Origin of the sequence: Kordia jejudonensis, from assembly GCF_001005315.1 — a bacterium.
Lineage (GTDB): Bacteria > Bacteroidota > Bacteroidia > Flavobacteriales > Flavobacteriaceae > Kordia > Kordia jejudonensis.
Map to the genome: position 1 here is coordinate 1 of NZ_LBMG01000037.1, position 57,671 is coordinate 57,671.

The 57,671-nt window shown below is 36.1% G+C and carries 40 protein-coding genes and 1 pseudogene; 30 read left to right on the top strand and 11 right to left on the bottom strand.

What is annotated here, in order from left to right:
* Positions 1 to 345 (top strand): annotated as a pseudogene (locus AA089_RS25205) (hypothetical protein); the annotation flags it as partial.
* 343 nt (positions 346 to 688) lie between these two features.
* On the opposite strand, the gene AA089_RS16735 reads toward AA089_RS25205, so the two are convergent.
* The gene (locus AA089_RS16735) at positions 689 to 1,930 is read right to left on the bottom strand and encodes a mechanosensitive ion channel family protein (RefSeq protein ID WP_046758139.1); all 1,242 of its coding nucleotides are present in this window, start codon (positions 1,928 to 1,930) and stop codon (positions 689 to 691) included.
* Positions 1,931 to 2,071: 141 nt separating this feature from the next.
* On the opposite strand from AA089_RS16735, the gene AA089_RS16740 reads away from it, so the two are divergent.
* The 20 genes from AA089_RS16740 to AA089_RS16835 all read left to right on the top strand — a co-directional run bounded on the left by AA089_RS16740 (position 2,072) and on the right by AA089_RS16835 (position 37,837).
* Positions 2,072 to 3,739 carry a hypothetical protein gene (locus tag AA089_RS16740; protein WP_046758140.1) on the top strand — a complete coding sequence of 556 codons (1,668 nt, stop codon included), beginning with the start codon at positions 2,072 to 2,074 and terminating at the stop codon, positions 3,737 to 3,739.
* Positions 3,740 to 3,952: 213 nt separating this feature from the next.
* Positions 3,953 to 6,754: a triple tyrosine motif-containing protein gene (locus AA089_RS16745; RefSeq protein WP_046758141.1), complete on the top strand. Its 2,802-nt coding sequence runs from the start codon at positions 3,953 to 3,955 to the stop codon at positions 6,752 to 6,754.
* Between the two features lie 250 nt (positions 6,755 to 7,004).
* Positions 7,005 to 10,166, top strand: coding sequence for a SusC/RagA family TonB-linked outer membrane protein (locus tag AA089_RS16750; protein WP_046758142.1), 3,162 nt, complete (start codon positions 7,005 to 7,007; stop codon positions 10,164 to 10,166).
* A 10-nt stretch (positions 10,167 to 10,176) separates the two neighbouring features.
* Entirely contained in the window at positions 10,177 to 11,643 is a 1,467-nt protein-coding gene (locus AA089_RS16755; protein WP_053002515.1) for a RagB/SusD family nutrient uptake outer membrane protein, read from the top strand.
* Between the two features lie 31 nt (positions 11,644 to 11,674).
* A complete protein-coding gene (locus AA089_RS16760) occupies positions 11,675 to 13,768 on the top strand; it encodes a PKD domain-containing protein (RefSeq protein ID WP_046758143.1) in 2,094 nt (697 codons plus the stop codon).
* Positions 13,769 to 13,780: 12 nt separating this feature from the next.
* The gene (locus AA089_RS16765) at positions 13,781 to 15,430 is read left to right on the top strand and encodes a glycoside hydrolase family 16 protein (RefSeq protein WP_046758144.1); all 1,650 of its coding nucleotides are present in this window, start codon (positions 13,781 to 13,783) and stop codon (positions 15,428 to 15,430) included.
* A gap of 592 nt (positions 15,431 to 16,022) precedes the next feature.
* Positions 16,023 to 19,196 (top strand): glycoside hydrolase family 2 TIM barrel-domain containing protein, encoded by a 3,174-nt coding sequence (locus AA089_RS16770; protein WP_046758145.1) that lies wholly within the window; start codon positions 16,023 to 16,025, stop codon positions 19,194 to 19,196.
* A 12-nt stretch (positions 19,197 to 19,208) separates the two neighbouring features.
* On the top strand, positions 19,209 to 20,669 hold the full coding sequence (locus AA089_RS16775; protein ID WP_046758146.1) for a hypothetical protein: 1,461 nt from the start codon (positions 19,209 to 19,211) through the stop codon (positions 20,667 to 20,669).
* A gap of 20 nt (positions 20,670 to 20,689) precedes the next feature.
* Positions 20,690 to 21,529, top strand: a complete 840-nt coding sequence (locus tag AA089_RS16780) for a glycoside hydrolase family 16 protein (protein WP_046758147.1) — start codon at positions 20,690 to 20,692, stop codon at positions 21,527 to 21,529.
* Positions 21,530 to 21,542: 13 nt separating this feature from the next.
* Entirely contained in the window at positions 21,543 to 22,373 is an 831-nt protein-coding gene (locus AA089_RS23835; protein ID WP_053002510.1) for a PKD domain-containing protein, read from the top strand.
* Between the two features lie 59 nt (positions 22,374 to 22,432).
* Entirely contained in the window at positions 22,433 to 25,897 is a 3,465-nt protein-coding gene (locus AA089_RS16790) for a hypothetical protein (RefSeq protein WP_046758148.1), read from the top strand.
* A gap of 15 nt (positions 25,898 to 25,912) precedes the next feature.
* Positions 25,913 to 27,202 (top strand): glycoside hydrolase family 17 protein, encoded by a 1,290-nt coding sequence (locus AA089_RS16795; protein WP_046758149.1) that lies wholly within the window; start codon positions 25,913 to 25,915, stop codon positions 27,200 to 27,202.
* A gap of 6 nt (positions 27,203 to 27,208) precedes the next feature.
* Positions 27,209 to 28,705, top strand: coding sequence for a glycoside hydrolase family 30 protein (locus AA089_RS16800; protein ID WP_046758150.1), 1,497 nt, complete (start codon positions 27,209 to 27,211; stop codon positions 28,703 to 28,705).
* Between the two features lie 12 nt (positions 28,706 to 28,717).
* The gene (locus AA089_RS16805) at positions 28,718 to 30,151 is read left to right on the top strand and encodes an MFS transporter (protein WP_046758151.1); all 1,434 of its coding nucleotides are present in this window, start codon (positions 28,718 to 28,720) and stop codon (positions 30,149 to 30,151) included.
* Positions 30,152 to 30,173: 22 nt separating this feature from the next.
* Complete coding sequence (locus AA089_RS16810) at positions 30,174 to 31,082, top strand: glycoside hydrolase family 17 protein (RefSeq protein WP_053002511.1); 909 nt, start codon at positions 30,174 to 30,176, stop codon at positions 31,080 to 31,082.
* 13 nt (positions 31,083 to 31,095) lie between these two features.
* Positions 31,096 to 31,980, top strand: coding sequence for a glycoside hydrolase family 17 protein (locus AA089_RS16815; protein WP_046758152.1), 885 nt, complete (start codon positions 31,096 to 31,098; stop codon positions 31,978 to 31,980).
* 11 nt (positions 31,981 to 31,991) lie between these two features.
* Positions 31,992 to 33,578 (top strand): T9SS type A sorting domain-containing protein, encoded by a 1,587-nt coding sequence (locus AA089_RS16820; RefSeq protein WP_046758153.1) that lies wholly within the window; start codon positions 31,992 to 31,994, stop codon positions 33,576 to 33,578.
* A 116-nt stretch (positions 33,579 to 33,694) separates the two neighbouring features.
* On the top strand, positions 33,695 to 34,657 hold the full coding sequence (locus AA089_RS16825; protein ID WP_046758154.1) for a T9SS type A sorting domain-containing protein: 963 nt from the start codon (positions 33,695 to 33,697) through the stop codon (positions 34,655 to 34,657).
* Between the two features lie 121 nt (positions 34,658 to 34,778).
* A complete protein-coding gene (locus AA089_RS16830) occupies positions 34,779 to 35,777 on the top strand; it encodes a LacI family DNA-binding transcriptional regulator (RefSeq protein ID WP_046758155.1) in 999 nt (332 codons plus the stop codon).
* A gap of 104 nt (positions 35,778 to 35,881) precedes the next feature.
* Positions 35,882 to 37,837 carry an endonuclease I family protein gene (locus AA089_RS16835; RefSeq protein ID WP_173427068.1) on the top strand — a complete coding sequence of 652 codons (1,956 nt, stop codon included), beginning with the start codon at positions 35,882 to 35,884 and terminating at the stop codon, positions 37,835 to 37,837.
* Positions 37,838 to 38,165: 328 nt separating this feature from the next.
* Here AA089_RS16835 and upp read toward each other — a convergent pair whose 3' ends face one another.
* Entirely contained in the window at positions 38,166 to 38,822 is a 657-nt protein-coding gene (gene upp, locus AA089_RS16840) for a uracil phosphoribosyltransferase (RefSeq protein WP_046758157.1), read from the bottom strand.
* Between the two features lie 140 nt (positions 38,823 to 38,962).
* Between upp and AA089_RS16845 the strand changes: the two genes are divergently transcribed.
* Positions 38,963 to 39,634 carry an HAD family hydrolase gene (locus AA089_RS16845; RefSeq protein ID WP_046758158.1) on the top strand — a complete coding sequence of 224 codons (672 nt, stop codon included), beginning with the start codon at positions 38,963 to 38,965 and terminating at the stop codon, positions 39,632 to 39,634.
* Here the strand turns inward: AA089_RS16845 and AA089_RS16850 are convergent.
* The gene (locus tag AA089_RS16850; RefSeq protein ID WP_046758159.1) at positions 39,631 to 40,014 is read right to left on the bottom strand and encodes a type II secretion system protein GspG; all 384 of its coding nucleotides are present in this window, start codon (positions 40,012 to 40,014) and stop codon (positions 39,631 to 39,633) included. The two genes, AA089_RS16845 and AA089_RS16850, sit on opposite strands and share 4 nt — an antisense overlap.
* 188 nt (positions 40,015 to 40,202) lie before the next feature.
* On the opposite strand from AA089_RS16850, the gene AA089_RS25680 reads away from it, so the two are divergent.
* Positions 40,203 to 40,337 (top strand): hypothetical protein, encoded by a 135-nt coding sequence (locus AA089_RS25680; RefSeq protein WP_262495025.1) that lies wholly within the window; start codon positions 40,203 to 40,205, stop codon positions 40,335 to 40,337.
* Positions 40,338 to 40,380: 43 nt separating this feature from the next.
* On the opposite strand, the gene AA089_RS16855 is transcribed toward AA089_RS25680, so the two are convergent.
* Genes AA089_RS16855 through AA089_RS16865 form a run of 3 tightly spaced genes read right to left on the bottom strand, consistent with a single transcriptional unit; the run spans position 40,381 to position 41,935 of the window.
* Entirely contained in the window at positions 40,381 to 40,821 is a 441-nt protein-coding gene (locus tag AA089_RS16855) for a hypothetical protein (protein ID WP_046758160.1), read from the bottom strand.
* A 3-nt stretch (positions 40,822 to 40,824) separates the two neighbouring features.
* Positions 40,825 to 41,466: a DUF4919 domain-containing protein gene (locus AA089_RS16860; RefSeq protein WP_046758161.1), complete on the bottom strand. Its 642-nt coding sequence runs from the start codon at positions 41,464 to 41,466 to the stop codon at positions 40,825 to 40,827.
* A 31-nt stretch (positions 41,467 to 41,497) separates the two neighbouring features.
* A complete protein-coding gene (locus AA089_RS16865) occupies positions 41,498 to 41,935 on the bottom strand; it encodes a DUF1801 domain-containing protein (protein ID WP_046758162.1) in 438 nt (145 codons plus the stop codon).
* Between the two features lie 137 nt (positions 41,936 to 42,072).
* Here AA089_RS16865 and AA089_RS16870 point away from each other — a divergent pair, with 137 nt between their 5' ends.
* Positions 42,073 to 42,507 carry a COG2426 family protein gene (locus tag AA089_RS16870; RefSeq protein WP_046758163.1) on the top strand — a complete coding sequence of 145 codons (435 nt, stop codon included), beginning with the start codon at positions 42,073 to 42,075 and terminating at the stop codon, positions 42,505 to 42,507.
* A 2-nt stretch (positions 42,508 to 42,509) separates the two neighbouring features.
* Here the strand turns inward: AA089_RS16870 and AA089_RS16875 are convergent, their stop codons facing one another.
* Together AA089_RS16875 and AA089_RS16880 are read right to left on the bottom strand one after the other, a co-directional pair.
* The gene (locus AA089_RS16875) at positions 42,510 to 42,944 is read right to left on the bottom strand and encodes a hypothetical protein (RefSeq protein WP_046758164.1); all 435 of its coding nucleotides are present in this window, start codon (positions 42,942 to 42,944) and stop codon (positions 42,510 to 42,512) included.
* 174 nt (positions 42,945 to 43,118) lie between these two features.
* The gene (locus AA089_RS16880) at positions 43,119 to 43,964 is read right to left on the bottom strand and encodes an AraC family transcriptional regulator (protein WP_046758165.1); all 846 of its coding nucleotides are present in this window, start codon (positions 43,962 to 43,964) and stop codon (positions 43,119 to 43,121) included.
* 213 nt (positions 43,965 to 44,177) lie between these two features.
* Here AA089_RS16880 and AA089_RS16885 point away from each other — a divergent pair, with 213 nt between their 5' ends.
* From AA089_RS16885 to AA089_RS16900, 4 genes are all read left to right on the top strand, one after another.
* Complete coding sequence (locus AA089_RS16885; RefSeq protein WP_046758166.1) at positions 44,178 to 45,098, top strand: dihydrodipicolinate synthase family protein; 921 nt, start codon at positions 44,178 to 44,180, stop codon at positions 45,096 to 45,098.
* 51 nt (positions 45,099 to 45,149) lie between these two features.
* Positions 45,150 to 46,733 carry an aldehyde dehydrogenase (NADP(+)) gene (locus AA089_RS16890; RefSeq protein ID WP_046758167.1) on the top strand — a complete coding sequence of 528 codons (1,584 nt, stop codon included), beginning with the start codon at positions 45,150 to 45,152 and terminating at the stop codon, positions 46,731 to 46,733.
* Between the two features lie 71 nt (positions 46,734 to 46,804).
* Positions 46,805 to 47,815, top strand: coding sequence for a 4-hydroxyproline epimerase (locus AA089_RS16895; protein ID WP_046758168.1), 1,011 nt, complete (start codon positions 46,805 to 46,807; stop codon positions 47,813 to 47,815).
* 258 nt (positions 47,816 to 48,073) lie between these two features.
* Positions 48,074 to 49,321 carry an NAD(P)/FAD-dependent oxidoreductase gene (locus tag AA089_RS16900; protein WP_046758169.1) on the top strand — a complete coding sequence of 416 codons (1,248 nt, stop codon included), beginning with the start codon at positions 48,074 to 48,076 and terminating at the stop codon, positions 49,319 to 49,321.
* 213 nt (positions 49,322 to 49,534) lie between these two features.
* Here the strand turns inward: AA089_RS16900 and AA089_RS16905 are convergent, their stop codons facing one another.
* From AA089_RS16905 to mnmE, 3 genes are all read right to left on the bottom strand, one after another.
* Entirely contained in the window at positions 49,535 to 51,760 is a 2,226-nt protein-coding gene (locus AA089_RS16905) for a TonB-dependent receptor (RefSeq protein WP_046758170.1), read from the bottom strand.
* A 120-nt stretch (positions 51,761 to 51,880) separates the two neighbouring features.
* Positions 51,881 to 53,017 (bottom strand): serine hydrolase domain-containing protein, encoded by a 1,137-nt coding sequence (locus AA089_RS16910; protein WP_241480007.1) that lies wholly within the window; start codon positions 53,015 to 53,017, stop codon positions 51,881 to 51,883.
* A 200-nt stretch (positions 53,018 to 53,217) separates the two neighbouring features.
* On the bottom strand, positions 53,218 to 54,612 hold the full coding sequence (gene mnmE, locus AA089_RS16915) for a tRNA uridine-5-carboxymethylaminomethyl(34) synthesis GTPase MnmE (RefSeq protein ID WP_046758171.1): 1,395 nt from the start codon (positions 54,610 to 54,612) through the stop codon (positions 53,218 to 53,220).
* Positions 54,613 to 54,830: 218 nt separating this feature from the next.
* Between mnmE and AA089_RS16920 the strand changes: the two genes are divergently transcribed.
* Positions 54,831 to 56,234, top strand: a complete 1,404-nt coding sequence (locus AA089_RS16920; protein WP_046758172.1) for a YfcC family protein — start codon at positions 54,831 to 54,833, stop codon at positions 56,232 to 56,234.
* A 2-nt stretch (positions 56,235 to 56,236) separates the two neighbouring features.
* On the top strand, positions 56,237 to 57,382 hold the full coding sequence (argE, locus tag AA089_RS16925) for an acetylornithine deacetylase (protein WP_046758173.1): 1,146 nt from the start codon (positions 56,237 to 56,239) through the stop codon (positions 57,380 to 57,382).
* Positions 57,383 to 57,671 lie beyond the last annotated feature (289 nt).

A 57,671-nucleotide genomic window follows, 5' to 3' on the forward strand; every position in this document is an offset into this window, starting at 1 on the left:
GTAACCAAAAGTCTAAAAAGTATTTTATACAGATTAGGATATAATATCAACAAAGGGAAAGATAGATACCTAATAAATCCAGATAAGCGAACCGCATCATCCACCAAAACAATGAATGATGCTTTATCTTTAGGATTCTCACATTTCTATAAGCAATTAAACACGGATAGAGAATTACAGTTTAAATGCTTACGGAAAACATACTTGACCTATCTATCATCTACTTTGAAAGGAGATGCAAAACGTCTATCTTCGCACGCAACAGATTCAGTACTTAAAAAGCATTATATTGACGAGCGAATCGTAGATAAAGCCATCAAAGAATTAGATATATTTGAAGATTAAAATAATAGTAAAACGGTACTCTTTAGCGGTACTCCTGTGAAAACCAAGAAAATATGAATTAACGAAAAATAGTGGTAAGTGACTTAAATTTAAGAGCTTACAATTTTAAATTTTAGAAATAAAAAAACTAACCAACAGTTAACAACAAACAACAAACAACGAATAACGAATAACGAATAACGAAGTTAAAATGTTGAATGCTACATGTTGAATTTTGAATTGAAAAGAATACTTTTTACCATCAACCATCAACCATCAACCATCAACCATCAACCATCAACCAACAACCAACAACCAACAACCAACAACCAACAACCAACAACCAACAACCAAAACCCAACACCTAAGAACCAGCAACATTCAACTCATACGTTTCCAAATAAAAATACGGAACTGCGGCTAGGAGATGATCAAAAATATCGCCCATAATGTATTCGTAGTTTTTCCACACTTTATCTTTGCTAAAGGCGTAAATCTCCAACGGAACTCCTTGTGGTGTTTGTGGCAACTGACGACTCATAATCATCATGTCATCATTAATGGCAGGATGTTTTTCTAAATATTCTTCAATATACTTACGAAACACACCAATATTGGTCAAATTTCGTCCATTAATCAACACCGATTTATCAACAGCTTTGGCAGCATTAAATTCCTGAATATCTTTTTGCCTGCGTTCTAAATAATCAGCAATCAGTTCAATTTTTTTTAACTCCTCAATTTCTTCATCACTTAAATAATGAATACTATGTGCTTTCAAAATAATCGCTCGTTTAATACGTCGTCCATCAGAATCATTCATCCCGCGCCAGTTTTTAAACGAATCTGAAATCAACGCATACGTAGGAATCGTGGTAATTGTTTTGTCAAAATTTTGCACTTTTACAGTCGCCAAGTTAATCTCAATCACATCGCCGTCAGCACCATATTTTTCCATTGTAATCCAATCACCAATACGAACCATATCATTCACGGCAACTTGAATACTCGCCACAAAACCAAGAATGGTATCTCTGAAGATCAATAAAATAACTGCCGATAACGCTCCTAAAGTAGTCACAAAACCGACAATAGATTTCCCTGTGAGAAGCGAAAAAACCATCACAATCCCAATCATCCACACAAAAATCATAAACACTTGTATGTAACTGTCAATCGGCTTGTCTTTGAACGAATTTAGTGTCTTTAAAAAATCGCGCAACGAATTCAAAAAGCTACGAATAACACGAATCAACAGAATCACCAAAAAGACGTCTATAAACAATAAAAAATTAGCTTGAAAATTTGGGAAATCAACAAACAAGTGCGGAGATGTTTGCTCAATAAACAATACTGGAACTACATGTGCAATATTCTGTGGCAACTTATTTTTAACCAGAAAATCATCAAAATGATTCTTCGTTTTCGGCGCAATACGATTTGCCAAAGCAACCAAAATCCGACGAATCACAAAATCAATGATGAACGCAATGATCAAAACTGCCAACACACCTACAATTAGGTTGATGTAAATAGCCGCTTCCTTGCTATAATCTTGTGCGATCATATAATCATATACAATACGAAACCAATTTTGTCCTTCCATGAAACTTATTTTAGGCAAAGATACTAGCAAAATATAAATAACAAATACTATTACTGAATGTAAAAACTAAAATTTACCTATAAGTAGGGATGTTTCTGTTTTGACTGGCGATATACTTTTAACTATCAAAAAACCAATCACATGAAAACACTACTAAAACTAGCATTTTTACTACTGCCAATCTGCCTTTTTGCACAAGAAAATGAAGTATTTGAACGATTGCACAGCAAAGACTTAGAACAATCTTTATACATATCATTTGATGGAACCAACTTCTTTTACAAATCGGAACTATCGAATCCTGAAAAACCATTTATAAAGCTTACAAAAGGCATAACAAGAAATTTTCAAATTGGAAACGATGATGAAAATACGTTACAGCTATTTATTCAATTTTACAATCCATTAACGCATCAAATAAAAGCTACTACCACAGAAAGTGATGATGAAAACTTTAAAGCTTTAGCGAACTTTATGGAAAATTTATCAACGAATGTTGGGGATTTTGCAGAAGTAAGTTCAATCAGTACAAAATCAGACTTACCAGTTATACCTGAGTTGCCTCAAGGCTTAAAAAAATCTAAGATGTCAGAAGCATTTTTAAGCCTTCTTCTTATGATAGACGAGATAGTTAAAGTAAATGAAGATGATGATAAGATTGATAAAACATTAGACCAAATGTATGAATCATCTCCATTTATGTATAATTGGATTGTAAAATTTAAAAAGGGAATTAAAAATACGGAAGATGATTCAAAAATATTCACAGATCCACTTTATACTAAAAAATTTCAAGATGTGGTCACTACAATCAATGGAATGAAACAAGTAGAGGATTTTTTGTTTCGTAAATTAGATGAATATAATAAAAATGTACCTGAATTAATCAAAGCGGCTCATGATGATTTACGAAATGTTTCGGTAAATGATTTAAAGAGTTTTAAAGAAAAACTAAAGGATTCAAAAGCAAAAGAAGCAAAGCTTACAAAACAACTACAAACCGCTAAAAAGAATTTTTCCAATATTAAAAATCTTTTAAAGGAACAAGAAGTAGCTGTTACAAGCTTTTTTAACGATGATGATGAAGAGACAGAATTTAAAAGTGAATTTCATGATCTTAATAATAGTACAATAGGATACCTTGAAGCTATATTGGGAGATAAAATGCAAGCACACGGAACTGCTATTGCAAAACTAAAAGAACTAAATGACAAGCTTACGAAGTATTGTGAAGCATATGAAAATAATAAGTATCCAACTGGTTATAAACTTTTAGAAGAAGATGCATTTGGATTTCAATATGAAAAAAAACGTACCTACGAAATTGTCGGTGTAAAACTAAATGCAAGTGGTGATGAAGTTGCCACTTCAAAAATCGCAAACAAGTTTGTTGTTCGAAAAAGTCAAGGACGATTGGCTATATTTACTTCTATAGGCGTATTTTACACACCATTTGAATATAAAAATTATGGATTGTTGGAAGGATTGGTCGCAGAAACACAAGGCGATCCTGTATATGTAAGACCTGCTTTTTATCTCAACTTTTTATACCGTTTAAAGGAAGGAGATATTTTTTACCCAATGTTTCAAGTAGGCATCACACAAGGTATAAAAACACCGATGTTTCCTATTGGCGTAGGTTTTACAATTCGAGATAAATTTTCCGTGACAGCAGGACCATTATTGGCTTTTCAACGAGAACTCAATACATTGGAAATTGGCGCAATGGCGGACGATGCTACGTTACAAGACGATTTAGAATCGAGAATTCGCGCAAGTTTTTACATATCGATCAATTTTAGATTATAACGCACATTATCTACCTGTGAATTAGAAAAAAGTGCTGTGTTTTTTATACGGAATCAGATGTTGTTTTACAGGAAACTGTACACATATAAAACAATTCAATTTTGATGATCATTTGTTATTTTTTCAATATTGATGGTTGAAAAATAAAGAATTCGCAAAAGTTGTTTAAAAAAATAACTGTATTTTTACAGTAAACACAAACCGAACAAACCGTTGCGAACCCTAATAAATGTATTTCTTGTATTGCTTTGCAGTATCTCCTGCGCGCAGGAATTACCTCCAATACTAAATTATACTCCGAAAACGTACAATGCCGATAATCAGAATTGGATGATTTCGCAATCGAGCGATTCATACATGTACATCGCAAACAATAAAGGACTTTTAGAATTCAATGGAGCGCAATGGAAACTCTATAAAACGCCAAACGAAACCATCGTACGTTCAGTAAAAGTGATCAATGATAAAGTGTACACAGGATTTTATCAAAACTTTGGTTGTTGGATTCGAAACGATAAAGGAATTCTAGAATACACATCCTTAAGTGATCAATCTGAAATTGAAATTCTAGAAGATGAACAGTTTTGGAATATTGTACAGCTCGATAAATGGGTGCTTTTTCAATCATTAAGCAGTATTTACAGTTACCACACGGAAACGAAAGAGTTCAAAGTAATCCGCGTTGACAACATTCTTACAAAACTCTATAAAATTGACGAAGAACTTTACTTTCACGTTTTAAATGAAGGTTTATACACGATAGAAAACGGAGAAAAGAAACTAATCAATGATGATCCTGTTCTAAAAAATGATCGTATTGTTGGTTTTTTTAGACAAAATAAGAAAAAACTAATCATAACACTTAGCAACGGCTGGTTTCGCTTGGATGATAACGGATTAACGGCAGTAACACTACCATACCAAGAGACAAACAATCAAAAAAGTATTTATACCAGCATACAGTTGAGTGATGGCGGTTTTGTATTAGGAACGATCTCAGAAGGAATCTTACACATTTCCAAAAGCGGAGAATTGCTACATCAAATAGATCAGGCAGACGGATTGAGTGATAATACCGCATTATCTTTATTTGAAGATGCAGAAGGAAATATTTGGGTCGGATTGGACAATGGAATTGACTGTATCAACCGAAAAGAACCATTTAAATATTTTGCAGATCAAAAAGGACGTCTTGGAACTATTTATGCGTCTATCATTCATAATGGATATGTGTATTTAGGCACGAATCAAGGATTATTTTATAGAAAAGAAGGCGCAAAAACAGCATTCAAATTTGTAGAAGGTACAAAAGGACAAATATGGTGTTTGCGTGTCATTGATGACGAATTATTCTGTGGACACGATTTAGGAACATTTTTGATACAACAAGGAACACAACGAAAAATCTCAAATGTATTGGGCGCATGGGACATTAGAAAAGTTCCAGGAAAAAGCAATATGTTCATTCAAGGAAATTACAAAGGACTATATCTATTTACAAAAGAAAATAATACTTGGCAGTTAAGTCACAAACTGAAGAATTTCAACATATCATCCAAGCATTTTGAATGGATTAGTCCCACAAAAATCTTGATGAATCACGAATACAAAGGTGTATACGAATTAGAAATCAGTGAAGACTATCAAAGCGTTATTGCTGTGAAAAAAAATAATGACGTTCAAAAAAGTGCCAACTCTAGCCTTATCCAATTCAGCAATACCATTTATCAAGCCAATAAAAATGGTATCTATGGCTATGATGTTGCAAGTGCTACTTTCAAAAAAGACACAATTCTCAGCAGTATTTTTGAAAATGATGAATACACATCAGGGAAATTAGTGGTCGATAATGTGGGCTATTTATGGGCTTTTACCAAAAATTATATCAATTATGTAACGAAGGAAAAGCTCAACGGAAATTTTAAAATCAATAAAATAGCTATTTCAGAATCATTGCGAAATGAAATGAAAGGCTATGAAAACATTGCACATCTTAAAGGGAAAAATTATTTGCTAGGAACTTCTGATGGCTACATTACCATCAATTTGGACGAAATGCACGTTGTAGATTATGAAATTAGTATAAACAACATTACAAGTACTTCGCTCGTTGGCGGAATGCGCAATATAGTGCTAGGAGAAGAAGGTGATTTCAAAGCAAAAGAGAACTATTTGTCATTTGCATACAGTATTCCTGCTTACAACAAATACGAAGTTGCAGAATATTCATATCATTTAGATGGATTATACGAAGGTTGGAGCGATTGGAGTACGAAGCCAACAGTAGCGTTTGAAAACTTACCACATGGCAATTATACCTTTAAAGTAAAGGCACGAATCAACAATCAAGAAACGGTAAATACGGCAAGTTATACCTTTAAGATTAATAGACCTTGGTTTTTATCAAACTTGGCAATTGCCATATATATTATTTTAACCATACTACTCTTTACAGCACTCAACGGTTTCTACAAACGATATTATAGAAAACAACGTGAACGCTTGCTCGAAAAAACAACACGTGACTTAGCGCTGAAAGAATTAGAAGCGCAAAAAGAAATCATTCAATTAAAAAATTCTCAGTTGAACAGCGACATAGATGCTAAAAATCGTGAACTAGCGATTGCAACAATGAATATGATTAAGAAAAATGAAACACTCAACAGTATAAAGCAAGAACTCAACAAGCAAAAAGGCGAACAAGGACAAAATGTAACACCTGTAATTCGGTTAATTGATAAAAATATCAACAATGCAGAAGACTGGAAATTCTTCGAAGAAGCGTTCAATCATGCAGACAAAGACTTCTTTAAAAAGGTAAAAGACTTGCATCCGCAACTGACGGCTAACGATTTACGTTTATGTGCATACTTACGCCTAAATTTATCCTCAAAAGAAATTGCACCACTACTCAACATCTCTGTACGGAGTGTGGAAATAAAACGATATCGATTGCGTAAAAAAATTAGTTTGGCTCGCGAAATCAACCTAAATGACTACTTTTTAAACCTATAAAAAACTCAACATCTCTTTTTTTTACCACAACATTACCACAACAATAACGTTGTAGTGGACTTTTGTGTGCGGTTTATACTATTTTTTTTATTTGGAGTAATTACTGCGAATGCTTCATAATTGTTAGGTTTATATTGATAAAATGATAAAATAAAACCTATTTTTTTGCCATGTATGCTTTTTGTATAGGTGTTTTTTAAGGATTCGTTAACAATTGTAAATAAATTGTCATCAATTAAAAATCAACTATATGAACCGTTATTTAATCATGCTTTCGCTCATGCTTTCCTGTATATGGACGTATGGACAAAACCTTGAGATAAAAGGAAAAGTACTAGAAGAAGGTACAGAAATGCCACTTCCAGGAGTTAACGTACTTATCAAAAACACAACACAAGGAACATCTACAGACTTTGATGGACTGTTTACCTTGAAAAATGTTCCTACCGGAAGTACACTTGTATTTACTTCAATAGGATTTGCACCGCAAGAAGTTGTGGTAACTTCAAATGAAGAATTAACCGTATTCATGAAAGAAGATGCAGAATCTTTAGAATCTGTGGTCGTAATCGGGTATGGTTCACAACGAAAAGAATTAGTTTCTGGATCGTATGCTACCGTTAATGCTGAAACAATTGTGGAGCGTAACCCTGTCAGAGTGGAAGAAGCACTACAAGGTTCGGCTTCGGGAGTACAAGTAAATGCTACTTCAGGTTCACCAGGTGCCGCACTTAACATTCGAATTCGTGGTATCACATCTAATGGAGACAACAATCCACTTATAATTGTAGATGGTGTCAATGTTGGAAACGATTTAAGTGTTATTGATCCAAATGACATCGAGCAAATCAACGTTATCAAAGATGCGAGTTCGGCAATATATGGTGTACAAGCATCAAATGGTGTCATCTTAATTACTACGAAAAGCGGACGTAGAGATTCGGTAACGAAATTTTCATACAATGCTTTCTACACAGTACAAGAAACATCAAACACGTTAGACTTGCTAAACGCTTCAGAATATGCAGTATATGTAAATGAAACAGAAGTTGCGGATGGAAATGCATTACCATTTCCAGACATTTCTTCGCTAGGCGTTGGAACTGATTGGCAAGATGAGTTGTTTACGCAAGCACCATTAATCAGTCACAGTTTAAGTGCTACAGGAGGTTCTGAAAACATTTCATACGGAATTAGTGGAAGTTACCTAAGCCAAGAAGGTATTATTGCCAGCGACAAATCAAACTTTACGCGTTGGACATTAAAAAATAACCTAAGTATCAATCTTACGGAAAAGCTAAAGGTTAATACATTACTATTATACACAAACAGAAAAACAAGAGGAATTCCAGAAGGCGGAAGAGGTTCTATATTGTATTATGGAGCAAATGCTTCTCCGCTAACTCCAGTATTTGATGGAACTGACGGTTCGGGACCATCACGAGGATTCTCATACATTGGTTCAGAACAAGGAATTGAAATTGTAAACCCGTTTGCAGTAATCAACAATACCTTTAACGAATCAAAAACAAATCGTTTTACTGGAAAAATAGAATTGGTGTATGACATCATTTCTGATTTAGAAATCACATCACGTTTTAACTTCAACTACGCAGATGTAATTTCACGTTCATACAATCCATTACAATATTATGGACCAAACAAAGTACAAAACAATGTAAATGTTGCAAACAATCGATTCATATTAGACACCAATGATGATGGCGATAGAGATGTTTACAGTACCGTTAGTGAAAACACTCAAAACTTCTTTGATTACACTTGGGAAACGTTTATCAACTACAAAAAATCATTTGGAGATCATAACTTCAGTGGTTTATTAGGAACGTCATTACAAAGTTTTCAATACGACGGAATATTCGCAACAGGTTTCTTAGTAAATGGTCCAGATGCATGGAGCAACGCATACCTAAGCAATACACAATCATTCATTATTGATGAAGATGATACGCCAAACGGAGATCCGCAAGACATTCAGCAAACATTAAATGCTACAACAGGAATCGGAGAAGATCGTTTGTACTCAATATTTGGAAGAGTTCAGTACGATTACAGCGGTAAATATCTATTTTCTGCCATGTTGCGTAGAGATGCATCAACGCGTTTTGGTCCTGACAATAGAGTCGGATACTTTCCATCACTTTCAGGAGGTTGGGTTGTTTCGCAAGAAGATTTCTTCAAATCAGATTTGATCAATAGCCTGAAAATTAGAGGAAGTTGGGGAATCACAGGAAACGACAGAATTGGTAGTTTCCGTTGGTTAGGATTCTTACAAGGAGCCAATGCAGAAGCTACGTATCCTTTCAATGATGTATTGTCATTTGGAAACGCAATTGGAGCATTATCAAACTCAAAACTACAATGGGAAACCACTACACAATCAAACATCGGTTTTGATATTAGCTTATTTGATCGTAAATTAGACATAAGTGTAGATTACTATAAAAAACGTACAGAAGACTTATTATTAGTGCCAGAAGTATCAGCATTGTTAGGAACAAGCGCTGGAGGAAGTTCTGCACCAGTAGTAAATGCGGGAATCGTAGAAAACAAAGGGCTTGATTTAGGAATCAATTTCTCGCATAACTTTACAGATGACTTTAGTATTCGAGTTGGATACAATCTGACAAGTATAGACAACAAAGCAATAGAAGTAAACAATGCAGCAGGATTTTTACCAGGTGGATTATTTGATTTAAATCAAACCACATCACGATTCCAATCAGGATTACCAATTGGAGCATTCTGGGGATTACAAACAGACGGAATCTTTCAAAATCAGGCAGAAATTGATGCACATGCGGTACAACCTGATGCACAACCTGGAGACATTCGTTATGTAGATGTTGATGGCGATGGAGTAATTGAATTTGGAAGTCAAGATGATCAAACCATGATCGGAAATCCAATTCCAGAATTCACAATGGGATTAAACTTTGGATTAAACTACAAACAGTTTGACTTTGCAACGTCGTTATATGCTTCTATCGGAAACGATATTGCAAGAAGTTACGAGCGTTTCCTAACCTACAGTAACAAACCTAGTTTATATCTAGATCGTTGGACAGGAGAAGGAACATCTAACTTTGTGCCAAGAGCATCAACAAATGCTTCTAACAACCGTTTATTCTCAGACTTTTTCGTAGAAGATGGTTCGTACTTAAGAATACAAAACATTCAAATTGGATACGCATTGCCTGACTCAGTTTTAGAGAAACTTCACTTAGACAGATTCAGACTATACTTTGGAGTAAACAATTTGTATACGTTTACAAAATATCAAGGATATAACCCTGATGTATCAAACTCAAGTCCATTAGGAGCAGGAGTTGATTTAGGACAATATCCATTAGCTAGAACATTTACAACAGGAATCAATGTATCATTCTAAACACATCACTATGTATAATAAGATAACAAAAATAGCACTCGCAATGCTGATCATTATAGGGATACAATCTTGTGATGATTACTTGGAAATATTGCCACCTGGGCAAGAAAACTCAGAAAACTTTTTCAATACGCCAGACAACTATCAAGATGCACTCATTGGTGTATATGATATTCTATCAACAACGTATTTAAACAACATACTAGGAGAAATTGCTTCTGATAACAGTTTATGTGGAGGCGAAAGTCCTACAGACGTATTAGATTGGCAACAAATTGATGATATGATTCACACACCTGACAATGGTGCGTTGCGTAGCATATTTCAACAAATGTATGCAGGAATCAGTAGAGCAAACTACATTGTAGAATTTCAAGACAACTTAGAATTTGACGGAAAAGAACAACTCTTAGCGGAAAACCTATTCTTACGTTCATACTACTACTTTGAATTAGTAAAGTTTTTCGGAGATGTGCCAATGTACACAGACGGAAGAATCTCTATAGAAGCATCTCAATCCATTGACAGAACACCAGCAGCAGACGTATACGCGCAAATTGAAATGGATTTAATAAACGCTATTCCTTCATTGCCATGGCAACAACTACAAAATGGTAGAGCAACAAAAGGAGCAGCTTGGGCATTACTTGGAAAAATATATCTATATCAGGATAAATTTACTGAAGCAGCACAAGCGCTTAATGAAGTAATCAACTCAGGACAATACCAACTTGTGCAAGATTTCAATACAATATTTCTAAACAATAACGAAAACAACTCAGAATCTGTATTTGAAGTACAATACTCAGGTACACAAGAAGGAGCAAGTTTTGGCTGTTTCCAATGTGTAGAAGGAAATGTTGCTGTCGGATTCATGGGACCACGTTTTCAAGGTGGAAACTTTACGCCATATGCTTCAGGATTTAGTTTCAACATACCTGTGCAAGCAGTTTCAGACATCTTCCAAGCAGGAGATACACGTTTAGCAGCAACTGTATTAGACATCAATGCATTTGTAGCTTCACGTCCAGATGTAACCTTCACAGAAGGTTCAGAGCATACAGGATACTTCAATCTAAAATACATTCCGTATGCAAATGATAATGTAATACAAGATGCAAACATTAACCGTAGTAACAACTACAGAGCAATTCGCTACGCTGATGTATTACTAATGGCAGCAGAAGCAAACTTACGTGCGCCAGCGCCAATAGCAAATCCACAAACATTTTTAGATGCCATTCGAGATAGAGCATTTGGAGATACAAGCAATAGAATTCCTGCGACACTAGAAAACGTATTAGCAGAAAGAAGAAGAGAACTAGCAGGAGAAGGACACCGTTTCTTCGACCAAGTTAGAACAGGACAAACGAGCACAATTCCAGGATTTACGCCAGGAAAGAACGAATTATTTCCAATTCCAAGAATCGAAATAGAATTGGCAGGTAACCGTTGGGAACAAAACGCAGGATATTAATAGCTAGAAAGAGAAAACAATACAATACAAGATGAAAATAATAAAATATGTATTCAGTTTATGTCTTGTCGCACTGTTTGTGTACAGTTGCGGAGAAGACGACAATACCGATTTTGTAAATACGGTAGAAGCGCCTACAAACCTATCTGCAATAGTAAACATAACGCAGGACAATACAGGTTTAGTAACCATTACACCACTTGGAGAAGGTGTAACAACATTTGACATTAACTACGGTGATGGTTCAGAAGTCGCTTCAGAAGTTTTACCAGGAAACAATGTAGAACATACGTACGCTGAAGGTACGTACCAAGCAACGGTAACAGGAAAAGGATTAAATGGCGATACAACGACCATAACACAGGAAATTGTAGTATCATTTCAAGCGCCACAAAACTTAGTGGTAACCATTGAAAACGATCCAGGAATCTCAAAACAAGTAAACATTACAGCAACGGCAGACTTTGCTATGACGAATGTAATTGACTTTGGAGATGGAAGCCAGCCAGTTTCAGGAAACATAGGAGAAACAGTATCGTATATTTATGCAGATCCAGGAACTTATACCATTACGGTAGAAGCCATGGGTGGAGCAATTGCAACGACAACATACACAGAAAGCTTTGAAGTTACAGCTATTGTACAACCATTAGCGGCAGCACCAACGCCACCAGCACGAAATCCTTCAGATGTAATCTCAATATTTAGTGCTGCATATGACGACTTGCCAAACACCAACTATTTCCCAGATTGGGGACAAGGTGGACAAGGAAGTAGTTGGGCTACATTTGATCTTAACGGAGAACAAATGTTACAATACACTAACATTAGCTACCAAGGTATTGCCTTAGCAGATGGAACTTCAATAGATGTGTCAGGAATGGAATTCTTACACATTGATGTTTGGACAGCTGATGTAGTGACAGATATAGAAACGTCGCTAATCAACGGACCTGGAGCAGCAACAGAAGCACCAGTAACACGTCCGTTATCAGCAGATTCATGGACAAGTATCGAAATTCCAATATCAGAATATACAGATCAAGGATTATCAGTAAATGAAATCTTCCAATTAAAATTTGTAGGAACGCCATGGGCAGCAGGAACGGTATTCATTGATAATATCTACTTCTACAAGCAAGCTTCAGGACCAAGCCCGCTAATCGGTACATGGAAAGTAGCGCCAGAAGCAGGTTCACTAAAAGTAGGACCATCACCAGGATCAGGAGACTGGTTCTCAATTGACGATGCAGGAGTTGCAGGTAGAGCATGTTACTACGATGATACCTACGTATTTGACGCTAGTGGAGCATTCTCAAATGTATTAGGAGCAGATACTTGGATAGAAGGATGGCAAAGTGGAGCGCCAGATGCTTGTGGAGCACCAGTAGCACCACATGACGGATCGGCTTCAGCAACCTTTGTGCATGACGAAACCGCAGGAACACTTACACTAAACGGAACAGGAGCATACATAGCATTACCAAAAGCAAACAATGCAGGAGAACTTTCAAATCCAGCTGATGCGCCAGCTTCAATAACATACAATGTTACCTTTATTGATACAGACACCATTGAAGTTGCTATAGAAGCAGGATCAGGTGTGTTCTGGACATTCAAACTTATAAGAGACAGCGCACCAGTTTCACCAATAGTAGGTTCTTGGAGTATTACACCAGAAGCAGGATCACTTGCAGTAGGACCGTCGCCAGGATCTGGAGATTGGTTTTCAATTGACGATGCAGGAGTAGCGCAAAGAGCATGTTTCTATGATGATGAATACGTATTTACAAGTTCAGGAACTTTTACAAATGTTTTGGGTGCCGATACTTGGATAGAAGGATGGCAAAGTGGAAGTGGAGATGCTTGTGGAGCACCAATAGCACCACATGACGGACAACCAGCAACATACACTTACGATGCTGTAGCAGGAACAATAACGCTAAACGGAACAGGTTCATACTTAGGAATACCTAAGGCTAACAATGCAGGAGAACTTTCAAATCCAGCAGATGCGCCAGCTTCAATAACATATGGAGTTACTATTGTTGATAACAATAACATTACGATAGAAATAGAAGCAGGTTCAGGCGTATTCTGGACATTTAAACTTACAAGAAATTAAGACATGAAACAGATGAAAAATTTTAAATACTTATGTACCGCTTTATTTGGTCTTCTGTTGCTAACAGCTAGTTGTCAGGAAGAAGCCACAGTGGGAGATATCATAACACCAACAAATTTACAAGTAACAGCTACAATTGTTGGACAAGATGCAAACAATCCTAACGGAGATGGAAGCGGAATGGTTACCTTAAACGCTTCCGCAGATAATGCAATCACATACAGATTTGCGTATGAAAGTGATGTAAAAACCAACGCCGTTGGAGAAGCATCATTCATATTCTCTACTTTAGGTGTAAACACATATACTGTAAACGTTATTGCTTACGGAACAGGAGGAAACTCAACGTCGACAGCTATTACGGTTGAAGTATTAGCTACATACGCTGCACCAGATGATTTACAAGCCTTGCTATTTGGTTTCGATCCAGCAAATCCAAATGCAACTACTTCAAAAACATGGAGAATCAAATCTGAACAGGCAGGACACTTTGGTTTAGGACCTGTAGGCGGAACTGTGCCAACAGAATGGTATGGTGCTGGACCAGATGAAAAAGCAACCGTAGGAATGTATGATGACAGATATGTATTTTCTTCAGACGGAACATTTACGTTTATCACAGACAATACAAATGACGATCCATCTACAGATACATCAGGAACAGTTTTTGGTCGTGATGGTTTAATCAACGAATTAGGCGCCTCAGGTGGAACTATAAATGGTGCGGATGTAGAAAATCTTCCATTCAACGATTTCAGTGAAGGTTGGGCACTAATTGCACCAAGCGGAGTAGAAACAATTACACTAACAGGAAATGGTTTTATGGGCTACTACACAGGTGGATCACATACTTATGAAATCTTTGATCGTTCAGTGCCAAACGAACTCATCTTAAGAACCACAGATGGTAACGGAGAATTCGACTGGTGGTTTATCATCACTTCGGCAGAACCAGCATCAAATAACTTCCAAACGCAATACAATAACTTAGTTTGGGAAGACGATTTCAATACAGATGGCGCACCGAATGCAGCAAACTGGACATACGATCTAGGCGATGGCGGCTGGGGAAATGGAGAATCTCAGAACTATACGAATGATGCATCTAACGTAATCGTAGAAAATGGAATGCTAAAAATTAATGCTATTAAAGATGGATCAGGAAACTATACATCTGCACGATTAAAATCTGAAAACCTTTACGAATTTACCTATGGTAGAGTAGAAGTACGCGCAAAATTGCCTGCTTCACAAGGAACTTGGCCAGCAATTTGGATGCTCGGAGCGAACTTTGATACCGTAGGATGGCCTACTTGTGGAGAAATAGACATCATGGAGCAAAAAGGACAAGATAAAAATACTGTGCTAGGAACAGTACATCATCCAGGTGTGTCGCCAGGAGCTGGAGATTCAGCTACGACATCGTTACCAACATCAACTACAGAATTTCATAACTACTCAATTGAGTGGACGGAAACTGAAATTGTTTTCTTAGTAGACGGTTTTGTATTTCACACCGTAACTAATGATGTAACATTACCTTTTAACAATGATTTCTTCCTCATCTTAAATGTTGCCATGGGAGGAACACTTGGAGGAACTATTGATCCTGCATTTACACAAGATACAATGGAAATTGACTATGTTAGAGTATATCAATAATTAATTTATTTTGATACAGCTACACAACTTGCCATAACTATTTGTTCTTTTTTCATGTCGATGAAGAACAAATAGGGCAAGTTTTTTTTTAATCCATTTTTAAAAAACAACAGATACAATTCATATAAATAGCAACCATTATAGAACGACATCGATTTCGTAATTTTTTTAAGAATATATCAAATAGGCGATAAAGCCTCAATACAAAGGTTTTATATGTATCCAACAGGCGATATAACCACTACAACATTACCACAACATTTTGCTAAACAGCTGTAAAACAAGGGTTGTGTTAAAAAAATATTAAAAAAATAAATTCATTAAGAATCCTTTAAAATCAAGGGGTTTAAATTGAGTATAATCAAATTTTTCGTTGTTTTTATTATCATGTATGTTTTTTGTTGTGGTTATTTTTGAAGATTTCGCAATAATTATGCATAGTTTTAGTAAAAACAAAAAATGTTGAGTGAAAGCTCAATAATTTTTAAAACCAATCAAAATGAAATGAGCTGTAATTTATTTTAGTTGATTAACTAAAGACAAATTATTAGCGAGTTCCATCTGACCTAATTAATAAATTAAAAACAAACAGATGAAAAAAACCTTTCTAACTTTAGCACTGATTTTTTTAACGACATCTATGTTTGCACAAGCAGATAAAGTTGTGGTTCAAAAAAATGATCAAGGCATGAAATTGGTTGTTAACGGAAAAGATTTTATGATCAATGGTATGAACTGGGATTATGTACCTATTGGTTCTACAATTACAGACCCTGGAATCTGGAACAGATCAGACGATGTGATCATGTCAGCTTTGGATGCTGAAATGATGCTACTAAAAAACATGGGTGTCAACGCAATTCGAACGTATGGATTAAAACCAAAATGGATTACATACATCTATGAAAATTATGGTATTTACACCATGTTAAATATTACTTTTGGTGCATACGGACTTACAATTAATGGTGCATGGACGCCACAAACAGACTATGCTGATCCAGCAACGCGTGAAATTTTAATGACTGAAGCCAGAGAAATGGCAGAAACATACAAAGACACGCCAGGATTACTACTCTACATGATTGGTAATGAAAATAACTATCACTTATCGTGGACGGGAGCAGAAACTGAGGCAATTCCAATAGAAGGAATCGATTCAAACAAAATAAAAGCAGCACGTGCTTTATACAAAGCGTTTAATGATGCTACACTAGAAGTTAAAAAATTGGATACATCGCATCCAGTTGCAATTTGTAACGGAGATTTATTATACATAGACTTGGTAAAAGAAGAATGTAAAGACGTTGATATCTATGGTACAAACATGTATCGAGGAGTATCATTTGGTGATGCATTCAAAAGAGTCAAAGATGAACTCAACATGCCAATATTATTTGCTGAGTTTGGTGCAGATGCTTTCAATGCGAGAGACAATAAAGAAGATCAGTATTCACAAGCATACTACATGACAGGAAACTGGAAAGAAATTTATGCCAATGCTGCTGGCTTAGGAAAAGCAAATAACTCACTTGGAGGATTTACGTTCCAATTTTCAGACGGATGGTGGAAATACCTTCAAACAAAAAACTTAGACGTACATGATAATGTCGCAGTATGGCCAAATGGCGGGTATTCTCGCGATCAAGCCAATGAAGGAGATTTAAACATGAACGAAGAGTGGTTTGGTATCTGTGCAAAAGGACCAACTGATGCAAGAGGTTTATATACATTATATCCACGTGCAGCATATTACTCATTAAAAGAAGCACATCAAATAGATCCATATGCTCCTGGAATGACAGCTGATTTTCTTTCAACTCATTTTGATAATATCCAAATTATGGATGCTGTCCTAAGAGCTAGAGGTGACAAAGCTGCCATGGGCGGTGGAAGTAGTCAAAAAATAAGAATCAGCCAGCTTAGAGCTGAATTCACAACATTCAACACAGGTGGAAGTCTTCTAACAACACCGAACAATCCTGATCCAGACGAAAATGCATTTCCAAATCAAACCGGTTTTGATCATATGCAATCGTACTTCATAGGAGTGGAAGGAAATCCTGCTCCAAACATGAGAGCAAACGTAAACTTTAACATTATCGGACGTGCTGCTGAAAATCCAATCGATGAAATATTCTATGAAAACAGAAATCGACAAGTCATCGTAAACGGAAATGGAGAAGAAGTAATATTAAACGATATCAATCGTGTAAATGTATACAACGCAGAATTTGAATGGAATGCTAAAGATTTCGATCTTAGAGGTTTCTATCGTACAGGACATTACCATTGGGGATATGAAGGAGATATCTTCGGATTATATCCAGAAGCAAATTATGGCCCTAACTTAGACATCTATGGTGGTGAAATTTTAGGAATAGAAGTAGATGGTAAAGGAGCATTAAAAGGTGCAAAAGCTGCATTTGGTCCACAACTTTGGTGGGGAGCCAATCCAACAATGCTTTTCAAATACACAAAAAATATAAAAGGATGGGACGTAACGGGAATCTATCACAGAGATGTAAACACAGACCTCGAATTTGACGAAACTGGACGTCGTGTCTTAGATCAAAATCAAATACGAAGTGGTGTTATTCCTGCATGGCCAATGGAAAGAGCAACCTTAGCTTTGGAGCGTGACTTTGGAAAAGTTGGCGTACAAGTCGGAGGAATCTGGGCAGGAAATCCACTTAACGGAAGTGTATACCAAGATGTAAGAGGAACTTCAGGAAACTATACGGTAGTTGAAGACAAGGTTAAATCTACTGATAATTGGGGAGCAAAAGCAAAACTGACTTATGCAGGTGGACGTTTCAATATATACGCACAAGGTTCCGTAATGGGATTAGTTGCCAATGGAGGCGCTGACCAAACACAAACATTTACAGGATGGAGATTAAGAGACTCAGGAAGTGGAAACATGACCAACTTCTTATCAGGTTTCACATATACGTTTGGAGACTTCCAAATTGCACCAAACTTTATGTGGCAAAAACCATTAGTAGATGCAATGCCAACCGACGCACCAGCACCTGGAAGATTACGAAATGTAATTGATGATCCATTTGCAGTACGCGGTGGAAACCGAGAAATGACAGCAGGAGAAATCCTTTTCACCTATGATCCAACACCAGGAACATGGATGTATGAGTGGAATAACGATAGAGCAGAAGACGCAAAATTTGCAGCAAACCTCGGATTCGTATTCCGTCACTTACCAACACAACAAGATGCACACATTGGTTTCAATGCCAATCGTACATTCTTTGCGTTCCCAAGTACCGTAGCTGCTGAAGACTTATGGGAAATCAACTCACGTATGGTGTCAAAAATATCGCCAGAACTTGGAATCATTGGTAATTTCTACTACGGAAATGCGCAGGCTAATGGTGATGATTCACGATTAATCAAACGATTTGGAGCTGATGTTAGAATGATCTATAACAAAATTCAAGTAATGTCTCACGTTAAAATTAACGATTGGGGACCATTTGATTACCATAGAGATTTCAACTTAACATACCCAACACAATTAATGTTAGATGTATCTACATCACTTGGTAAGCCAGATTGGTTCTTACTGCCAAGTACAAGAATTGGAATCAGAGGAACATGGCGTGCATTAAATGAATTCTCTCCAAGATATTCGCCAAATGCTACTGCTGACGAATTTGCAACAGCACCAATACTAAGTCCAGTAGGATTTGACAATGGTACAGAGTGGGAAATAAGAACATACATTCACATCAACATAGGAAAATAAAAAGCTAGACACATGAAAAGATTAACATATTTTAAAAACACACTACTTGCTGGTTTGGTAATTGCCATGACCGTAAGTTGTGAACGAGATATATCGGATGATGCTGTAATAGCAACATTCCCAAACACACCAGACATATTTACTGATGCTCCCGTAGGACTGACAGATCAATTTTTTCAATCATTCAATCCTGCTTTTGGAGCCAATCCAAATGGTTTTGGTACAGATGACAATGAAGCTTACGAAGGTACTTCTTCTATTCGAATAGATGTGCCAACGCCAAACGATCCAGATGGTAACTTTATTGGAGGAATCTTTACAGATCGTGGTGCTGGTAGAGACTTATCTGGTTATGATGCGTTAACGTTTTGGGCAAAAGGCTCACTAACGGCGTCTATAGAAGTTGGTTTTGGTACTGACTTTGAAACAGATACATATCCAGTTTCAACAATAATAGAATTATCAAGCGGTTGGAAAAAATACGTTATTCCAATGCCTGATCCTTCTAAATTAGTACAAGAAAGAGGAATGTTTTTATTCTCAGCAGGATCGTTTGATGTGCTAGGAAATGACAACTTTAATGATGCAAGTACATTTGCTGACAATCTTGGATATACATTCTGGATAGATGAATTACGATTTGAAAAACTAGGAACGATAGACTTATTATTTCCTTACATACTAAATGGACAAGATCAAGAAACTGATATCTTTACAGGATATACACAAACAATTGGCGGCTTAGGCGCAACCTTCAACTTAGGAACGGGTAATAATGTATCAGTAGTTGCAGCGAGACCTTATTTTGATTTCTCATCATCAGATACTTCTGTTGCTACAGTAACGTCTACTGGCGATGTAACCGTAATTGGTCCTGGTGTAGCCACAATCACTGGAAGCATAGGAAATGCACAAGGAAATGGATCGTTACAACTCAATTCGGCTGGTTCATTCGTAAATGCTCCAATTCCAACACAAGCACAAGCTGACGTAATTTCTATATACAGCGAATCGTATACAAGTGTTACAGGATTTAATCCTGGAGTTTTTGCAGGTTCAAATACGGAAAGCATCTCAGTACAAGGTTTCGATGGAAACAATCACGTTAACTACGAAGGAATCGACTTCATCGGAATTGGATGGGACGGAACCGTAAACGTAACTGGCGAAACAATGGTACACTTAGATGTGCAGTTGACAAGCGCTCCTGGTTCAGCGTTGGTGATGGAATTAATAGATTTTGGACCAGATGATACTGACAATGGTTTCGGAGACGGATCGGCAGGTGGATTCAATGTCAGTAGTCAATTAATACAAGGAGAATGGGTAAGTATTGACATTCCTTTAAGTTCCTTCACATTGCCAACTGGTGGTGGTGGAGCAGGTTCTCCAAACTTAGGTAACATAGGCTATATTGTTTTTGTTTCATCAAACGGAGCATCATTTTTAGTCGATAACATATATTTCTATTAAGAATTCATAACATTTTAAATATGAAAAAAATAATAAAAAATAGTATTCTAGCATTAACAATCATATCAAGCACTGTTTTTGTTAGTTGCGATGCGGATGAAACCCAAACAGTTGCGACACTAAACAATTTGGTAATGGCAGATGAGTTTGATGTGGACGGCGCACCAAATTCAAGTTTATGGACCTATGATTTAGGAGATGGAACACAACAAGGATTGCCTCCAGGTTGGGGAAACAATGAATTGCAAGTGTATACAAACAATGCTGAAAATGTAGAAGTTCAAAATGGACTTTTAGTCATCACTGCCAGAGAAGGAAATTCAGGCGGTTACACATCAGCCAGAATAAAAACACAAGGATTATTTGAACAGCAATACGGTCGTTTTGAAGCACGAATCCGTTTGCCGCAAGGAAAAGGATTATGGCCAGCATTTTGGTTATTAGGAAGTGATTGTGATCAAAATCCTTGGCCAGCATGTGGCGAAATTGATGTCATGGAGTATTTAGGAAACAAACCTACCGTGGTTTTCGGTAGTGTACACGGACCTAACTATTCAGGCGGCGATTCTATCTCAAAAGAATACGAACTAACTGACGACAGATTCGATACAGATTTTCATGTCTTTGGTATCGAATGGAGTCCAGGTCGAATTAATTACTATGTAGATGATGTATTATACCAATCTATAACACCAGAAACCATTGCAGAAGAAACCAATGGAGAAGGTACTTGGGTATTTGATAACTCTTTCTACATTATCTTAAATGTTGCAGTTGGTGGTAACTTACCTGGCTTTCCAGATGCAAATACGACCTTTCCACAAAGAATGTTTGTTGACTACGTAAGAGTTTATAACTAAAAAACACAAAAACATGAAATTTTTAAAACATACCATAAGCCTACTTTCTCTAGTAGTATTCTCGTTCACGATGTTTACCTCTTGTGAAGATGAAAATGAAAGTGGCGTAACACTCGTAGGCTTGGAAGCCAAATTTGTAAAAGAAATAGATTCCAAAACAATTTCGTTTATCAATGTTTCTAATGAAGCAACGTCGTATGCTTGGAATCTTGGAGATGGTACAACTTCTACATTCACAAATCCTGTACACCGTTATGATAATGGTACGTACACGGTAAGCCTAACAGCATTCAACGACAAAGGGCAATCGAGTACGTATGAAGAAACAATTGTAATTGATGGCTGTAATGATGAAGTCGATGAAAATACTGATCCAGCAAATGGCGATTTAAACTGGACTTTCTTAAACGAATCTACCTTTGATGCGTTTGGAAACATTGGTGGAGCCGTAGTGGCAAACCCAGTACTCGATGCTGTAAACAGTAGCTGTAATGTACAAGTCTATGAAAAAACAAACGGTTGTGAAACATGGTCTGGAGTAGGAGTTGAATTGGCAACACCACTAGATTTTTCAACAATCACAAACAAAACATTCAAAATGAAAGTCCTAGCACAAACACAAATTACAGATGTGACGCTACGACTCGAATTTATGCCTTTCCCAAATGTAAATCCTTTCCAAGAAAGAATTGCAAGCATTACCCAGGTTGGAGAATGGCAAGAACTTAGTTTCGATTTTACAAATGTTGCATCGGGAACCTTTAAAAGTGTCATCATATACTTTGAAAGAAATGCTCCATGTGACGGTGATATCTATTATTTTGATGATCTCACTCAAGAATAAAATTTGAACTATACATTAAAAATTCCCCTAGTTCTCTAGAAGTAAAATATTGACTTGTAATGATTAAAGAAAATAATAGCTTAGATCAAGATATCCTATCAAATATGTCTCAAATAGAAACCGTTAACATACAAAACGAAAGTTTTTACAAAATTTCAAACAGCGATACCATAAGACCATTTTTTATGAGTATCGTAAGTGATTCCAATCATTGGATGTTCATCTCCAGTAATGGTGGATTGTCGGCTGGACGTAAAAATTCAGAATACTCACTTTTCCCATATTACACAGATGATAAAATCACCGAATCCGCAGAAATCACTGGAAGCAAATCTATATTTCAAGTTACTAAAAATAACAAATTACAACTCTGGGAACCATTTTCAGAACGCTACGAAGGAATGTATAAAGTAACACGAAATCTTTACAAAAATAATTATGGTAATAAAGTAATGTTCGAAGAGATCAATCATGATTTAGAACTTACATTTCGCTACCAATGGAATTCTAGTGATCAGTATGGTTTTGTAAAACATTCATATTTAGTCAATAACGCTGAAGAAAATGTACATGTTTCCATTCTTGATGGAATTCAAAACATCTTACCCTATGGAGTTGGTTCTGATTTGCAAAACGCAAGTAGCAATCTAGTAGATGCATACAAGCGAAACGAATTAGAAGAAAAAACAGGATTAGGAATCTATGCGCTTAGCGCGATTATTGTTGACAAAGCCGAACCAAGTGAAGCTCTAAAAGCTAATGTAGTTTGGTCAGTAGGATTTGACAATGCTACCTATTTACTATCATCATTACAACTGCGCGCATTCCGCAAGCGACATCCAATTCAGCAAGAAACTGATGTAAAAGCGGAAAAAGGTGCTTACTTTATCAACGCAGATGTAATCTTAAAAGCTTCTGAAGAAAAAACATGGATGACAATTGCCAATGTAAACCAAGATCATGGAGACATTGCAAAATTGTCACATCAAATACAAAACGAAGCTGACTTAGCAGAAAAAGTACAACAAACAATTGATGTTGGAACAGAACGTTTAGTAGCTTTAAATGCGGCTTCTGATGCGTTGCAACTATCGGCAGACAAGTTTAGAGATACACGTCACTTTGCTAACACGCTGTTCAATATCATGCGTGGAGGAATCTTTGATGACAACTATCAAGTTGAAAAGTGGGATTTTAAAGATTACATCACAAAAGCAAACAAAAAAGTAGCTAGAACTTCTGAAGATGTCATCGCAGCATTACCAGATGTATTTACAATAAATGAACTAAAGGAAACGGCATACGAAAGTCAAGACAAAAACTTTAGACGTTTATGTTTAGAATACATGCCATTAAAATTTAGCCGTCGTCACGGAGATCCAAGTCGTCCTTGGAACAAATTTTCAATCAACACGAGAAGTGAAGTTGACGGTTCAAAAATACTTGATTACGAAGGAAACTGGCGTGATATCTTTCAAAACTGGGAAGCATTAGCACACTCATATCCCGAATTTATCGAAAACATGATTCATAAATTCTTAAACGCTACCACATTTGATGGGTACAATCCATATCGTGTCACAAAAGGTGGTTTCGATTGGGAAACTATTGAACCAGACGATCCTTGGTCGTACATTGGCTATTGGGGAGATCATCAAATTATATACTTGCAGAAATTCTTAGAGATCATTGAAAATCACAAACCAGGAAAACTGGAAAGTTTCTTTAACAAAGATCTATTTGTATATGCAAACGTACCGTACAGAATAAAAGCATATCAATATTTACTAAAAAATCCAAAAGATACCATTGAATTTGACGAAGATTCAGATCATGAAATTCGTCAAGAAAGAGAAAAACTAGGTGCCGATGGTGCGTTACTTCGTGATGAAAACAGATTCATTGTCAAAGTAAATTTTGTAGAAAAAATACTGGCAACAACACTGGCAAAACTTTCTAACTTTATTCCTGAAGGTGGAATTTGGATGAATACACAACGTCCAGAGTGGAATGACGCCAACAACGCATTAGTAGGAAACGGAGTCTCAATGGTAACACTATACTATTTAAGACGTTTCTTGAAATTTTTCAGTGGAGTATTTGCCAATTCAAAAACAGAAACGGTAGAAGTTTCAAAAGAACTTGCAGAATTCTTCCATAAAATCGCAAACACATTCTCAACACACAAAGGCTTACTTGCTGGTAAAATAAACGATACCGCAAGAAGACAAGTACTTGATGGTTTAGGAATTGCAGGAAGCGATTACCGAATGAAAATCTATAACAATGCATTTTCAGGACGAAAAATAGCACTTAATATTAGTGAAATTAAAGAATTTGTTGAAACAAGTTTACAATACTTAGAACACGCTATTGAAGCGAACAAGCGAGAAGATAAACTTTACCACGCATACAACTTAATGACTGTGGAAGACAACGGCGATGTGTCCATATCATATCTCAACGAAATGTTAGAAGGACAAGTAGCAGTATTAAGTTCAGGATACATATCTTCACAAGAAGCAGTATCAGTACTCGATGGACTAAAAAACAGTAAACTATTCCGACCAGATCAGTATAGTTACTTGCTCTATCCAAACAAAGAACTCAAAGGATTTATTGAGCGTAACTCCATTCCAGAAGAAGCAGTTGCAAAATCAAACCTATTGCAACAATTGCTAAATGATCACAACGGAAGTATAATTACTAAAGACATCAATGGCGATTATCATTTCAATGGAAACTTTAAAAATGCAGGCGATTTAAGTGAAGCGCTAAATGCATTGCAAAACACAGCTTACGGATCATTAGTAACTACAGATGCCGCCTATGTATTAGAGGTATTTGAAGACGTATTCAATCACAAAGAATTTACAGGTCGTTCAGGAACATTCTACGGATATGAAGGATTAGGATCTATCTACTGGCATATGGTTTCAAAACTGCAATTAGCTGTATTTGAATGCTGTATCAAAGCCATTCGTGAAGAGGCAAGCGCAGAAATTGTTGGTCGATTATTAGAACACTACTACGAAATTAATGAAGGTATCGGTGTGCACAAATCGCCATCACTCTATGGAGCATTTCCAACTGATCCGTATTCGCATACACCAGCAGGAAAAGGCGCGCAACAGCCAGGAATGACAGGACAAGTAAAAGAAGACATTCTAAGTCGTTTTGGCGAACTAGGTGTTTTTGTATCACAAGGCGAACTCTACTTTGATCCATGTATGTTACGTAAAGATGAATTTTTACAAAAAGACAGTACGTTTAACTATATAAATATTGCAAAAGAGAAAAAACAACTTCCAATAACCAAAGGATCGTTGTGTTTTACCTACTGCCAAGTACCAGTAGTATATACCATTGCTGATGCATATGGACTCACAGTTCATTTCAGTGACGGATCATCAAAGGCATTTGATAACTTACGTTTAGATGCGAGCACAAGCCAGCAAGTATTTAATCGTGCAGGGAAAGTAACACAAATAAATGTGCATATCAAAAAAAGTCATTTAAAGTAAAAAAGAGAAACAATCATGAGAACATTAAGGAACATATCTATATTTCTATTGGTAACGCTCTTCATAATGTCTTGTGAAAATTCACAAAAAAAGAAGGCATCGCCAGAACCATTAACACAAAAACAAGTGACAGCTAAAGATATATTAGGAAATAACAACTATTTGGCAATCTCATACGGAGGTTATAGAGACTCATTGCGAGAAATACAACCGACAATTGAAGAGTTAAAAGAAGATATGAAGATTCTCCATGCGATGGATATCCGAATTTTGCGTACATACAATGTACAACTGCCACATGCAACTAACGTTTTAAAAGCGATCAGGGAACTGAAAAACGAAGACAAAAATTTTGAGATGTATGTCATGTTAGGTGCGTGGATTGATTGTAAAAATGCTTGGACAAACCAAGTACCCGATCACAATCAGGAAAGCGAACAAAATGCAGGAGAAATTGAACGCGCTGTCGCATTGGCGAATCAATTTGAAGACATTGTAAAAGTAATTGCCGTTGGTAACGAAGCTATGGTCAAATGGGCAGCGAGCTACTACGTACAACCAGGTGTAATTCTAAAATGGGTAACTCATTTGCAAAATCTTAAAAAAGAAGGAAAACTGCCAAAAGACTTGTGGGTTACAAGTTCCGATAACTTTGCTTCTTGGGGCGGAGGCGATAGTTTATATCATGTAGAAGATTTAAATAAATTGATCAAAGCGGTAGATTTTATTTCCATGCATACCTATCCAATGCATGACACACATTACCATCCAATATTTTGGGGAATTGAAGAAAATTCAAAAAAATCAAGTCTCGAAAAAATTGACGATGCGATGTTAAGAGCCAAAAAATATGCCATCTCTCAATATGATAGTGTGTACAATTACATGACAAGTTTGGGTGTAAAAAAACCAATTCACATCGGAGAAACAGGTTGGGCTTCCTATTCAAACGGACATTACGGAAATAACGGAAGTAAAGCCACAGACGAATATAAAGAAGCCATCTATTACAATCACATGCGTCAATGGACTAAAGAAGCCAACATGTCGTGTTTCTACTTTGAAGCCTTTGATGAAATCTGGAAAGATGCACGAAATCCTGGCGGTTCAGAAAATCACTTTGGACTATTTACCATCGATGGAAAAGCAAAATATGCACTTTGGGACTTAGTAGATAAAGGTGTATTTAAAGGACTTACCAGAAGTGGAAACCCAATCACAAAAACATACAATGGTAACAAAGATTCGTTGTTACTAGAAGTACAATTACCACCAGTAAAAGCCAAATTAGCTGTAAATCACTAATCAATTATGAAAAACGTAAAAACATACAGTTTGATAATAATTCTTACCATGATCATAGCGTGTAAAGAAGAAGCTAAAACACTTGAATTAGAAGTGCAAGTCTTTGAAACGTCTGAAAGCGGAAACAAATTGACACCAATCACTGAATTTACACAAGCAGAAAAAACGACTGAAATTGTATTAACACCTTCAAAACAATACCAAACAATCACTGGTTTTGGAGGTTCATTTACAGAATCATCAGCATATTTACTAAACAAACTAAGTCCAGAAAACAGAAACAAAATAATTCAAGCATACTTTGGAAATGAAGGTGCACGCTATTCACTAACGCGTACACACATTAGCTCATGCGACTTTTCATTAACCAACTACACATACGCACCCGTTGCAGATGATATGACGTTGGAAAACTTCTCAATAAAAGAAGACAAAGACGACTTAATTCCAATGATAAAAGATGCAATGAAAGCTTCCGAAGATGGATTTAAAATCATTGCCTCACCTTGGACGGCACCGCCATGGATGAAAGACAATAAAGAATGGGTTGGTGGTAAACTATTGCCAAAATACAATGATACCTATTCGTTATTTTTCTCAAAATACCTAGATGCGTACAAAGCAGAAGGAATTGATATTTGGGGAATCACCGTTGTAAACGAACCACATGGTAACGGAAACAACTGGGAAAGCATGCATTTTACGCCAAAAGAAATGACAAACTTGGTTCAAAACCATTTAGGACCAAAACTAGAAGCAGATGGTAAAGGAGATGTCAAAATCTTAGGATACGATCAAAATCGTGCAGGAATAAAAGAATGGGTTGACGAAATGTACAAAGATGAAGCCTCATCAAAATACTATGACGGAATTGCTATTCATTGGTATGAAAGTACCTATGATTTTTTCCCAGAAGCATTACAATACGGACACAACAAAGCGCCAGACAAATACCTCATTGAAACGGAAGGTTGTATAGACTCACAAGTGCCAGTTTGGAAAGACGATGCTTGGTACTGGAAAAAAGAAGCCACCGATTGGGGCTGGGATTGGGCACCAGAAGATCAAAAATACTTACATCCAAAATACGCACCTGTCAATCGGTATGCGCGCGACATCATCGGATGCCTAAACAATTGGGTTGATGGTTGGGTAGATTGGAATATGGTACTAGACAGACAAGGTGGACCAAACTGGTTCAAAAATTGGTGCGTGGCGCCTGTAATTGTCGATCCTGATGCAGATGAAGTATACATGACACCATTATACTATACCATGGCGCATTTTAGCAAGTACATTCGTCCAGAAGCAAAAATAATAGATGCTAAAAATACAGACAAAGATTTAATGGTTGCAGCCGCAGAAAACCCAGATGGAAGTATTGCCGTAGTCGTATTTAATGAAGGAAAAACAGAAAAACATTTCTCCTTAAAACTTGGAGATAAAACCAAAAACATATCGATTAATCCACAAGCGATTCAAACGATTGTACTAACCAACTAAAATATATTACCTATGTCAAACCAAACTACTGCCGCTAAAGATAAAGTACCTTTTTTACAAAAGATATCCTTTGGTTCTGGTCATTTTGTCTTGAATATATTACCTGGAACATTGGGTGTATTTATTCAATATTTCTTGCTTACCGCTTTTGGTATGGATCCTTTCTTAGCAGGATTACTTGGTGGTTTACCAAGAATTTTTGATGCGCTTACCGATCCTATCATGGGATTCATTTCTGACAATACAAAATCAAAATGGGGAAGAAGAAGACCATACATATTTTTCGGTGCTATCTTCAGTGGAATTATGTTTATTCTCATGTGGCAGATTGATGAGAATAATCCAGAAATGTATAACTTCTGGTACATCATGATTCTACAAATCATATTCCTAATTGGAAACACAGTATTTGCAACACCTTTAATAGGTTTAGGATATGAAATGACATCAGACTATAACGAACGTACACGTTTAATGGCATTCTCTAACACAATGGGACAATTTGCTTGGATGATCGTTCCATGGTTATATTTCATCATTCCTGATCAAACACTTTTTGATACACAAGCAGAAGGAGTTCGCTTCATGGCAGTTGTAGTAGGAATCATATGTATTGTTTTTGGTATCATACCAGCAATTTTCTGTAGAGGTATCGATTCTGCAAATATGTCAAATCGTAAAGAAATTAACTTACGATCTTTATCCACAAACTTAAAAGACCTATTCATCGGAATAAAACAAATTTCAAAAAACAAACCGTTTATGAAACTTTGTGGAGCTACATTCCTTGTCTTTAACGGATTTCAAATGGTTGCAGCCTTTAGTGTTTATATCATTGTATTTTATATGTACAACGGAAGTTACGAAGCAGCAGGTACGTGGCCAGCTTGGTTTAACACTGTAAATGCACTTGCGACAGCATTCTTGATTATTCCAATCATATCATGGATGGCGAATAAATTAGGTAAAAGAAAAGCATTCTTAATCTCTACATTCATATCAATTATTGGATATTCTCTCAAATGGTGGGCATTTGATGTTGATAGTCCTTATTTAGTATTTATGCCAATACCATTTATGGCATTTGGTCTTGGTGGATTATTCACACTTATGATGTCTATGACGGCAGATGTATGTGATTTAGATGAGCTCGAAAACGGAATGCCACGTAAAGAAGGAACCTTTGGAGCTATCTATTGGTGGATGGTAAAACTCGGGCAAGCCATTGCGTTGATCTTAGGAGGATTGGTGCTAAAACTCATCGGGTTTGATGGTTCGCTAACTACACAATCTGCCGAAACATTATATCAATTACGTATTGCAGATATTGTAATTCCCGCAGCTACGGCTGGATTAGCAATGTTGGTTATGTGGAAATATAGCTTGAATGAAACTAGAGCTAGAGAAATCAAAGAAGAATTAGTAGAGCGAAGAGGAGAATTATAAATCAAATTATAAAAAAAATACAATGTCATACAGACACGAAGATTATCGCTTATACGAAGGTGTGAATTTTACAGAGCACTCAGGTATAGATTTTGGAAAATATTCCATTGAAGATCTCAAAAAACTTTGGAGAGTAACACTCGAAAAAGGAATGCATGGTATATGCTTTAGCATGTATGAAGACGGACAAGAGCCCGGTGATGTCATCAGTGAAGCACAAGTAGAAAGAAGAATAAACATACTAAAACCATATGCGAAATGGGTACGCTCTTTCTCTTGTATAGAAGGAAACGAACACATTCCACGTTATGCCAAAAAACATGGAATGAAAACAATGGTTGGTGCTTGGCTAGGCGATGATAAAGAAGACAATGAAAAAGAAATTGAAGCACTTATACAACTAGGTAAAGAAGGTGTCATTGATATTGCAGCCGTTGGAAATGAAGTACTTTATAGAAACGATCTAACACTTGATGAATTGTTAGACTACATCAAAAGAGTCAAAGAAGCATTACCAAATGTTCAAGTAGGTTATGTAGATGCATACTATGAATTCTCTGTGCATCCTGAACTTGTTGAAATCAGTGATGTCATTCTAAGTAACTGTTACCCGTATTGGGAAGGTTGCCATATAGATGGTTCGTTGGCACACATGCAACGTATGTACGGACAAGCAATGCATGCAGCTCAAGGCAAAAAAGTAATCATTACTGAAACAGGATGGCCAAGTCAAGGTGGAAGCTTGCGAGGAGCAGAATCTTCGGAAGAAAATGCGATAAAATATTTTATAAACTCAATGGTTTGGGCCGATAAAGAAAATATTGAAATTTTCTATTTCTCATCATTTGACGAATCATGGAAAACAGGAGATGAAGGAGATGTAGGAGCATATTGGGGACTTTGGGACAAACACGAGCAACTCAAATTTTAATGAATTAAAACAAATGTCTTTACGAAAGGAAAAATTTTTTGCACTTGCCGCTATCGAATTTGAAGGTCAATCTCTTGATGACTTAAAAATTCAATGGCACAATACACTTCATGACGGAATGCATGGTTTGTGTTTCTGTCCTTACGAAGAAGGTCAAAAACCAGGCGACATGCTATCAGAAGGGCAAATACGTCGTCGTTTAGAAATCATAAGACCATACACCAATTGGATACGCTCTTTCTCTTGTACAGAAGGAAACGAGCTAATTCCGAGAATTGCCAAAGAGTTGGGCATGAAAACCCTTGTAGGCGCTTGGTTAGGAAACGATCCTGAAACCAATGAAGCCGAAATAGCAGAGCTGATTCAACTAGCAAATCAAGGTTTTGTGGATGTAGCCGCAGTAGGAAATGAAGTCATGTACAGAGGCGATCTTACTGAAGAAGAATTATTACAATTTATCTATTACACAAAAGAAAAAATAAAAGGAATTCCTGTCGGATATGTAGATGCATACTACGAATTTACGGAACGTCCAGCAATTACAGATGCGTGTGATATTATACTAGCAAACTGTTACCCATTTTGGGAAGGTTGCGATCAAGACTATTCATTATTGTATATGAAAGACATGTACAACAGAGCAAAAAAGGCAGGTAATGGTAAAAAAGTTATCATTACCGAAACGGGCTGGCCTACTAAAGGAACAAGCCTAGAAGGAGCATATCCATCGGATATAAACGCAATAAAGTATTTTATTAACACTCAAAAATGGTCCCGAGAAGAAGACATTGAAATATTCTACTTTTCATCATTTGATGAATCATGGAAAGTTGGTGATGAAGGTGATGTCGGTGCGTATTGGGGACTTTGGGACAAATATGAACAATTAAAATTTTAACTTAAATTATTATGAAGAAAATTACCTTTTTATGTATGCTACTGATTTCATCGCTAGCATTCGCACAACCAACTACAAGCCCTGCAGCACCAACAAATGACGCTGTGGATGTAGTTTCAGTATACGGTGATACCTATACAAATATTGCAACGAACTATGACCCAAACTGGGGACAATCGGGTCATACACAAGTAAATCCTAGTTACGACGTAGGAACTGGAGCACTCGTATTGGCATATCCAAACTTTAACTACCAAGGAACTGAAGTAACTACAACTGATGCTTCTCAAATGGAATTTTTACACATTGACATTTGGACTTCAGCTAGCCCAGGAGCAACGGACATTCAAGTAAGTCCAATTAACAACGGATCTGGAGCAGGAGAAACATTGGTTTCTATTGCATACACATCTGGAACTTGGACAAGTGTCGATATTCCAAAATCTGCCTTTACAGGAATGACTTGGGATAGCGTTTTCCAAATGAAATTCGCTGCTAACGGACCAGGAAGTACTGTACCTGTAGACATTTACTTAGACAATGTATACTTTTGGAAAAATCCAACAGCTCCAGGATCGGATGCTACATTAAGTGCTTTAGAAATTGACGGTTCGCCATTTGCGAGCTTTGCTTCAGGAATTACAAATTATACAGTAGAATTATCACCTGGAACAACAGTAGTTCCACAAATTACAACAGCAACAACTTCTGATCCTGCTGCAAATGCAGTAATTACGCAAGCACCAGCAATACCTGGAGATGCAACAGTAATGGTAACTTCTCAAAATGGGACGGTAATGGAAACATATACTATATCATTTGTAATTGCAGGACCAACATCAGCAGCACCAACGCCACCAACGAGAGCGCCACAAAATGTGATTTCTCTATTTAGTAATGCTTACACTAACACAACTATTGAAACTTGGAATGCTTCCTTTGACGATTCGGTTTCTGAAGATGTAGTTGTTTTTGGTGATGACGTTAAAAAAATTACGTTTACAAACTTTATTGGAGTAGAATTTACAAATAATAGAATTGATGCCTCAACAATGTCACATTTCCATATGGACTTTTGGACAGACAATCCAGACTTAGTTGGAAAAGTATTCAACTCTAAATTCTCACAATGGGGAGGAACAAACAGTGAAGTTTCTGCTTTAGAACTAAACATTAATGGAGGAACTACACCAGCATTAGCAACAGGAACTTGGGTTTCTATTGATGTTGAAATTGATACTAACTTTTCAAACAACCTTACAAGAGACGATTTAGCACAATTCTTAATCACATCAAACTTAGGTGTTGTATATGTTGACAATATCTATTTCCATAACAATATCTTAAGTACTGAAGAATTCAATGCAGCATCTTTTAAAACATATCCAAATCCAACTAACGATTCTTGGAATGTAGTAACAGATAATGTTATTATCAATGCAATTCAAGTATATGATATTGCTGGAAGACAAGTAACAGCAATGACGCCAAATGCGTTAAATGCAACGATTGATGGTTCTGCGTTAAAAGCAGGAATCTACTTTGCTAAAATCCAAACAGACAAAGGACAGAGTAGTATCAAATTAGTGAAAAACTAAGTCATATATTATCAAAATAAATCAGGTGTGCTTATCAATAATAAGCACACCTTTTTATGAAAATAAATTAATATATTTGGTAAAAAATAAATCCTTTAACTAAAACCCTATAGAGTATGAAGAAATTTTACTTTTTTATTGCATTATTAATTAGCTTTACTAGCTATGCTCAAAACGATGTTACGTTTACCGTAGACATGAATGGATACGGAACTGCTTTTACAACAGTATACCTAAGTGGTGAACTTAACGGATGGTCTGGTACGGCTAATCCAATGACTGACATGGGCGGCGGAATTTGGTCTACTACAGTTAGTCTAGCAGATGGAGAATACCAATACAAGTTTTCGCATGATGATTGGGCAGGACAAGACAACTTAACCGCTGGTGATGCATGTACAGTAACTGATGGCGGCTTCACAAACAGAATTTTAGAAGTAAACGGATCAGCAATGACACTTGATACTGCTTCATTCAATGCATGCTATGATGATGGAAACGCAGGTCCACACAATACTACATTTACCGTAGATATGAGTGGATACGGAGCAGCTTTTACCACAGTATACATCAGTGGACAATTTAACGGTTGGGACGGAACGTCTAATCCATTAACCGATATCGGTGGTGGAATGTGGTCAGTAACACTTCCTTTACCTGAAATATATACAGAATTTAAGTTTCAGATTGATGGTTGGTCAGATCAAGAAAACTTTATGCCAGATGATGCTGGGACAGTAACAAATGGTGGATTTACAAACCGATACATCAATGTATTAGGAGAACAATCAAGAAGCTATGTATGGAATGCTGAAGGAAGTACACTAAGTACAGAAGAATTCACACCAGCTTCATTTAAAACATATCCTAATCCAACAACAAATTCATGGAATGTAGTTACCGATAATGTAACCATCAATACCATACAAGTATATGATATTGCTGGAAGACAAGTAATGGCAACAACGCCAAACGCAGTAACAGCAACTATTGACGGAGCTGCATTAAAAGCAGGAATTTACTTTGCGACTATTCAAACGAATAAAGGACAAAGCAGTGTGAAGTTAATCAAAAACTAAACACGAATAAACAGTATACCAAAAGTGTGTTTATGAAAGTAGACACACTTTTTTATACGTATCGAGTTTCAAAATACAGTACGTATAACCAAGATACAGGTACAACCAAAACATAAAACCTATGAAAAATGTAGTCTCTCTAAAATCATTAGCGAAAGAATTAAACATATCTGTATCAACGGTATCCAAATCATTAAACGATAGCGAAGAAATCAGCGATCAAACCAAAGAACGCGTTAAAAACTTAGCAAAATTAAGAGGCTACTCACCAAATCCTATTGCAGTTCGTTTGCAAAAACAAGAAACCATGCAAATAGGTGTTGTGGTTCCAAACATCGAAAATCCGTTTTTTGCATCAGTATTAAAAGGAATTGACGAAGTTACGAACACTTCAAAATACAACATCATCACCTTCTTAAGCAATGAAAGTCTCAAGAAAGAAAAAGAATGTCTTGACTATTTTTCGAAAGGAAATGTTGATGGCATCCTAATTTGTATTGCCGAAGAAACCAACAAAAAGAAAACATTTGATCACATCATAGACATCAAGCAAAAAGGAATTCCGTTAGTACTTTTTGATCGTATTCCAATGCAACCGCTTGGTTTTGACGCAGTACAAGTAAATGATTATGATAGCATCATAAGCGCTTACGAACATCTCGAAAATAAAGACTGTAAAAATATTGCCTTTGTATCTTCAATTCCAACACTTATTGTTGGTCGCTTACGCGAAGATGGATATCTGGCAAAAACAGACAATCCAACAGTCATTGCATTTGAAGACTTAAACGAATTACAACGCACACTTGATGAAACGCTAAAAGAAGGTAAAATAGACGGCTTAATTGCAGCTGACATTGATGCAACACTACTTTGCAACAGCGCCATTCAAAAAAGAGGCTTAAAATTCTCTGAAGAAATTTCTCTTATTGGTTATGTAAATGCGTCTCAAAACGAATTATCGTATCCTAAAATATCATTCATAGACCAACATCCGAAGGAAATAGGAAAAAAAACAGCGCAAATCCTGTTAGATCGCTTAGAATCCAAAGAAGAAAATATTCCAGCTAAAGATGTAATTCTAAATACTACGATTACAATTGGCGATACCAGCTCGTAAAAAGAATGTTTAGTTAAAGTTAAGAAAACATGCTGCTAAATAATTTATAATTAAACACCTATAAAAGCTGATGAGATTATTGTACTTTTGACAAAAGTAGAATAATGAAGTATACATTTCCCACATTACTAATGCTATTGTTATGTCAATTATCTTTAAGTCAGGTAGTTGTCATTAATGAAATTGATTGCGATACACCTGGAACCGACACAGGAGAATTCATCGAATTAAAATCACAAACACCCAACTTTGCCTTAGATGGGTACGTTTTAGTACTATTTAACGGTTCAACTTCTGGAAATGATAGTAGTTATTTTTCACTCGATTTAGACGGACAAGTTACAGATGTAAATGGTTTGCTTTTAATTGGAAGTAGTACGGTTTCACCTGTACCACAATTATTGATAGGTTCTAACGTAATTCAAAATGGAGCAGATGCTGTTGCAATCTATCAAGCAGATGGATCCGACTTTCCACAAGGAACACAAGCTACAATGTTTGACTTAGTTGACGCTATAGTTTACGATACGGGCGAAGCTGACGATACAGGATTACTTAATTTACTAGGATTAACAACACAAATCAGCGAAGGCGGAAACAACAATACAAACTCTATTCAGCGTAACGAAACCAACGGATCATACTTCACAGGAACACCAACGCCAAGACAACTAAACGATGGAAGCGGAATAGCATTAAACGGTATCACAATTTCTGTTTTGCAAGATCAATACACAGAAGGAGAAACATTCTCAATAGAATTTACAACGGAATCTACTGTTACTTCAGACCTCGATCTTACAATTTCACTAGACAATGGAACTTTTGATAGCAATGACTTTACGGGAAATACTACGGTTACCATTCCCACAGGACAATCTTCTGCATCAACATCAATAACACTTGTAGACGATACAGACGATGAAGGCGATGAAGAATTAATCATCAATATTGAAGACAATTTATCTATAGAATACATCTTTCTAAACAATAACGTACTTGTAAGAGCTGTTGATAACGATTTTACTGTCGCTCCTTTCGGAACACCATTAAATCCAACATTTGGCACGGTTGCTAGTACAGCACCAAATGGTTACTATGACAGTATGGATGGTTTGGCAGATGCAGCATTACAAAATGCGATGCAAGCCATAATTGCCGATGTCAACACCGTACGAGCGCAAACTTATGCAGATGTATATGATATGTTACGCGAAGCCGATCAAAATCCTGCCAATAGCAATCAAGTTTGGTTGGTATATACGGAACAAGGACGTGCAAAACTAGATCAACAATCAGGTTCAAACAGTACGGGAGCTTGGAACAGAGAACACACCTTTCCACGTTCATTAGCAGGTTACGGAAGTATTGAAGGCGATGATATTGCAGATGGAAGAGATGTATTTTGGATTACCAGACCAGATTCATTACGACATGGAAACTCTGACGGACATGCGTTACGAGCGGCAGATGGACCAGAAAACAGTTCACGCGGAAATCAACACTACGGACAATATACAGGACCAACAGGAACGGCAGGAAGCTTTCGTGGCGATGTTGCCAGAAGTGTATTATTCTTAGCAGTTCGTTACAACGGATTATCTATTGAAAACGGTTTTCCAGCAGTAGAAGGACAATTAGGAGATTTAGCAACCTTATTAACTTGGCACAGAAACGATCCGCCAGATGATTTTGAAATGAATCGTAACAATGTAATTTACACATGGCAATTCAATAGAAATCCTTTCATAGATCATCCTGAATTGGTGGAACATATTTGGGGAAATCAAACGGGCGTGGCATGGACACAACCTTTATCTACGGAAGAATTTACGACAGAAAACATCAAACTATATCCAAATCCTGCTAAAAATCATATTACCATTGCAGGAATCAGAGACGAAGCAATTATTGAAATCTATTCCATAGATGGGCGAAAACTACTTGCGAGTCAATTCTCGGGAACGGAAATCATATCATTAAACTTACAAAGCGGAATCTATTTGTCAAAAATAACTTCGAACGGAAAAACACTTACGAAAAAAATTATCATAGAATAGCTTGAAACTTTTCTTTTCCGAAGTATAGCAGGGATTTTTCGTTAAAATTTTTGAAGCCTTGGAAATCGAAGATTCATGAACTCCTTGATTTAAAATAAAAAGATTGTGAACTAAAAAATTTAGAAAAATTCATGCGGTTTTAGTTTTTCCCTAAAAGAAAAACTAAAAATACCTCTGGAAAAGTTCCCTTTCCTTTGTTGACGCCTGTGCTGAACTTGATTCAGTATTCTTTGGGTAAGCAAAGAAAACGAAAGTGAAAACAAAAATGTGATACATAACCGAAAGCTTTAAATCGGAACAACCTTGAATCGAGCGAAGCGAAGCACATCTAACTTCGTTTCGTTCCATATGCCAAATCACCAGCATCGCCCAAACCTGGAACTATATATCCACGACTGTTCAATTGTTCGTCTACGGCAGCAATCCATAAATGTGTATGTTCAGGAAAATGCGTTTGTACATAAGCAACGCCTTCTGTAGAACCCAACACAGAAATAATATGAATATTCTTTGGTGTTCCTTGTTGTAGCAACACTTCATAGACATTTTTCATGGTACGTCCTGTAGCCAACATCGGATCAACTAACAACAATGTTTTCCCTTCCAACGATGGCGCAGCCATATAATTGACTACAATTTCAAAATCGTCTCCATCATCTACATGATCACGATACGCAGATACAAACGCATTTTCTGCGGCATCAAAATAGTTCAAAATTCCTTGATGCAATGGCAATCCAGCTCTCAAAATAGAGCAAATTTTCACATCTTTATTAGGCAAATCCATTGCTTTAGTACCTAATGGAGTCGTGACGATTTCAGAAGTATGTGCTAGTACTTTACTACATTCATAACTCAGTATTTCCCCAACACGTTCAATATTTCTGCGAAAGCGCATGGAATCTTTTTGGATAGAAACATCGCGTAATTCTGAAATAAATTGATTCAATAAGGAAGACTGAGAAGTAAAATCGTGAATGGTCATAAAATGAAATTTAGTGTTGCAATATTACTAATTTTTCAATTGGTAACATAAGCATAGCGATAGGAAAAGGTAACTTTCAGATAACTTAGCATATATACATTATCAAATCTCTTTTAGTATATTCGCCAAAAAATAATGCTATGTTAAAAGGAGTTTTATTTGATATGGATGGTGTCATTGTAGACACAGAACCGTTACATCACAAAGCGTATCATATGATGTTTGATGATGTGAAAATTGACGTTTCTCCAACGTTATACCAATCATTTACAGGACAATCTACCATCAATATCTGCAAACGTTTGTGTGAACATTTCGATTTGTCTGATGCGCCTGAAACTTTAATGTATGCCAAACGAAAGCACTTTAAACATTTATTTGCAAACGATCCAAGTTTAACATTAATTGATGGTGTATTAGACATTATCCAAGAATATCATCAAAATAATTTAAAACTTGTATTGGCATCTTCGGCTTCTATGATGACGATTGACAATGTTTTTGAACGTTTTGATTTAAACCAATACTTCATCGCAAAATTTAGTGGAGCCGATTTAAAACAATCCAAACCACATCCTGAAATTTTTGAAAAAGCAGCAAATGCGACAGGTTTTGAACGTAAAAATTGTATGGTAATTGAAGATTCTACTAACGGAATAAAAGCAGCAAATGCAGCAGGAATCTATTGTGTAGGCTATGATAGTGTACATTCTAAAAATCAAGATTATACGATTGCAGATATGGTAATTTCAGACTTTCAAGAAATTAAACACGATACAATTCAGGAAGTATTTCAAGGAAAAACTCGTTAATCTTCATCAGTATACCAACGTGGTTTTTTTGTGTAAATATCGTCATCGGTAAATGCAATGCCATCTTTTCCTTTGGAGAATATAACAAAATCTTTCCCATCGTTAATGTGTTCGTAGAAAAATGTATTTCCCCAAGCGTCTGTTACAACATCTTTTGTGTTGAATCGATTTTCATGTCTAAAACACTCAATATCAAAAGGATATTCATTCGTATCTTCTTTTTCTAAAATCAACAAAACAGTACATGTAAATAACGTATCTTCCGTTACTTTGTATTTTCTAAACGGAATATAGGAAGACAAAAATAGGGTAGAGATCAACACAAAAATGCTGATAGAAGTATAAGAAACAAGTTTACGAAAGGCTTTAAAAGTACGCATAGGTATAAATATAAGCAAATTCTTACTATCTGAAAAATGAAACCTATATTTTGAGAAATGCATGAAAATAGATTCAATTTTCAAATACATATGGATAATTAATAGATTCTAATATAATTTACGGTGTTCCCGTAAACACTTCCTATTTTATTTCTTTAAATTTTCAACTTAAATCAAAACTTTATACAATGAAAAAAAGAAATCTTAAAACTTTAAAAGTTAACAAAACAGTTATTTCAAAAATTGACAAGCAAAACATAAAAGGCGGATTGCCAATTAGTGTAATTTTCTTTTCTTTTTGTTGCGGAATTGACAAACATTAACAAAGTATACAAAGCGGGTTTTGCCCGCTTTTTCTTTTTAAAATCATTCCAATACCTTGTGCATAATAATATCATCTTCAGTATCCAAAATACCATCTTTTCCTTTTGAAGTAAGTATAAAATTTTCGCCGTTTTCGGTTTTTTGATACAAAATCTCATTGTCCCAGCTATCCACAGATAAATTGCCATACGTTGGATTTCTTCTCGCAAGTCTTCCAATCTCATCTGGAAATTGTCCTGTAGCTTCTTTTTCTTGCTTCAATAGATATGTGGTAGCTAACATGGTATCTTTAGTTGCGTTGGCTTTTTGAATTGGCGCGATATAGGAATATCCAATAAGACCAAGTATAAACACGGCAAACAATACAGTAAAAGCAATGGCATATGATTTCTGCACGCGTTTGGAAGATATTTCTCCAGCGAACAAATCTTCTTTTAAAATATAAAACTCTGCAATTATTTCTGTGATCCCAAGTCCTAACATACCTCAATTTTTTAGATGAAAATTACCAAAACTTCCACCATTTCTTCTTAGGATGAGTAGTCTTTGTGTGTTGATTGTTACTTTCATGTTCACTTTTTTTTCAGGAGTTTCCTCTTCAATATCCAATGAATTTAACATGTCTTCAAACGAATACGAAGCAATCTTACGGTAACAATCCGTTATATCAAAATAAATAGATTTTCCACTTTGAGTGTGAATGCAATCATACGTTTTTTCTTCTTTTATAAGTGCTTGCGATGCAAATTCTTCTCCGATAAAACTCAAAAAATCGCGTTCATCACTCACGCGCAACACCATATATGGATGTTCCTTGCTTCCGTCGCCAGTAGCGAGAATTCCTTCTAAAATACGATAGCCTAAAAAATCTTCAGAAGTGGCATCTTTTTCTCTTCCCAATTGTGTCGCAGCATATTTTTTCATCAAATGCACTCTTGGACTCAAAATGGTATTGATATTTGTATAATTCATCACTTTTTCATACTCTTTTTGCATTAAAAGATCTTGAATAATCGTCGGATCGTCCGAATACGGATTGTAATCTTCATGCGCTACAATTTGTGCTCTAGCTTTTAAAAAAGCTTCTTTTGTGGGTTCATTTAAAAAATCGAAAAAATCGTCTTTCATAAGGGAATGTAAGTTTATATAAAGTAAAAAATTACGTTTTAATTTTTGAAATCGTCGTTCCAATAACGTTGGAAGATGTATTCATGTCGGAAAGTGAAAGTTGTATGGCTTGCTTAACTAAATGTTGCACCGCGTCATTTCTGTAATCGGCAACAGTTTGTATGGGAATATGACGAATCAATTTTCCAGTTCCAACAAGTAATTCCGTCGGATCTTCAAGTACGGTTCCTTTAGTAAAACCTAAATTGAGATGATTGGTATATATTGGAATCATGCAAAACGCGTCTGAAAGCTTTTCGGAGGTTGTAAAAACACTTGTCAGCGCATGTGTATGGTACAAAAGTTCGTTTGCTTCTGGATACAATTCGAACACAAAATTTCGTACATCGATATACAAATCAATACAGGTTTTAGGTTTCAATTGTAAAAATTGTTCAAAATCGGGATGAATAGTGCGTAAAAGATTCATAAATCATAGGATTGTATGCTCTAAGATAACATTTAAAATTATCAAAACTTTACAACACTAAAATTTGTTCACAATTCAAATTGACTTAGCTTTGCAAAGCTAAAAAAAGAAGAGCCATCGAAGATATAATAATAACAATGTTGTGGAGCATTTCGCCGTTTGGAGAAGCCAAAGTTGGTATTCCAATCGGCCTGAAATCTGATGCGAATCCGTATCTCATTTTTGTAGCAGGTTTTGTGGCAAATGTGATGGTATTTCCTATGATGATTTTCTTCTTAGATCATATCAACAGATACTTATTACGTTGGAATTTCTACAAAAAAGGCGCTTTATTTGTGGCAAGACGAGCAAAAAAAGGCGCTAAAAATAATATTCAAAAATATGGCTTTTGGGGATTGATGTTATTCGTAATGATTCCGATTCCAGGAACTGGTGTCTACGCAGGAACCATTGCAACGTACTTATTCAACATTGAACGCAAAAAAGCATTTTTAGCAAACACAATCGGTATCTTTTTCTCTTCGGTAATTATTTGGGTAACGTTTTACTATGGATTCAGTTTTTTTGAATAAGCTTACAAAAACAGACTTGTAATTGATAAAATAAACAGCGATCCCAAACCAATTGCAAAAATCATAACCATTTTCCCGATAGCATTATCTTTCTCTTGCTGTGACGCTTTTTCATAGGTTTCATAACGCTTTACATACTTTTTCTTAGATCCAAAAAAGAGTGCAACAATCAAATAAATAATACCAATTAACGGAATGGCAATAATTTTACCAATCGCTTTTCCTGTACTATATCCGAAAATACTTTTCAGAAATCGTGTCAAATCTTTGGTAAAATCTTCAGAAAAAAAGCTCCAAATAATCACAATCACAAAAAGATAAATCATTACGGTTGCGGCAAATAATAAATTTCCATACAATCGTCCTTTTTGGACATCATATCCTTTATTTTTCAATTCCCAGTACTGACTTCCGTATAGCGCATCTAAAACTGTCATGCTTCAAATATTTGTTTAGATTATAAAGTTTAAAAAAAAATAGAAATTTTGCAAGCATGATTTTTTTGGAGGTAGAATTGAGTATTGAGATTTTAGAATTGAGTAAATTACTTTACATTCAACATTCAACATTCAACATTCAACATTCAACATTCAACATTCAACATTTAGCATTTACAACAACTTCTTCCGAAACCGCGTCGGCGTCACACCTTTAATCTCTTTAAACTTCCGATTGAAATTCGACACATTAAAAAAGCCACAGGAATACGCAATCTCAGCAACTGACAATTGTGATGGATTCGTCAAAAATTTACACGCATTTTCAATTCTGACTTCTGTCAAAAACTTAAAAAACGTCTTATTCGTTCGTTGTTTAAAATATTTGCAAAAGGCATTCGGTGTCATATTGGCAATGGTTGCAACTTCATCTAACACAATCTTTTGATCAAAATGATTCATGACAAACTCAAAAACTGCACTCATCCGTTTTCCTTCGTCGTCCGTATACTTTTTTTGGTTGATAAATGATGAAACGGTTTCATATTCAGAAGTAGTCAAAATTGATAAAATATCAAAAAAAGTAGCAAATCGTTTGATCGCTTTTTGATGGATAATCGCTTCAAACATTGGCTGTAATTCAGCTTGATGTTCATGAAATTTTACACCAAAACTAGCATCTTTCAACAATTGTTGCACATTTTGAAGTTTTGGTAAGTCAAAAAAATGTGCGCCAAAACTATCATGGGTAAAAAACAACGAAATCATATACGAATCTTGGTTTGTAGAAACTTCACTCTTCAATACATGCGGAATATGACTGCCAAATAATAACACATCATTCGGTTGAAAATCACAAATTGCATCTCCAACAATAAAAGTGCCTTTTCCAGAAACCACATATGAAAGTTGAATCTCTTCATGCTGATGCAATTGTTCATAAAACGTACGTCCACGATCTTCCTGAACGATCAAAATATCGCGTTCAGCTTTTGGTATCTTAAATGGTAAAACCTTCATTATGAATTATTTAAATCAAATATCAGTTGGCAAAAATGATAAAGTAAACAACTGACCATCATTATAGTTTATATAACAAACTAAATATGCTAAAATTAATCCAAAAAATAATATAAGATAAATTTTAGGATAGAATAGTATCAAAACTGGATAATATCTACAATCTCAAAACAAAAACTACATACTACTTTTACTACATCAAAAAATAAACACATGAAAATCAATTGGAAAGGCGTTATGCCAGCCGTTACGACAAAATTTACAAACGACGATACACTCGATTTGGAAATGTTTACGATAAACATAAAAGCACAACTAGACGCTGGCGTTCACGGAATCATTCTTGGCGGAACGCTTGGAGAAGCAAGTACATTGACAAATGAAGAAAAACGGACGCTAGTTCGTGAAACCGTAAAAATTGTAGACGGAAAAGTTCCTGTGATTATCAACGTTGCCGAACAATCTACAGCAGTGGCAAAACAAGTTGCACAACAAGCAAAAGAAGATGGCGCACATGGTTTAATGATGTTGCCACCAATGCGTTACAAAGCAGATGGAAGAGAAACGGTTGCCTACTTTAAATCAGTTGCCAACAGTACCGATTTGCCCATAATGATTTACAATAATCCTGTAGATTATGGCATTGAAGTTACCTTAGACATGTTTGAAGAATTACTAAACGAGTGTCCAAACATTCAGGCAGTAAAAGAATCTACACGTGATATTTCTAACATTACACGCATCAAAAATCGTTTTGGTGACCGATTGGCTATATTATGCGGAGTTGATACCCTTGCGTTAGAAAGTTTACTCATGGGCGCTGATGGTTGGGTTGCAGGTTTAGTATGCGCGTTTCCAGCAGAAACTGTGGCAATTTACGCTTTAGCGAAAGCAGGAAAAGCACAAGAAGCCATAGAAATCTATCGTTGGTTCTTACCTTTACTTGAACTCGATATCAACACGAAACTAGTACAAAACATAAAACTGGCAGAAGTTGCTACAGGAATCGGCACCGAAAATGTACGCGAACCAAGATTGCCATTAGCTGGAGCTGAAAGAAAAAATGTGCTAGAAATTATTGACAAAGGTGTAAAATCACGTCCAAACTTACCAAAATATAAACAGTATCTTTAGTTTTTAGAATTGAGAAAAAATAACCGACAACAAACAACTGACAACCGAAACATGATCACAGGAAAAAACTATATAGGAAACTCACGTTCCGCCAACGGAAACACTACATACAAAACCTTCAATCCGAAGACAAATACGGAAAATGAAACCGTTTTTACGGAAGCAACTTCGGAAGAAATTCAGGAAGCTGTCAACTTAGCTTCGGAAGCTTTTAAAACGTTTAGCACGATTTCAGGAGCTAAAAAAGCAACGTTTTTAAACGCAATTGCAGATGAAATTTTAGAGTTAGACGATGCACTTATTCAAACGTATGTGTCCGAAAGTGGATTGCCTGAAGGAAGAGCCAAAGGCGAACGTGGCAGGACTATTGGACAATTACGCACCTTTGCCAAACTCATTGAAGAAGGTTCTTGGGTAGACGCACGTATTGATCCTGCGCAACCAAATCGTGAACCAAATCCACGCGTTGACTTACGAAAAATGCTTGTTCCCATCGGTCCAATTGTGGTTTTCGGCGCAAGTAACTTTCCATTGGCATTCTCAACTGCCGGTGGCGATACGGCTTCTGCATTGGCTTCCGGTTGTCCTGTTATTGTAAAATCGCATCCAATGCACGCAGGAACTGGCGAATTAGTTGCTGGTGCAATTGTAAAAGCTGCTCAAAAAACAGGAATGCCAAATGGTGTATTTTCAAATCTAAACAGTAGTGGAATTGAAGTCGGACAAGAATTAGTAAAACATCCAAACGTAAAAGGTGTTGGTTTTACAGGAAGCATTCGTGGTGGACGCGCATTATTAGACTTAGCTGCAAAACGAAAAGAGCCAATTCCTGTATTTGCTGAAATGGGAAGCGTCAACCCTGTAGTATTATTGCCGAAAGCCTTGGAAACCAAAGCGACTACTTGGGCAAAAACGTATGCAAGTTCCATCACGTTAGGAACGGGACAATTCTGTACCAATCCAGGATTAATCTTAGGAATAAAAAGTGAGCATTTAAACACATTTATACACACATTAGCTGAAGAAATTGTACAAATACAACCGCAATGTATGTTACACCCAAACATTCATTCGGCTTACCATAAAAACAAAACTCAGGCGCAAGATCAACAAAATGTTAAAACTGTGGCTGCTATTAATACAGTTGTAGCTGAAAACTACGCGACACAAGCTGTTGCTTCGGTTGATGGAAAAACATTCTTAGAAAATTCAACCTTACACGAAGAAGTTTTTGGACCATTTTCGTTAATAGTGAAATGTGAAAACGAAGCGGAATTGGAAGAAATTCTTGCCAATTTGGAAGGACAGTTGACAGGAACCGTCATTTCTGAACAAAATGAAGTTGCAACACATGCCAACATTGTAAAAGCGTTGTCAAATAGAGTAGGACGGATCATTTTCAATGGTGTTCCAACGGGTGTGGAAGTCGTGCCTGCAATGTTACACGGAGGACCATATCCTGCGTCTACGGACAGTCGTTTCACGGCGGTTGGTAGAGATGCCATCAAACGTTGGGTACGACCATTTAGTTACCAAGATTGGCCAAATGAATTATTGCCTGATGAATTAAAAAACGAAAATCCATTACAAATTCTTCGCTTGGTAAATGATGAAGAAACGAAAGCTGCATTATAAATGTATATTTAGTTGATTAAGAATGAATAACGTTTCATTTGTTAGAGATAAATTATTTTTGCTAAAATGCTATTATGAGAAAAACTTTTTTCTGTATTGATGCACATACCTGTGGAAATCCTGTGCGCGTTGTTGCTGGTGGCGGACCAAATTTGAATGGTGCAAACATGAGCGAAAAACGACAGCATTTTCTCAATGAATACGATTGGATTAGAAAAGGACTCATGTTTGAACCGCGCGGACACGACATGATGAGTGGAAGCATTTTATTCCCGCCAAGCAATCCTGACAACGATTTTGGCATTCTATTTATAGAAACTTCAGGTTGTTTGCCAATGTGTGGACACGGAACGATTGGTACCATTACCATTGCCATAGAAGAAGGCTTAATTACACCAAAAACAGAAGGAAAAATTAAGATGGAAGCGCCAGCAGGTTTGGTAGAAATTGACTACCAACAAACTGGAAAAAAAGTAGATTGGGTTCGTTTGACGAATGTAAAAAGCTATCTAGCTGCTGAAAACTTAACGGTTGATTGTCCTGAATTAGGAGAAATTACCTTTGATGTCGCATATGGCGGAAATTACTACGCAATTGTAGATCCGCAAGAAAATTTTTCAGGTATTCATAACTTTACAGCGAGCAAAATCATTCAATATTCGCAAGTAGTTCGGGAACGAATTAACGATAAATATCCAAATCAATTTACTCATCCAGAAAATGAAACGATACGCGATGTTTCGCATCTATTATGGACAGGAAATCCTTTAGATAAAACATCTTCGGGAAGAAATGCTGTGTTCTATGGAGATAAAGCTATTGACAGGAGTCCTTGTGGAACAGGAACTTCGGCGCGTTTGGCACAATTGTATGCAAAAGGAAAATTAATACTAGGCGAGGAGTACATTCATGAAAGCTATATCGGATCTAAATTTATTGGTCGTGTTGAAGAAGAAACAACTTTGGATGGCAAACTAGCAATTATCCCAAGTATTCAAGGTTGGGCAAAAGTGTACGGTTACAATACAATTATCATAGATGATGAAGATGATCCGTATGCACATGGTTTTCAGGTAATTTGATTTTTAAATCAAATTACTCTGAACTTGTTTTAGGATGTTAGATTTTAGAATTGAGTATTGAGTATTGAGAATATTTGAAGCGTCAGATTAAGTGTTCTTTGAAATCAAAATACTTCTCGATACAATTTCTTTCAGAAATCACTCGAAGTGACGATTGAAATAGAAAACACGTCAAGCTGAACTTGATTCAGCTTCACATAATCATAAGCAATGTTAGATTCCTGCCTGCGCAGGAATGAAAAATAAAATTCAAGTGAATTGAAAAAAGAAGTCATAATTATTGGTGGAGGCATTATTGGACTCTGTTGTGCGTATTATTTACAGCAAAATGGACACCAAGTTATGATTGTGGATAAAAGCGATTTGTCTAGCGGCGCTTCTTTTGTAAACGCTGGTTATATCACGCCAAGTCATATAATTCCATTGGCAGCACCTGGCATGATTTCCAAAGGTTTGAAATGGATGCTCAATTCGTCAAGTCCTTTTTACGTAAAACCAAGATTAGACGCTGATTTCCTAAAATGGTCATGGTTGTTTAAAAAATCTGCTACAGCAAAACATGTAGAGAAATCAATTCCTATTATTAAAGATATCAATATATTAAGTCGTGAATTGTATACAGAAATGCACAATTCAGACGATTTTGATTTTCATTTGGAACGTAAAGGTTTATTAATGTGTTACCAAACAGATAAAGTAGGCGAAGCAGAGTGGAACATGGGCAAGCGTGCTATTCAAGAAGGTTTGAAGGTTCAAAATTTAACAAAAGAAGAAGTCAAAACCTTAGAACCCAATATTGATTTCAATATCAAAGGAGCTGTGTATTATGATTCGGATGCGCATATGACTCCGACGAATTTTATGTCGCAAATGATTACTTTTTTAAAAGAAAATGGTGTTGAGTTTTACACGAACGAAGCGATTACAAATTTGCATGTTTCTGATGGAAAAGTTGTTTCGATTGAAACTGAAAAACGAACGATAAAAGCAGATGAATTTGTACTTTCAGCAGGTTCATGGAGTGCTGTTTTAGCAAAAAAACTAAATATAAACATTCCGCTTCAAGCTGGAAAAGGCTATCGAATTGACGTTTTAAACGATACAAAAATTACCATGCCTGCAATTCTAGCGGAAGCCAAAGTAGCGGTTACACCAATGCACGGTTTTACACGATTTGCTGGAACGATGGAAATAGGAGGTATCAATCATACGATTAACCCAAAACGTGTCAACGCGATTGCAAACGCTGCCAAAAACTATTATAATGAATTAGAAATCCCAGAAGCCGCGATTGCAAACGCAGCTTGCGGATTGCGTCCGTGTTCCCCAGATGGTTTGCCATATATCGGAAAAACGAAATATTACAAGAATCTTACAATTGCTACAGGTCACGCGATGATGGGTTGGAGTTTGGGACCAGCTACGGGAAAATTGGTTAGTGAATTAATAGGCGAGAAGCCACTTTCAATAAAATTAGATGGTTTTGAAGTGGAACGGTTTGGTTAGACTTGCTTTGCTGTTGGATTGTTGGTATCGCTTTGCTCTTAGACGGTTTGAAGTTAAAAAAGACGTCATGCTGAACTTGATTCAGCATCTCACAAAAAGCTAATTTTCAGTTAGTTTGACTTCATAAATTTTTGTTTTAATGATAAATTCCCAAAACCAAAGACCCAAAACCCAATACCCAATACCCAATACCCAATACCCAGAACCTAGTACCTAAAACCGATACACAACACTCGCTTTCGCAAAGAAAGGCGTTCCAGGTGTGAAATGAATTTCTTCTGTGGATTGTGTTTCATTTTGTAAACGTGATTCCGTAGCAAACTGTGTTTCGTTCCATTCGGTATCAAATAGGTTCTGAATTTGAATTCCAACACTTACCTTTTCCCAATTGTAACCAATATTCAAATCAAAAACCGAATAGCCTTCTGCTACAATAGAATTATCCTCATTTGCAGGTCTGTCCTTGATGTGTTTGAGATCAATTCCACCAAAGAAACCATTTTCAAATTGCACCGTGAAACCACTTGTAAGTGTAAAATCTGGCGCAAGCGGAATAAAATCTTGTCCACTTGGTTCTTCCGAAGAACGTGCATGTGTGTAATTGGTGTCTACATTCCAAAATAACCATTGAAATGGCTGGTAACGAAGGCTCAAATCAATTCCTTGTCGGCGAGTTTTCCCGCTTGGTTCTACAATTCCCGCATCGCCTACATATACAAATTCTTGTTCTAAGAATAATTGCCAATAGGCAGTATTTACAACCAATTCAGGAATCGGTTTCCAAATGAATCCAACATCAAAACCATACGCTGCAGGTAATATTTCTTTTCCATTTTGAGCAATCACAACACGCGTATCGTTGGAATGAAAGCCTTTTCCCGTTTTTATGTATGCTTGTAAATTGTCAGAATGATTGTATAAAAAGTTCAGTTTTGGACTTAGAATGGCTTCGTTTTGCGATTGTGTTTCGTAGTTTGTTTGTAAAAAGTCATTGTATTTGAAATCGAAATAATCTACTCGTAATGCAGGATTGATCGTCCATTTTCCAAATTCGAATATAGCATTTACATAAGCACCAATGTTCGTTTCGTCAATATCTCCAAATTGAATTTGCTCAAGCGTTTCACGACGATTCAAGGTTCTTGAAAGTTCATTGTTGTTACTTTGATCTTTTCGCAAACTGATTCCTGCTGTCCATTCGCCATCAAGTGAAGTTGTTGAAAATGCACGCGTATATTCACTTTTAAATCCAAATAATGCTCTGTCTTCTTGTTGCTTTATTTGATCTCCATTGATAGGATCTTCTAAGAAAAATGTGAAGTTTGAGTAGAGCTTGAAATCGTATGTACTGTAATAGAAACTGTTTTTGATTGTAGCTCTTGGCGAAAGCTTTTTGTCATAATTGAATAGGAAATTAGTTCTACTTGTGGTACCACCTTCAGTATCATCAATGGCTCCAAAACGACTGATGAATCCACTATTTACAGCACGTACAGGAATTTGACCTGATGCGTCCCACGTACTTTCAAAGTGTGAAAGTGTAATGCCAATGTTATCATTTTCAGAAAGTGAAGCTGTGTATTTTCCGAAGATATTGAAGCGACTAAAGTTTTGTGGACTTTCAAAAGGTCCGTCAGTTGCCAAGTATTCCGTAGCTACGTATGCTGTATGATTTGCCGTGTTTAGTACATTAAACATTCCCAACATTCTGAAAGTATCAAATTGTCCAGCTTCTAGCTTGATTGTACTTTCTTTTAAACGTTTTTTCGTTTTGAAATCTACATAACCAGCCGTATTGAAGTTTCCTTGATTTGCATAGTATGGACCTTTTCCAAAATCGATTTTATCCAACGTTTCAGGAATGAGAAAGTGCAAATCGGCATATCCTTGTCCGTGCGCGTGCGAAACCATATTTACGGGAATTCCGTCGGCTGTGATGGTAATATCAGTTCCGTGATCGATATCGAATCCGCGAAGAAAAATTTGTTCTGCTTTTCCGCCACCAGCGTGTTGCCCAATAAATAATCCAGGAACTTGTTGCAATACTTCTTGCGAAGAATTTACAGGATTTACCTGAATGTTGATATCACTAATTACATGTAATGCGTCTAATTCAGGTGTGATGACAACTTCATTTAGAGAGATTGATTTTTTCTCCAAAAATATATTCAATTCTTGCGAAAGTTTAGCAACAACAATATATTGTGTTTGATATCCGATGTGTGAGATTCGTAGTGTATCGCCCACCGAAACATTTTCTAATAGAAATTTTCCATAGTCATCGCTATGGGTATGTTTTTTATTTTGTTGATTGTGGATTTGTGCTTCTGGAATAGGAATTTCGAAAGCATCAGTTATGAATCCTGAAATTGATTGTGCGGAAGCGTGTAATGAAATGCAGCAGATGGCTATAACTGCAATAAATCGTTTAAAAATCATTGTGATGTAAAATTGATTGATTTGCTTTTATATACGCAAGAATTGAAATTGTGGTTTTATGTTTTTTTAAAATTATTTTTATATAATTGATTTACAAATACTTAATATTGAATTTCCTGTTTAGTTTTGCTGAATCGCTACTAAAATTTTAGCAATGAACACTAAAGAATCTCTCGTAGCTTCCGTTTGATTGAGTGTTCCAGAAATATACACATCTAAATTTGGGCAGTAATATAGAAATGAAGCCGTACTTCCTGAATGTCCAATAAGTTCTAGTTTTGGCAGACTTTTGTCTAATTCGTTTAAAATTACTTTTCGGAGTCCAAAACCATATTCCATTCCTAACGTTTCTGGCGTCCAGTTTTGCATTGCTTGAAACGTTTCTTTTTTGACGAGTTTTCCATTGTTTAGTGCTTTTTGAAACGTGATGAGATCATTTGTGGTAGCAACAATGCCGCCACCAGCCCAATCAGCACTTAGACTTTTGAAAGTTGAAATTTCATACGTACTTGCATACATTTCTGCCATTTGTGCAGTTTCTTTTATGGGCGTTGATTTTAGATTCATATACGTATGTTGTATTTCCAACGGTTCAAAAATGTTTTGTTTGAAAAACTCGTGCAAGTCCAAACCGCTTACGTTTTCAATAATTAAACCTAACAATACATATTCTGTATCTGTATAATGATAGCCTTTTCCAGGCGGAAAAAGAGGTGTCATTTTTTGTTTTGAAAACGCGATTAATTCTTTCGGTTTCCATGTTTTAGAAGTATCTATAAAAAGCTGATTGATCATGTTTGGCGAGCCATCTACAGTAGTGTCTTCAAAATAATCGGGCAAACCAGATGTATGTTGCAAGAGTTGTGCAATGGTAATTTCATTTGAATAGTCAACACCTTTAAAAATGTGTAGTTTGTGTATGATTTCTTTTGGTAAATGTGCACTAATTTTATCTTCAAATTGTAGTTTTCCTTGATCTGTTAACATTCCAATTGCCGTTGCTGTAAACGTTTTTCCAATACTTGCTACGTAAAAAGGATTGCTATTTGTAATAGTTTTTCCATTTTTAAATTTTCCAGCAACATATTGGAAATCAATTGTTTTTGATTCAGAAAAGACCTGTAGATATACATTGTGAATGGATTCTTTTTCCAATTCAGCTTTGCATAGTTTTGAAAGCGCTGTTTCAATGGATTGCTGTCCAAAACTTACACATGAACAGAAAAATAGGATTGCTATGATTCGTATTGTATTCATGATTTGTTGATTATGATAGATTCTATAAATGTAGTTATTTTACAATTATATTCATGAATGGCTATGCGTTTCATGTTTAATTTGATTGATGCAGCAAATATCTTTCATCATGTACACATATAAAAGTAGTAGCTACCGAACGGTAAAATTAGATGGATGAATTGTTTTTGGCGAATTGACGGTATTTTACGACATGTAGATTACTTTCCAATACAAAAATTCGCAAAGATATTTCCCAATAAATCATCACTGGTAATTTCGCCTGTGATTTCTCCGAAATGATACAAGGCTTGGCGAATATCAATTGCCATTAAGTCGCCTGATAAACCAGATTCCAAACCGTAATGTACTTTGTCAATTTCTTCCAAGGCTTTTAGTAAAGCATCGTAATGACGTGTGTTGGTAATGATGGTTTCATTATTACGTAAAGCGCCAGTATTTACAAAGGAAACAAGCTTGTTTTTTAAATCGTCGACACCAATGTTTTCTTTGGCAGAAAGCAATAATAGGTTGTCAAATTCGAAGGTATTTTTGATGAAAGTAGTATCGCCTTTGTCAATTTTGTTCGCAATGATTACAATCGGTTTTTGCGGAAATTTATTTTGAAGTTTATGAATTTCCTGCAACATAAGTTTTGACTTTTCTATGTCGTTTGATAGGAGTGAAGCGTCAAACAAGTAAATGACAACTTGTGCTTGTTCTATTTTTTCAAATGTTTTTTGAATTCCAATACTTTCTACGACATCTTTCGTTTCTCTAATTCCAGCGGTATCAATGAATCGGAATGAGATTCCATCAATGACCAATTCGTCTTCAATGGTATCACGCGTGGTTCCTGCAATGTCTGATACAATTGCACGTTCTTCATTTAACAACGCATTTAATAATGTAGATTTCCCAACATTTGGTTCGCCAACAATTGCCACAGGAATTCCGTTTTTGATCACGTTTCCAACCGCAAAGGAATCAATTAAGCGTTTTAAGACAAATTGAATACGTTTTACCAAGGTTTTAAATTGTGTACGATCGGCAAATTCGACATCTTCTTCTGCAAAATCGAGTTCCAATTCTATCAACGAAGCAAAGTTTAAGAGTTCTTCACGCAAGTTTTTGATTTCATTACTAAACCCGCCTCGCATTTGCTGCATTGCCAATTGGTGTGATGCTTCTGAGTCACTCGCAATTAAATCTGCGACAGCTTCCGCTTGTGATAAATCGAGTTTTCCATTAAGGAATGAACGCAACGTAAATTCTCCTGCATTGGCGTTTCTACAGCCATTTCGCAATAGTAATTGAATAATTTGTTGCTGAATGTACACAGAACCATGACAGGAAATTTCAATCGTATTTTCGCCTGTATACGAGTTTGGTCCTTTAAATAACGAAACTAAAACCTCATCCAAATAACGATCTTCATCAATGATATGTCCTAAATGTATCGTATGTGATTTTTGTTTGCTCAACTTTTTATTTCGAATGGATTTAAAAAGCGGTTCACAAATCGTAATTGCATCTTTTCCTGAAACGCGAATTACAGAAATTGCACCAGCGCCAGAAGGTGTTGCCAGCGCGACAATTGTATCATTTGGAATCATATCAACTAATTTGTGCAAAAGTAGGAAATATGTTTGGTTTCATAAGTTTTTGATGTTAGGTTTTTGGTCGCTTCGTTGTTAGACATTAGGACGTACAAATTTCAAAAAATTGCAGCTTAAAATCTAGCGTAGCCTTTTTTTATTTCCTTGAATAATCAAAAGTATTTGAGTTTTTGAGTACATTACGCTTTATTTTTTATCAAACATAGCCAAGTCCATTGAATACAAGCATACAACCAAAAAAGAAATGGTATGAACACATTCCGCATGCGGTAGTGATCATATTTTTAATCATCGTTTTTGTAACGATACTTTCCTATATTATTCCTGCGGGAGAATTTAAACGGATGTTACTTGATGGTCGCAATCGTGTGATTCCAAATTCGTATACAACCATTCCAAATACACCTATTGGTTTTTTAGACATGTTTAAAGCGATTCCATTAGGTTTTAAAGCCGCGATAGAAGTGATGTTTGTTGTTTTTGCTGGCGGAATTATGTTTGGAATCATGGAACGTACAAAAGCTATTGAAAATGCAGTTGGTACGTTTGTGAAAATACTTGGACAAGAAAGAAAGTACCTAGCGGTGGTCATTATGACGTTCATTTATGGAGCGCTCGGTGTTTTTGTTGGGTATGAACATAATATTGCAATGGTTCCGATTGCGGCAGTAGTAGCGTTGGCACTTGGTGGCGATTTATTGTTAGCAGCTGGAATTTCTGTTGGCGCTATTACCATTGGTTTTGGACTTTCGCCCATTAACCCGTATACGGTTGGTGTTGGACATAAAATAGCAGAACTTCCTTTATTTTCAGGAGCTTTGTTACGAAGTATATTGTGTTTTTCTGCACTTAGTTTTTTGGCTTTTTACAATGTTAGGTATTTAAAAAAAATTACTGAAAATCCAGAAAAAAGTCTCGGTAAAGGTTTAAATATTGATGGAATTTCGTTATCAAAACCTATTTCAGCATATAAAATAACTACAAATAATTGGCTTGTCATTTCTGTATTTGTAATTGGTTTGGCTGCCATATTGTATGGTGTTTTCAACCTAAAATGGTATCTCAACGAAATTTCAGCCGTATTTTTGATGGTTGCTGTTGCTGCAGGAATTATCGGAAAAATGAATACAACGGTATTTAGTGAAACACTATTAAAATCAGTTGCTTATGTTGCACCAGGAGCATTTATGGTAGGTTTTGCAACGACGATAAAAGTATTGTTAGAAATGGGTCATATTAGTGATACGATTTCATTTCAATTGTCAGAATTGTTAAAAGATTTGCCGTTATACGTATCTGCTGTTGGTATGGCATTGTCACAAAGTTTTATTAACTTTTTCATTCCATCTGGAAGCGGACAAGCGTTGGCAACGTTACCTGTAATGATTCCTTCAGGAGAAGTCATCGGATTAACGCGTCAAACCACTATCTTAGCGTTTCAAATTGGAGATGGAGTTTCTAACTTGATCAATCCTACACTTGGCGGATTAATCGCCATGTTAAGTATGTGTCGAGTTTCTATAGATCGCTGGTTTCGATTTATTTTTCCAGTTGCCATCACAATTTTTATTTTTTCAACAATCACACTCGTAATAGCAGTATTAACAAGCTATCAGTAACTATGAACGTAACTACGATATTGAGTCATTTGGTAAGTTTTCCTGTCTTGGGCGGCGAAAGTAATTTGAGTATTATTCATTGGATTCAAACATATATAGAATCGCATGGAATTACCACAACATTGGTTCCAAATGAAGAAAATACCAAAGCTTCGTTGCACTGTAGAATTGGTCCTGCGGTTGATGGAGGCGTCATCCTTTCTGGTCATACTGACGTTGTACCCGTAAAAGGGCAAGTTTGGCATACAGATCCTTTTACCTTAACTGAAAAAAATGGTAAACTTTACGCACGTGGAAGTGCTGACATGAAAGGTTTTGTAGCGTGTTGTTTGGCTGTTTTACCAACAATGATAAAGGCTGACTTAAAAAAACCAATCTATTTTGCATTTAGTTATGATGAAGAAATCGGTTGTTTGGCAGCTCCTGATTTAATAAAACACATCAAAAAAACATACGATGAAACGCCAACATACGCCATTATTGGCGAACCGAGTTTGTTGCAACCTGTTATTGGTAAAAAAGGAATTTGTTATGTAAAAACGGAAGTCAATGGTTCGGCAGGTCATAGTAGCGGAATTCATAAGGAAATTAGTGCCATTCATGAAAGTACACGTTTGATGGTGTGGCTGGAAAATAAAATGAAAACAATGGCGAACACTTCTGTGGATGATCGATTTGATCCGCCACATTCTACCATTCATGTTGGACAAATTCAAGGTGGCGTAGCGACCAATATTGTTGCAGATTATTGCAGTTTTGAATGGGATATTCGTGTGATTCCAAAAGACAATATTCATCAAGTATTTGAAGAATATTTTGCTTTCTGTGCGGAAAGAGAAGTAGAAGTTCGGAAAAAGTTTGCCGATTTTAAGATCAGTAACACATTAATTCATCCGCCAGTTCCTGCATTAGACACGAAAGAAACAGATAGTATTGTTGGTTTGGTGCAAAAATTGACAGAAAATTATAAATGGGAAACTGTTGCGTATGCAGCAGAAGCAGGACAATTTCATGAAGCCGGATATGAAAGTATCATTTGTGGTCCAGGAAGTATAGAACAAGCACATCGTGCGAATGAATTTGTCACGCAAGAACAATTGGATAGTTGTGTGGTTATGTTAGAAAAACTCATAATGGAGCTAAGTTAAGCTGTGTTTGATATTCAGTTTGGATGTTCCTATTTTTTCCTTTTTCGGAATATAGCAGGAAGTTTTTTAATTGTCTTAGGTATTTGGTCAAACTTTGGAAGTCCAATTGAAATCAATAGTTATAAAAGACCACAACACGATTGTATTGCACCTTTAACAGCTAGCGGGTTTTCCAGCTTTTATGTGTATTAGAACAATTAAGAAATAAGCGGCTCGTGCGGAAAAAACTAATAACATCATTGCTTATAAAAATAGGACGATTTTGACTTTAGTAAGAGTTTATTTTGTA

Bases quoted from the DNA above. Each gene is read 5' to 3' on its own strand.
- AA089_RS16735 (WP_046758139.1), bottom strand. From the start codon at position 1,930: ATGGAAGGACAAAATTGGTTTCGTATTGTATATGATTATATGATCGCA.
- AA089_RS16740 (WP_046758140.1), top strand. From the start codon at position 2,072: ATGAAAACACTACTAAAACTAGCATTTTTACTACTGCCAATCTGCCTT.
- AA089_RS16750 (WP_046758142.1), top strand. From the start codon at position 7,005: ATGAACCGTTATTTAATCATGCTTTCGCTCATGCTTTCCTGTATATGG.
- AA089_RS16755 (WP_053002515.1), top strand. From the start codon at position 10,177: ATGTATAATAAGATAACAAAAATAGCACTCGCAATGCTGATCATTATA.
- AA089_RS16760 (WP_046758143.1), top strand. From the start codon at position 11,675: ATGAAAATAATAAAATATGTATTCAGTTTATGTCTTGTCGCACTGTTT.
- AA089_RS16765 (WP_046758144.1), top strand. From the start codon at position 13,781: ATGAAAAATTTTAAATACTTATGTACCGCTTTATTTGGTCTTCTGTTG.
- AA089_RS16770 (WP_046758145.1), top strand. From the start codon at position 16,023: ATGAAAAAAACCTTTCTAACTTTAGCACTGATTTTTTTAACGACATCT.
- AA089_RS16775 (WP_046758146.1), top strand. From the start codon at position 19,209: ATGAAAAGATTAACATATTTTAAAAACACACTACTTGCTGGTTTGGTA.
- AA089_RS16780 (WP_046758147.1), top strand. From the start codon at position 20,690: ATGAAAAAAATAATAAAAAATAGTATTCTAGCATTAACAATCATATCA.
- AA089_RS23835 (WP_053002510.1), top strand. From the start codon at position 21,543: ATGAAATTTTTAAAACATACCATAAGCCTACTTTCTCTAGTAGTATTC.
- AA089_RS16790 (WP_046758148.1), top strand. From the start codon at position 22,433: ATGATTAAAGAAAATAATAGCTTAGATCAAGATATCCTATCAAATATG.
- AA089_RS16795 (WP_046758149.1), top strand. From the start codon at position 25,913: ATGAGAACATTAAGGAACATATCTATATTTCTATTGGTAACGCTCTTC.
- AA089_RS16800 (WP_046758150.1), top strand. From the start codon at position 27,209: ATGAAAAACGTAAAAACATACAGTTTGATAATAATTCTTACCATGATC.
- AA089_RS16805 (WP_046758151.1), top strand. From the start codon at position 28,718: ATGTCAAACCAAACTACTGCCGCTAAAGATAAAGTACCTTTTTTACAA.
- AA089_RS16810 (WP_053002511.1), top strand. From the start codon at position 30,174: ATGTCATACAGACACGAAGATTATCGCTTATACGAAGGTGTGAATTTT.
- AA089_RS16815 (WP_046758152.1), top strand. From the start codon at position 31,096: ATGTCTTTACGAAAGGAAAAATTTTTTGCACTTGCCGCTATCGAATTT.
- AA089_RS16820 (WP_046758153.1), top strand. From the start codon at position 31,992: ATGAAGAAAATTACCTTTTTATGTATGCTACTGATTTCATCGCTAGCA.
- AA089_RS16825 (WP_046758154.1), top strand. From the start codon at position 33,695: ATGAAGAAATTTTACTTTTTTATTGCATTATTAATTAGCTTTACTAGC.
- AA089_RS16830 (WP_046758155.1), top strand. From the start codon at position 34,779: ATGAAAAATGTAGTCTCTCTAAAATCATTAGCGAAAGAATTAAACATA.
- AA089_RS16835 (WP_173427068.1), top strand. From the start codon at position 35,882: ATGAAGTATACATTTCCCACATTACTAATGCTATTGTTATGTCAATTA.
- upp (WP_046758157.1), bottom strand. From the start codon at position 38,822: ATGACCATTCACGATTTTACTTCTCAGTCTTCCTTATTGAATCAATTT.
- AA089_RS16845 (WP_046758158.1), top strand. From the start codon at position 38,963: ATGTTAAAAGGAGTTTTATTTGATATGGATGGTGTCATTGTAGACACA.
- AA089_RS16850 (WP_046758159.1), bottom strand. From the start codon at position 40,014: ATGCGTACTTTTAAAGCCTTTCGTAAACTTGTTTCTTATACTTCTATC.
- AA089_RS25680 (WP_262495025.1), top strand. From the start codon at position 40,203: ATGAAAAAAAGAAATCTTAAAACTTTAAAAGTTAACAAAACAGTTATT.
- AA089_RS16855 (WP_046758160.1), bottom strand. From the start codon at position 40,821: ATGTTAGGACTTGGGATCACAGAAATAATTGCAGAGTTTTATATTTTA.
- AA089_RS16860 (WP_046758161.1), bottom strand. From the start codon at position 41,466: ATGAAAGACGATTTTTTCGATTTTTTAAATGAACCCACAAAAGAAGCT.
- AA089_RS16865 (WP_046758162.1), bottom strand. From the start codon at position 41,935: ATGAATCTTTTACGCACTATTCATCCCGATTTTGAACAATTTTTACAA.
- AA089_RS16870 (WP_046758163.1), top strand. From the start codon at position 42,073: ATGTTGTGGAGCATTTCGCCGTTTGGAGAAGCCAAAGTTGGTATTCCA.
- AA089_RS16875 (WP_046758164.1), bottom strand. From the start codon at position 42,944: ATGACAGTTTTAGATGCGCTATACGGAAGTCAGTACTGGGAATTGAAA.
- AA089_RS16880 (WP_046758165.1), bottom strand. From the start codon at position 43,964: ATGAAGGTTTTACCATTTAAGATACCAAAAGCTGAACGCGATATTTTG.
- AA089_RS16885 (WP_046758166.1), top strand. From the start codon at position 44,178: ATGAAAATCAATTGGAAAGGCGTTATGCCAGCCGTTACGACAAAATTT.
- AA089_RS16890 (WP_046758167.1), top strand. From the start codon at position 45,150: ATGATCACAGGAAAAAACTATATAGGAAACTCACGTTCCGCCAACGGA.
- AA089_RS16905 (WP_046758170.1), bottom strand. From the start codon at position 51,760: ATGATTTTTAAACGATTTATTGCAGTTATAGCCATCTGCTGCATTTCA.
- AA089_RS16910 (WP_241480007.1), bottom strand. From the start codon at position 53,017: ATGAATACAATACGAATCATAGCAATCCTATTTTTCTGTTCATGTGTA.
- mnmE (WP_046758171.1), bottom strand. From the start codon at position 54,612: ATGATTCCAAATGATACAATTGTCGCGCTGGCAACACCTTCTGGCGCT.
- argE (WP_046758173.1), top strand. From the start codon at position 56,237: ATGAACGTAACTACGATATTGAGTCATTTGGTAAGTTTTCCTGTCTTG.